The sequence below is a fragment of the Rhizobium sp. BK619 genome (assembly GCF_014195245.1).
GTDB classification, from domain to species: Bacteria; Pseudomonadota; Alphaproteobacteria; order Rhizobiales; family Rhizobiaceae; genus Rhizobium; species Rhizobium acidisoli.
In genome coordinates, this window is the sequence record NZ_JACIBH010000005.1 from 111,643 (window position 1) to 168,604 (window position 56,962).

Genomic DNA, 56,962 nt, shown 5'->3' on the forward strand with positions numbered 1-56,962 from the left:
CTGGATCCATTACGAGCTGCCGGGTGTCTTCCAGGACAATCCCAGCCAGCGTGTCAACGGCGCGCTCTGGACGGTTCCCTGGGAAATCTTCTGCTACATCATCATGTCGTTCCTGATGGTCACCGCCATCGTGAAGACGCGCTATAAGCTGCTCGCCGTGACGGCCGCCTATATCGTCATCGGCCTGATCGTGCAGAAGATGCCCTATCTGTTCCCAGGCTCGATCAAGCCGATCGCGCGCTTCCTGTTCATGAGCCGGGGTTCGCAGCTGATAACGGCGTTCATGATGGGCATCGTCGCTTTTCAGTTCAAAGCGGTCATTCCGCATTCCCGCTGGCTATTTGCCGCCGCCTGCCTGGTTTGCGCCGTCGCCATTGTCACGCTCGACAGCCGCGCAGTGGAGTCGGTGATCAACCGGCCGATCGTCATCACTTCCCTTGTCTATATCACCGTCTTCATCGGTCTGACGGAAGTGCCCATCCCCGCCTTTTTCAGGAAAGGCGACTATTCCTACGGCGTCTATCTCTACCACGATCCGTTCTTGCAGATCTGGATCAGCTCGTTCCCCACGGTCTTTCTCTATCCGAAATATGGCGCCCTGGCGCTCTATCTCGTCGGCTTGCCCTCGGCCCTCGCCGTCGCGGTCCTGTCCTGGCATTTCATCGAGAAGCCGATCCTCGGCCTTCGCAAGAAGTTCTCGTTCATCGCCCAGGTCAGAGGCGTCGAGGATGGCAATCAGGCTGGGCGCGGATCCAATATCCGGCCAGTCGCGGTAAAGAGTTAGGGCTTTGCCGGCCGCATATCGGCGGTGAGTTCGAAAGCCGTATCAAGCACTCCATCGATCAGGATCGGCGCGCGTTCACGCATGCCGATCTTCGTGAGGACCCGCTGCGAGGCGAGGTTTTGAGGATGCGTGAAGGCGATAAAACCTGCTGCAAACTGCCGTTCGAAGAACCAGCCGGCCAGCGCGCCTGCAGCCTCGGTCGCAAGGCCCTTGCCCCAGGCCGCCTTGCGCAGAGAATAACCGAGTTCGAATTGTTCGCTCCTGAACCGCGAAATGCCGGCGCGGCCGACGAAGCTGCCGTCTTCGGCAAGGAGCTTGTATTTTGTCGTGCCGTCGCGTGCCTGCTCCTCGAACCAGCCCCGCAGCCGCTCCTCGGCCTTCTCAAGGCTCCACGGCGCCTTGCCGGGAAGGTATCGGGTCGTCGCCATCGTCGAATGCAGCTGCTGCACCAGGGGTGCATCGCCTTCATCCCACATGACGAAGCTAAGCCGCAGCGTCTTCAGGATCACCCTCTCGCTCATGGCCTTGCGAGCATCCCACCGCTGACGGGGGCGGTGACCCCCGTCGTGCCGGGAAATGTCAATGGCAGCCCGTCCAGCGAGCGGACGGCGAGATAGGCCCAGGCCTCGGCCTCCATAGCGTCGCCATCGAAGCCGGCCTGCTCGGCGGTCGACACATGCGATCCCAGTGCTTCGGCCATGGCTGAAAACTCCGCCATCACAGTGGCATTCAGCCGCCCGCCGCCGCAGACGATAAAGGTCGCCGGCGTCTCGGACAGGAAGCTGGCGGATTTGATGATCGAGGCGGCAGCGACATGCGCGAGCGTCCGGGCGCCGTCTTCGAGGCTCGCCTCGCCGTCCCGCAGCGGCGCGAAATCGCCGCGATCGAGCGAACGGCGGACATTGCCGCGGAAGAATGGGTTATCAAGATAACGCTCCGCCAGGGCGGCCACGACCTTGCCGCGTCCGGCGATCTCGCCGCCGGGATCGTAGGTTCTGCCGGTCTGCATCTCCACCCACTGGTCGATCAGCGTATTGCCCGGGCCGCTGTCGAAGGCCGATATTCGCCCGTCCGTGCCGATGAAGGTCAGATTGGAGATGCCGCCGATATTGACGAAACAGACCGCCTGCCCGGCCTGCTGGAATTTACCGGCAAGTGCAGCATGATAGGCCGGCACCAGCGGCGCGCCCTGGCCGCCATGAACCATATCGTTGGCGCGCATGTCATAGACCACCGGTATGCCGGTTCGGCGCGCCAATTCTTCGCCGTCGCCGATCTGGATCGTCAGCCCATCGTCGGGCCGGTGAAGCACCGTCTGGCCATGGAAGCCGAGAACATCGACGGCATCGGCAGCAAGCCCGAAACGCTCCAGGAATGCCGTAACGGCAATTGCATGCCGTTGGGTCAACTCAAGCTCGATGTCGCGAAGTTCAGCGGGGCGGCCGTTCCTGTCGGTCAGCGGCCGCGCCAGTTCCAGCGCCCGTTTCAGCCGCCCGCGGAAATCGGCCTCATAGGGCACGCCCAGGAACGGCCCGCGCTCGATGAAGCCGCGGCCGTCGGTCTTGATCAGCGCCACGTCGATTCCATCCATCGACGTGCCGCTCATCAGGCCGATCGCGGTTCTGATGACATCCATCAGGCTTGTCTCCCATGCGATTCCCGGATGCACTTTTATAAAAACAGTGCTAAACGCGCCGCGACAGATCAACAACAACGAACTTGCGTAAAGCCATATGGGTCAAGCGCAGACACCAAGAGACGAAAGCCATGTCCGAGTTCAAGTCCGATTTCCTCCGCACGCTGAAAGAGCGCGGCTTCATTCATCAGGTCTCCGATGAACGTGGCCTCGACGATATGTTCGCCAAGGAAACCGTGACGGCCTATATCGGCTACGACCCGACGGCATCCAGCCTCCATGTCGGTCATCTCACCCAGATCATGATGCTGCACTGGCTGCAGGCGACGGGCCACCGCCCGATTTCGCTGATGGGCGGCGGCACCGGCATGGTCGGCGACCCCTCCTTCAAGGAGGAAGCCCGCCAGCTGATGACGATCGACACGATCGAGCAGAATATCGCCTCGATCAAGAACTGCTTCTCGAACTATCTCGATTACGACAAGCAAGGCAACGCCGCGCTGATGATCAACAATGCCGAATGGCTGCGTTCGTTGAATTACCTCGAGTTCCTGCGCGATGTCGGCCGTCATTTCTCGGTCAACCGCATGCTGTCCTTCGACAGCGTGAAGACGCGCCTTGACCGCGAACAGTCGCTGTCCTTCCTGGAATTCAACTACATGATCCTCCAGGCCTACGACTTCGTCGAGCTTGCCAAGCGCTACGACTGCCGTCTGCAGATGGGCGGATCGGATCAGTGGGGCAATATCGTCAACGGCATCGATCTCGGTCACCGCATGGGGACACAGCAGCTCTACGCGCTGACTTCGCCGCTGCTGACGACGTCATCCGGCGCCAAGATGGGCAAGTCGGCGTCCGGCGCGGTCTGGCTGAATGCCGACCTGCTCCCCGTCTATGACTTCTGGCAATATTGGCGCAACACCGAGGATGCCGACGTGCCGCGCTTCCTCAAGCTCTTCACCACGCTGCCGATGGATGAAATCGCCCGTCTTTCGGCACTCGGCGGTTCGGAGCTGAACGAGGTCAAGAAGATCCTGGCAACCGAAGTTACCACAATCCTGCACGGCCGCCCGGCCGCCGAGCAGGCCGCGGAAACGGCGCGCAAGACCTTCGAAGAAGGCGGGCTCTCGGAAAACCTGCCGTCGGTCGATATCCCTGCCACCGAACTCGACAGCGGCATCGGCCTGCTCTCGCTGATGGTCCGCGCCGGCCTTGCCGGCTCGAACGGCGAAGCCCGCCGCCACGTCCAGGGCGGCGCGGTCCGCGTCAACGACGAGGCGGTCAGCGACGAACGCCGTCTGATCGGCAGCAGTGAAATCACCGCCGACGGCGTCATCAAGCTCTCGCTGGGTAAAAAGAAGCACATCCTGATCCGCCGCGCCGCGTAAGCGGATTGAGTGTCGAACGGATATTAAAGCCGGCGTCCGCGCCGGCTTTTTCTTTGTCCAACTCCTGAAGGGCAATCCTCACTCAACTCCGGGCCGAGAAATCGCGTCCATTCGTTCAGCCTCCTGGAAGACATAGGGAGGCGGATTGGCGTCTGGCGCGCGCGTCACGCGTGACCACCAGCTGATCGAGAAGGTCGGCGGCGTCACCGTCGCGTCGAGAGGAACCGTCAGCACATGGGCGGAACGAATGAGCTCGGTTGGCCTCAGCCGGTCGCTCTTTTCTGCAGAATGCGAAGCCTCGCCAGTTGCGGCGGCGATCACCGCGACCGATAGGAAAGAGACTGTCCGAGCGCACTGCATGGCATCCTCCGACATCGCCCCGACCATTATTTGCTGGCCGGAAGCCGCATTACATCAGAATTACCTAAAAGAGGCAAAGCATCATTGCCCGACTGGACGGTATAGGTCTGAATCAGCGGATAAGCCGCACGACAATGACCGCTTTATCGGAACCTTTTCCGCCCGCCGGGATTTGCGACCAGATTGAATTGGAGCGCCGGCATGATCAACGACCTCTGGTATAAGAACGCCGTCATCTACTGTCTCTCGGTCGAGACCTTCATGGATGCGAACGGTGACGGCGTCGGTGATTTTCAGGGGCTGATGCGGCGCCTCGATTATCTCTCCGGCCTTGGCGTGACGGCGATCTGGCTGATGCCCTTCCAGACGTCGCCCGGCCGCGACGACGGCTATGATGTTTCCGACTATTACAATGTCGACCCGCGCTACGGTTCGCTCGGCGATTTCGTCGAATTCACCCATGGCGCCAAGCAGCGCGGTATCCGCGTGCTGATCGACCTGGTGATCAACCACACCTCCAAGGACCATCCCTGGTTTCAAGACGCCAGGAGCGACCCGCACTCACGCTATCGCGACTGGTACGTCTGGTCTGAGAAAAAACCTGCGAATGCCGATCAGGGCATGGTCTTCCCCGGCGTCCAGAAAACCACCTGGACCCATGACGAAAAGGCCAGGGCCTATTATTTTCACCGCTTCTACGACCACCAGCCCGATCTCAACACCTCCAATCCCGAGGTGCAGGCCGAGATCCTCAAGATCATGGGCTTCTGGATCCAGCTCGGCGTCTCCGGCTTCCGGATGGATGCCGCCCCCTTCATAATCGCGACGAAAGGCGCAGACGTTTCCAAGCCCGTCGAGCAGTTCGACATGCTGAGGAAGTTTCGCGAATTCCTGCAATGGCGCCTGGGCGATTCCATCATTCTCGCCGAGGCCAATATCCTGCCGAAGGACAATTTCGAATATTTCGGCGACGACGGCGACCGCATGCAGATGATGTTCAATTTTCAGGTCAATCAGGCACTGTTTTATGCTCTCGCCAGCGCCGATACGCGGCCGCTGAAGAAGGCGATGGAGACGACGAAACCGCGCCCGGCCACCGCCCAATGGGGTCTTTTTCTGCGCAATCACGACGAACTGGATCTCGGCCGGCTGTCGGAAAAGCAGCGCGGCGCGGTCTTTGCCGCTTTCGGACCCGAAAAGGACATGCAGCTTTACGACAGGGGCATTCGCCGTCGGCTGGCGCCGATGCTCGGCGGCGACCGCCGCAGGATCGAGATGGCCTACAGCTTGCTGTTTTCGCTGCCCGGAACGCCTGTCATCCGCTACGGCGACGAGATCGGTATGGGCGACGATCTGGCCTTGCCGGAACGCAATTGCGCCCGCACGCCGATGCAGTGGTCGACGGAACCGGAAGGCGGTTTCACCAAGAGTGGAAAGCCTGTCTCGCCTGTCATTAAGGACGGCCCCTACGGTTTCCAGCATGTCAACGTCGCCGAACAGCGGCGCGATCCAAACTCGCTGCTGAACTGGACCGAACGAATGATCCGGATGCGCAAGGAAGCCCCGGAGATCGGCTGGGGCGATTTCTCCGTGGTCGACACGGGTGACGACGGCGTGCTGGCGCTTCGTTACGACTGGCGCGGTAATTCCGTGCTGATCCTGCACAATCTGCATGCGCAGCCGGCAGAAGTGACCTTCGATCCCGATGTCGGCGAAGACGGACGACAGCTGATCGACATCGCCGATGGCGCGAGCAGCGATGCGGACGAGAAAGGCTTTCACACCGTCAGGCTCGATGCCTACGGCTACCGCTGGTATCGCGTCGGCGGCCTCGACTATCTCCTCAGGCGCAAGGAGATTTAATGCATGTCGCCCGCAAGTGTGCAGCGGTTCCGGGATAACGACATGCATCAAAACAAAAAACTAAAGCGCGTCGCATGAATCACGTTTGATGCGACGCGCTTTAGCTTCTCGACCGCCTACTGGAATTCGAAGATCTGCCGGAAGACACCCGGCGCGATGATCGACAGCGGATTGATCTGCAGGTTCGGATGGTCGAACTTGCCTGTCAGCTTGAAGGTGATGCCGATCAGGCCGCGGTCGCTGCCATTGCCGAGGATGATGCCGATCAGCGGCAGTTCGGCAAACAGCCGGTTGAGACCGTAGGCCGGCATGAAGGTGCCGGTCATGTCCATGTTGCCCTTGCCGTCGCGCACTATGCCCTGGAATGTCGCGCCGATCTGGTCGCCGCGCAACACGCCGTTTTCGATGCCGATCATGCCACCCCGCGAAACGACCCGGGCAAAGCCACGCTGGAAGCGCTGCGACGAGGTGTCGATGTCGCGCTTGACGGCTTCGTTCAGGCTGCGCTGTTCATTTCCGACAGGCGTTGAGACGATCGATTGCAGCCGTTGTTCGTTGACGATCGAGAAACGGCGCACGTCGAGCGAGCCGTCCCAGCCACCCTGTGCCGAAAGCCGGATCGCCAGATTGAGCAGGCCGCCCTGCATGTGCTGGTAGAGATCGGCGAAACGCGACACCGCGCCGGCATCGCCGCTGGTAATGTTGATGACGCCGCCATCCTTCATCTGGCTGACGACGGCCTCGCCGCTGTCGGTCACGGCGGAAAAGTTCAGCGCCTGCAGCTTGTCGCCGCGCAGTGACACCTGCGCCTGGAAGTTGCCGATCTTCTCATCGTTGAAGCCGATGACGTTTTTCAGCCTGGCGCGCACCGATACGCCGGTGTCGCCGGCATCCCCGTCATCATCGCCATCGCCCGAGCCCGATTTCAACCGCGCGATGACAGGCCGCGCATCGGCGCTGTCGCCGGAGACCGAAACGTCGAAATTCCCCTTGCTGCGTTTCACCGACAGGGCGAAATCGTCAAGTGAGGAGAGTTTGACACTGTCGAAATCGGCGGAGATCAGCCCGCCTTTACCGATGTTCATCGAACCGTTGGCGCCGAAACCGTCGCCCTTCAGCCGGAAATTCTTGATCTGGGTATTGTCGGCCGGGCCCGATGTTTCGAATTCGGCCGAAGCTGCGATGCCACTGCCCTTCGACCAGCCGATCCACGGCAGGTCGAGCTGCGATTTGGTGAGATCGAGCTGCACATCCTGCCGGTCGTCGTCGATCCGCGTCAGCACCATCTTGACGCTGCCGCCGATGATGCCGGAAAGGCCGGGTATCAGCTTGTTGCGCTGCTCCTCGGAAAGCGTCGCGGTGATCACTCGCGTCCGCTTCGCGCCGTCGGAGGCCTCGACCGGTTCGGCAAGATCGATATCGGCCGGGACGCCGTCGATCTGGGCCTTGGCATCCAGCGTGATCTGTTTCGGATTGCCGTTCAGCGTTCCGTCGAGATTGCTGATCGTGCGGCCGGAAAATGGCTTGGCAAGATCGATATCGGTGAGCTTCATCGCCGCCGTCCATTCGGCCGGCGGCGGATTCTGCGAGGAGAGCAGGCCGAAATGCGCCTTCACATTCGCCTCGATCCGCCCCTTGAGATCGTCTGGCGTAAAGCCGGCGCGCTGCAGCACCCGGATCGGCCGGTAGGTCAGAAGCTCGCCGACGGCATCGGCTGTCCCGGAGATCGCCAGATCGATATCGGCCATCAGCGGCTTGTCGTAGGTGGCGGGTAGGGTGAACGTCCCCTGCCCGAGGCCGACGGACCGCCCGGAGGGGAAAAACGACGTGCCGCTCTTGATCGCGATCGTCGCAACCGGGCCGGTCAGGTCGAAATGGGCGGCCATGTCGCGAACCGGCGGAATGTCGCCGGCGATGTTCATTCGCGCATCCGCGATGTCGAAGCCGATGCGGATCTGGTTGGCGTCGAGCTTCAACCCCTTGCCGCCGGCCGCCTCGTCCAGCCTGCCGAAGGGAATGAAGACCGAGATGGAGGCGTTGGCGACGGTGCCGCCGAAGAGGTTGCCGTGCACCCAGGTGCGCACCTTGGGCGCCATCCAGAACGGCCAGAGCTGCCTGATCGCCGTCGTCTGCAGCTGTGCCGACTGGCCGGCAAAGCTGATCTCCGGCGATTTGCTCCCGAGTTTGACGTGCAGTGCCCCGTATAGCGCGCCGAGCGGACTGGAGACGGTCATGTTGGGAAACAGGAATTCCCGCCCGGCCACCAGGTAGCGGCCCGTCGCCTGGATGTCGAAAGAGAGCGGCTGTTCGCCGGAGCCGCCGGGGGCTGCCGAGCCGCCGCTGACCAGCAGGTCGATGCCGAAGCCCTTGCCGGCCTGCGGGTCGAGCTTGTCGAGATCGATCAGCGCGCCGTTGATCGGAACCGAGGTCGCGCCGAAGCGGGCGTTCGACCGGGCGATTTCGAGCGTCTGCTTGGCGAAATCATAAACGAGGTTGATCTGCCCGCCCGACAGTTCCTGCGGATCGCCGTCGGCATAGATCTGGCCGGGATCGATGTCGACGGTCGCCGCAAGTGCCGGCTGCACGCCATCGCGTTCCCTCGTGGCCGATACCGTCAAATCGGCAAAGGCGCTGAGCCCCTGTCGGATCACGCCCTGATCATTGCGTTTCAGCGCAAAGGGCGTGAGGTCGGCATGCTTGAGCGTCGCCACCACCTTCGACACGTGGCCGGCTTCCTTCTCGGCCAGCACCTCGAGCTCGGCCACCTCGCCGTTCAGCGCCACTTCGCCGGTCAACTGCAGCGAGGATGGGCCGGCATGGGCAAAGACGAGATCGTCGACGACCAGCGACAGCGGACCGTTGGCGGTGTCGGCAAGCTTGATGTTGATGCCGGAGATGCGCACGGAACTGGTCGAGCCGCGCGTGACGACACTGTCGAACATGTCGAACTGCGAGAAGATCTTCTCCATCGCCGCCGGCATGGCGTCGATGCGCAGATCGTCGAGCGTCAAAGGATTGCCGGAGGGCAGCAGCGCGGTATCGAGGGCGATATCGTCGGCTTCGATGTCTGTGACGGCGATGCGGCCGCGGAAAAGCTGCAGCGGATCGAGCCCCAGCCGCACCGAACCCGTCGTTGACAGGTGCTGGCCGCTCTGCTCGTCGATCATGTTGACGTTGCGCGCTTCCAGCGCCAGCCGGAAATCCGAGGTGAAGCGGATGACGGTGGAGCCGACCTCGGCGCGGTAGCGCGGTCCGGCCACGCCGTTCAAGGCCGCCTGCGCCTGCTGCGACAGCGGCTTGTCGAACATGCCGCTCTCGACGGTGAAGACAATTGCGGCGAGGATAAGCAGAATCACCCCCAGAAATCCGACCGTCAGCTTCGCCGTGCGCCGCACTGGCGAACGCGGCGGCGGGCAATAGACGATGATCGGATCCTCGGCCTGGGCGGACGGCAAGCGGTCCAGCGCAACGATATCCTTCTTGCGAAACGTGACCTTTTCGCCGCGGATGGCTGACATGCGCCTTCGGGCTCTCCCTTTAAGTGAAGAATTGAACCCGGCATGCTGGACGGGTTTCCGTCCACTATATAATTCGGGGAGAGAAAGTGTCATCCACAAACCCGGCAAAAGAAAGGTTTTCCCAATGGCGGTTCCCGGCATCGGCGCCACGGCTCCTGATTTCAACCTTCCCCGCGACGGCGGCGGCCGCATTTCGCTGGCCGAATTCCAGGGTCGGCCGCTCGTCCTGTTCTTCTATCCCAAGGACGATACGACAGGCTGCACCGCCGAATCGCTGGCTTTCACCGCGCTGGCAAGCGAGTTCGAAGCGGCGGGTGCAGCCGTCATCGGCATGTCGCCCGATTCGGCCGCCTGCCATGACAAGTTCATCAGGAAACACCGTCTTTCGGTAGCGCTCGCCTCGGACGAGGAGAAGACGACGCTGCAGGCCTACGGCGTCTGGAAGGAAAAGAGCATGTACGGCCGCAACTTCATGGGCGTCGAGCGCACCACCTTCCTCATCCGACAGGACGGCACGATCGCCACCATCTGGCAGAAGGTGAAAGTGCAGGGCCACGCCGAAACCGTGCTCGAGGCCGTGCGGAATCTGGCTGCGTGACCGGCGACCTCGCGATCACCTCGCTGCGCGGCGGCGCCATCGATGCCATCTGCTCCGCCGATCTCGACCGCAAGACGGCGCTTGCGCAGGAAAGCGCCACCCGCTGGTTCGCCCGCCGGGTGTCGCTGCGCTCGCCGCTCGATGCGGCCCTGCCGGAGAGGCCCGGCCGTCCCGACAGGCCGCTGCTGACGCCGCCGACCCAGGTGGAAAAGCGCTCGCTGCATACGCTGAAAGGCCGCATTGCCCTGCTCCATGCCATCGCCCATATCGAGCTCAATGCCGTCGATCTGGCGCTTGATATCGTTGCGCGATTCGCCACAGAACAGGTGCCGAATTCCTTCTTCGACGGCTGGATGCAGGTTGCCTTCGAGGAGGCCAAGCATTTCCGCATGGTGCGCGCCCGTCTCAACGATCTCGGCGCCGATTACGGCGATCTCCCCGCCCATGACGGGCTCTGGCAGGCGGCCCATTCGACACGCAACGACCTGACGGCAAGGCTCGCCGTCGTGCCGCTGATTCTCGAAGCCCGCGGCCTCGACGTCACGCCGTCGCTGCAGGCGAAGATGCGCCAGACCGGCGATCGCGAAAGTGCTGCGGTTCTCGACGTCATCTACAACGATGAGAAAGGCCATGTCGCCGTCGGCGCCAAATGGTTCCGCTTCCTCTGCGCCCGGGAAAAGCGCGATCCGGCAAAGGCCTTCCAGGAGCTGGTGCGCGCCAATTTCCGCGGGCCGCTGAAGCCGCCCTTCAACGATCTCGCTCGCGCCGAGGCCGGGCTGACGCCGTCCTTCTATCGCTCGCTGGCATCGATCAGCCATGCCTGAAATCGCTGGTATTTTCTACACGGACAGCGACAAAGAAAGCATTCGTTAACCATAAACGTGTCTAATTTTCCGAAAGAGGCGTAGTGCATCAGTCGGGAGAGCCTGCGTGAACAGCGGACATCAGCACCGGGTATTCGGCAGGCGGGCGCAGGAACATATCCTGATCCTCGCAAGCGGCGACAAGGTCCGCCACATGACGGTCCGGCCGTGGATGGCCGCTCTCGCCTTCTGCTTCATCGGCGTCTTCTCGATCGGCTATCTGCTGGCCACCTCCTATCTCGTGCTGCGCGACGACTTGATCGGCGCCACCATGGCGCGGCAAGCCCGCATGCAGCACGACTACGAAGACCGCATCGCCGCCCTTCGCGCCCAGGTCGACCGCATCACCTCCCGCCAGCTTCTCGACCAGCAGGTGGTCGAGGATAAGGTCGACAAGCTGATGGAACAGCAGATGGCGCTCACGTCGCGCCATGGCAAACTCGACAATCTGCTCGACCGGGCCGAAAGCTCCGGGCTGACGGATAGGGACGGCGCCCTGCCCGCGCCGTCTTCGCCCGCCCAGTCCTATGCCCCCGATACCAAGGACAAACGCGCTTCGCTGACCGGCGGCGGCATCGAGGCGATCGAAAAACAGCTGGCGATCGGCGCGCCCGCCGATGCGACGCCCGATAATTCGACACTCGCCTATGTGCCGTCCGCCGAGACGGTCGGCGACCGCGCCGACCGCATCTTCTCAAACGTGACGCTGTCGCTGAAGGGTGTCGAACAGGATCAGCGCAACCGCGTCGAACAGCTGACGAGCGACGCCGGCACTGCCGCCAATGCCATCGGCAACGTGCTGACCCGCTTCAAAATTCCGGTGCCTGAGGAGACTGCGGCGAGACAGGACGACGATGCCGTCGGCGGCCCCTATGTCGAGCCTGAAAGCAACGACGATTTCAACAATTCGCTGGCAGCGCTCGACGGCGCGCTGACCCGGCTGGAGGCCGTGCGCAGCACCGCCGAATCCCTGCCCTTCCGCAATCCCGCCATCGGCAAGGACGTGACCAGCCCGTTCGGCAATCGTCGCGACCCTTTCCTCGGCCGCCTCGCACTGCATTCCGGCATCGATTTCCGCTTTTCGCCGGGCGAAAAGATCCGCCCGTCGGCGCCGGGCAAAGTCATATCAGCCGGCTGGACCGGTGGTTACGGCAATATGGTCGAAGTCGATCACGGCAACGGCATCTCGACGCGCTACGGCCATATGTCCCAGGTGCTGGTCAGGGTCGGCGACACGGTCGGCCGCAGCGACGTCATCGGCCTTGCCGGCAGCACCGGCCGCTCGACCGGCACACATCTGCACTATGAAGTGCGCCAGGACGGCCACGCGGTCGATCCAGTATATTTCATGAATGCCGGCCTTAAACTCGCCACCTATATCAAGTAACAGCGCTGAGGTAACCATCGCTTCACTCTGTACCGGGTGCGGCCTCTCTATTTCTTGACTTGCCGGCCATTCGGGGCTATGTCGCGCTGCATTGCGGCATGCAATCCCGCCGACTCGTTCAGAGCTCGGCCGAACCGGAACGGAAACAGTTTTCCCTTTGACGACATTCGCTGACCTTGGCTTGAGCCAAAAAGTGCTATCCGCTGTTACCGACGCGGGCTACACGATACCCACGCCTATTCAGGCGGGAGCCATTCCGTTTGCGCTCGAGCGTCGCGATATTTGCGGCATCGCGCAGACGGGCACCGGCAAGACGGCATCCTTCGTTCTGCCGATGCTGTCGCTTCTGGAAAAGGGCCGGGCCCGCGCCCGCATGCCCCGCACGCTGATTCTCGAGCCGACGCGCGAACTCGCCGCCCAGGTCGCCGAGAATTTTGAAAAATACGGTAAGAACCACCGTCTCAACGTCGCCCTTCTGATCGGCGGCGTTTCCTTTGAAGACCAGGATCGCAAACTCGAGCGCGGCGCCGATGTGCTGATCTGCACGCCCGGCCGTCTGCTCGACCATTTCGAGCGCGGCAAACTCTTGATGAGCGGCGTCGAGATTCTCGTCATCGACGAGGCCGACCGCATGCTCGACATGGGCTTCATCCCGGACATCGAGCGCATCGCCAAGATGATCCCGTTCACCCGCCAGACGCTGTTCTTCTCGGCGACCATGCCACCGGAGATCCAGAAGCTCGCCGACCGCTTCCTGCAGAATCCGGAACGCATCGAAGTGGCAAAGCCGGCATCGGCCGCAAAGACGGTGACTCAGCGCTTCGTCGCCTCGCACAGCAAGGACTACGAGAAGCGCGCGGTTCTGCGTGAACTCGTCCGCGCCCAGACCGAGCTCAAGAACGCCATCATCTTCTGCAACCGCAAGAAGGATGTTGCCGATCTCTTCCGGTCGCTGGAACGCCACGGCTTCTCCGTCGGCGCGCTGCATGGCGACATGGACCAGCGCTCCCGCACGATGACGCTGCAGAGCTTCCGTGACGGCAATCTCCAACTGCTGGTTGCCTCGGACGTCGCCGCCCGCGGCCTCGACATTCCCGATGTCAGCCACGTCTTCAATTTCGACGTGCCGATCCATTCCGAGGATTACGTCCACCGTATCGGCCGCACCGGCCGTGCCGGCCGCTCAGGCGCCTCCTTCACGCTCGTCACCAAGCGCGACAGCAAATTCGTCGATGCGATCGAGAAGCTGATCGGCGAGAAAGTGGAATGGCTGAGCGGCGATGTGAATTCGCTGCCGCCGGCAGAAGAAAGCGCCGACAGCGAGCGCCCGCGGCGCAACAGCCGCGAGCGTGGCGCCAAGGGTGAACGCGGCGAGCGGGACCGTGGTCGCGGACGCGGCAATCGCAGCGCCCCAGGTCATAAATCTGATAACGACATACAGGATAATGACGTCCAAGTGATCCAGGCAGCACCAGTAAAGGCCGACATCGTGAAGAACGAGCGCAAAGCAGAGCAGAAGCCGCAAAACAATGCGCGCAACAGCCGGCCTTATCCGGCAAACGATGACAGCCGCGACCGCCGCCGCCATCGCGACCATGATGACGGCCCGACCCCGGTCGGCTTCGGCGACGATATCCCCGCCTTCATGCTGATCGCCGGCAGCGCCAAGGTCTGAACAGCCAATGGCTAAGCCCGGTCTCGATTTTCCGGGCTTCGGCGTCGGCCTGGTCATTCTGCGCGACGCCAAAATTCTTCTTTATAAACGCGTGCGCCCACCGGAAGCCGGCTACTGGAATATCGTCGGGGGCAAGGTCGATCATATGGAGCCGGCCGAGCAAGCCGCGCGCCGCGAGGCCGAGGAAGAAACCGGCCTCAAGATCGGCCGGATCGAGCGGATCGCCGTGACCGAACAGATCATCGATACCGACCGCCAGCACTGGATTTCGCTTCTCTATCTCGCCCGCGACGTCGACGGCGAGCCGCAACTGACCGAACCGGAGAAGCTTTCCGATTTCGGCTGGTTTCCGCTGACGGATTTGCCGGAACCGCTCTCGGCCTTCACCAAGGCGGCGATCGCAGCCTTGCCCTCAGCCGAATGCAGTCAGCGATCGGCCCTCAGCGACGCCTCATAGGCAAGCCGCACCCATTTTGCCATCAGATCTGGATCGTCGTAAGCCTCGTCGGGGATCGACCAGTAGGGCATCTTCACCGGTTTGCCCTTCTTGCCCTCGTAGGTCCATTGCGTCGCGCCGGCGGCGGCAAATTCCGGGGCGCTCGTCTCATCGGCCTTCAGCAGCATCTCGTCGCGTACTTCAAGCGCGATGATGCGCCCGAGATGATAGATGCCCTTGCCGCCGAACATGCGCTTGACCGTGACCGGGCCGAGACCCTGAAACATTTCCTCGATGCCGGCATTGTCCATTCGCTATTCCCTCGAAATCCCGGCCGTAGCGGCCATCACAGCGCGTGATAATCCCGGTTCATATAGATGAGCGCCGGATGCTTTTCGCTGAACCGCACGGCCGCGACCTCGCCGAAGATGACATTGTGCGTCGGCATTTCCTTGATGTCGGTCACCCGGCAATCGAAGGCAGCCAGCGCATCGGCGAGCACAGGCGCGCCGGTGACCAGCGTCTCGAAACGGGCGCTGGCGAAACGCTCGCTATCGGCAAGCGCCGTCCGTCCGGAAAAGGCGTCGGCAACGCCCTGATGATGAGCGCCGAGCGTGTTCAGCACGAAGACGCCGCTGCGGAAAAAGATTTCGTTCTTCGGATTGTTGTTGTTGAGGCAGATCAGCACCGAAGCCGGATTGTCCGAGACCGAGCAGGCGGCAGTGATGGTGACGCCGCGGCGCAACTCGCCCATCGCCGTCGTTACGAGCTGCACATGGCCAGCATAACGGCTCATGGCGTCTCGATAAAGGCCGGGGTCGATATGCTGCCTGTTCAACACCTGCTTCTCCCGTACGCGCTTTGATCCATGGTTCGACTTGTTATCGCGCCAATATGGCGAGCATCGGTTACCTTTTCTACAATAGGACCAGTGAAAAGCACTGCTTCACGCTTGTTTTTCTTTGACGATCGCAGCCTTGCGGATAAAAGGGCATGGACGATGGCTAGGGGATCTCCGCCTTTCATGATCAACCTGCGTGGCATAGCAGCCTGTCTGGTGCTGCTGGGAGCGGCGGCGCAAGGCCATGCGGCCGGCGTGACGATCGGCGTCGTCGCCCCTCAGAACGGCGCGCTCGCCTTGCTTGGCGCTCAGATTGCCACTGGGGCCGGTTTCGAGATCCAGCAATCCGGAAACACCCTCGTCGCCATCAACGAGACCTGCGAGGACAATAGCGGTGCTGCGGTTGCCGATGCGCTGGTCGCCGCCAAGGTGCAGGTCGCGGTCGGCTTTCTCTGCAGCGAGACGCTGGAAGGCGCGCTGCCGAAGCTGAAGGACGCAGCCATTCCCGCCATGACCATCTCGGCGCGCTCCCGCATCCTGATGGAGGATGCGCTGAAAAACGGCTGGCCGCTCTTTCGTCTGGCGCCCGCCGATGGCACTGAGGCGGCAAAGATCAACGAAGTGATCCTGAAGGACTGGGCCGCCGATCCGATCGCCCTGATCGAAGACGGCACCATCCATGGCCGCGAACTGACCGAAGCGGTGCGCAACGCGCTGGAACAGAACGGCCTGAAGCCGGTCTTTACCGATACTTACCGGCCGGGACAGGAGCAGCAGATTGCCCTGGTCCGCCGTCTGAAGCGCGCCGGCGCCACCCGGGTCTTCATCGGCGGCGACCGCAACGATGTCGCCGTCATCGCCCGCGACGCCAAGGCGGAAAATATTCCGCTTTCCATCCTCGGCGGCGATGCCATGCGCGCCGCCGACCAGCCGCTGCCGCTTGATACAGGCGTGCGCGCCGTCGCCCTGCCGGAATATGCCGTTATGCCGGAAGGCACGGCGGCGGCCGAGGCGCTCAACGCCAAGGGCATCGAGCCGGAAGGTTATGTCTTGCCGTCGCTCGCCGCAGCACTGATCGCCGGCCAGGCGGCGGAAGCCGCGGCCGCCGCCGGCAAGCCGCTGCAGGAGACGCTTCTCGGCACGACATTCCAGACGCCGGTCGGTGCCATCGCCTTTACTGCCGCGCATGAACTTGCCGAAAACCCCTACCGCCTGCTCGAATGGCGGGGCAATGGCTTTTTTCCACCTCGCGCGCCGACGCAATGAGCGGCGGCCGCCAGTCTTGAAATCGGGCGCCGCGCTCAAACGGCGGCCCACAGGGAGTAAAACTTGATGACGCTGCCCATTCGCATTGCCCCCTCGATCCTCGCGGCGGATTTCGCCAGGCTCGGCGAGGAGGTGCGCAACGTCACGGCCGCCGGTGCCGACTGGATCCATCTCGACGTGATGGACGGGCATTTCGTGCCGAACATCTCTTTCGGCCCCGATGTCATCAAGTCGCTGCGCTCCTATACTTCAGCCACCTTCGACTGCCACCTGATGATCTCACCGGTCGACGACTATCTCGAAGCCTTCGCCAAGGCCGGCTGCGACCGCATCACCGTCCATGCCGAAGCCGGCCCGCATCTGCACCGCTCGCTGCAGACCATCCGCAATCTCGGCAAGAAGGTCGGGGTGACGCTCAATCCGGCAACACCGCTGAGCGCCATCGAAAACGTGCTCGACGATGTCGATCTCATCCTGATCATGTCGGTCAACCCGGGCTTTGGCGGGCAGAAGTTCATTCCGGCCATGGCTGCCAAGATCGCGGCCGCCAAGTCGCTGATCGGTGACCGGCCGATCGAACTCGAAGTCGATGGCGGCGTCACCGTGGAAACAGTATCGGCAATCGCTCGCGCCGGCGGCAACGTCCTCGTCGCCGGTTCGGCAATTTTCAAGGGCGCGACGGTCGAGGATTATCGCCGGACCATCGCCGATCTGCGTCAGGCAGCCGAAGGGGCACGATCATGATGAAGCGTCTACTCATCGGCGGCATGCTTGCCGCCGCATTGCCCGGTCTGTCACTGGCCGGAGACATCGCCAATATTCAGCCGATCGGCTTTTCCGCCGACGGCAAGGTGTTCGGATTTCAGGAATTCGGCATCAAGGAGGAAGGCGGCGCTCCTTACTCCAACACCTATTTCATCGATACCGAAAACGGCCAGTATCTCGAAGGCACGCCCTTCCGCACTGAGATGGCCGACAAGGACGCCAATCTTTCCAAGGCGCGGCGGCAGAACCTGACGGCGGCGCGCAGCCAGATGGACAAATACGATCTGCTGACCAATCCGGGCCTGATCGCCGCCTTCAATCCGCCGACCGAACTCGGTTCCCCCGCAAAGACCATCCGCTACACCACGCTTGCGACCGACGGCCCGCCGAAATCGCCCTATACGCTGTCGCTCGGTGAGATGCCGGTGCCGACGCCGAAAGATTGCGCTGCAGTCGACAAGCGGGTCCTCGGCTTCAGCCTGCAGATGATCGAGAAACAAGGCGCTCCGAACCGCCAGGCGGCGCGCCAAGCAACGGCGATTCCGGCCGAGCGCGCCTGTTCTGTGGAATACCGGATCGGCGGCGCGGTCGTCTATCAGCCGGAGGCCGGAAACCAGGTTCACATCGCCCTTGTCCTGGCCTTCGACGCCGACAGGAACGGACGCTGGATCGCCGTTCCGGTTCATCCCTGAAGCCGGATCGCCGAAGGATGGATGGCCCGAGCCCGGATCGACCCAGGACAAATCGCTCCAGTAGGGATCGTCTGAGAGCCGCGCGGCCGCCCTACCCCGATCTGATTGCCGGCGCATTGTTCTGGGGCACGCAGATGCTCGCCTCCGCCATGCTCGGTCTGTACCTCCGCAACGGCCTGCAGACGAGCCGGCTTTCCGAAGTCGCCGTGCTCTATTTCGCCGGCGGCCTGTTCGCCTGGCCCTTCGCCCTGCCGGTCGCCCGCTTCTTTGCCTATGACAGGCCGCCGGAAGCGCGGTTTGCCGCCTTTTTCGTGACGCTGACGGCGGCGACGATCGCAATGACCGCCTTCCTCTTCGCCATGGAATACCGGCTCTTCTATTCGCGCTGGCACGCGCCTTTCGGCAGCGTCGTCTGGGCTTTTCAGTTCGTCTTCACCAGCATCAGCGCCGTCTACCAGTTCCTGGTGATCGGCCTGCGCCTTTTCCTGCCGCTCGGTCTCGTCTGCCTTGTCGGCAGCAGTTATTATCTTGCCAAACGCATGCGTTGAGATTGCCCTCCGTCTTTGCTACAGGGGCGCAGACATTCACGCATGAACCTCTTGAAGTGAAGGCAGCCGCCCATGATCCCGCGTTATTCCCGGCCCGAAATGGTCGCCATCTGGTCTCCCGAAACCAAGTTCCGCATCTGGTTCGAGATCGAGGCGCATGCCTGCGACGCGCTGGCGGAACTCGGCGTCATCCCCCAATCGGCGGCAAAGACGATCTGGGACAAGGGCGGTGCGGCCACCTTCGACGTCGCTCGCATCGACGAGATCGAAGCGGTCACCAAACATGACGTCATCGCCTTCCTCACCCACCTCGCCGAGATCGTCGGCCCGGATGCACGCTTCGTCCACCAGGGCATGACCTCATCCGACGTGCTCGACACCTGCTTCAACGTCCAGCTGGTGCGCGCCACCGATATTCTCATAGCCGATATCGACCGCCTGCTCGCAGCGCTCAAAACCCGCGCCTTCGAACATAAGGACACCGTCACCATCGGCCGTTCGCACGGCATCCACGCCGAGCCCACCACCTTCGGCGTCAAGCTGGCGCTCGCCTATGCCGAATTCGAGCGCTGCCGCCAGCGCCTCGTCGCCGCCCGCGAGGAAGTCGCGACCTGCGCCATCTCGGGCGCCGTCGGCACCTTCGCCAATATCGACCCACGCGTCGAGGAACATGTTGCCGAGGCCCTTGGCCTGAAGGCCGAGCCGGTCTCGACCCAGGTCATCCCGCGCGACCGCCACGCCATGTACTTCGCCACCCTCGGCGTCGTCGCCTCGTCGATCGAGCGCCTCGCAACCGAAATCCGCCACCTGCAGCGCACCGAGGTTCTGGAAGCCGAGGAATATTTCTCGCCCGGCCAGAAGGGCTCCTCGGCCATGCCCCACAAGCGCAACCCGGTGCTGACCGAAAACCTCACCGGCCTCGCCCGCATGGTCCGCTCCTACGCCTTGCCGGCCATGGAAAACGTCGCCCTCTGGCACGAGCGCGATATTTCCCACTCCTCCGTCGAACGCATGATCGGCCCCGACGCCACCGTCACCCTCGATTTCGCCCTCTCGCGTCTCGCCGGCGTCATCGAAAAGCTGCTGGTCTACCCTGAGAACATGGAGAAGAACCTCAACAAGTTCCGCGGCCTCGTCCACTCCCAGCGCGTTCTCCTGGCGCTCACCCAAGCCGGCACTTCCCGCGAAGACGCCTACCGCCTGGTGCAGCGCAACGCCATGAAGGTTTGGGAACAGGGCAAGGACTTTTTGGAAGAGCTGCTTGCGGATGCCGAGGTTCGGGCCGCGCTTTCCGAAGAGGATATTCGCGAGAAGTTCGACCTTGGCTATCACACCAAGCATGTCGATACGATTTTCCACCGAGTGTTTGGGAAGCTGTGAGTTCTCCAAATCGACACTATTGCGGCGCCTTTACGGCGCCGTTTTCATGTCTGCTTCCATACTGTTATCGCAGTTGTCGCGCCTGCGCTCGCCAATATTTCTCTATCTCTTCACAAGCGGCCGTTGTTTTTGCTTCGGCGCTTTGCCAGCCATAGCGCGCTTCCGCGTCTCCGTCTTTTTCGGCGCAACAGCTTCCGCGGCCTCCGTCGTCCTGCAAGCCTCCGTCTCGCCCCTGCCCTTGGCAGCCTTGGCGACCAGTTGGTCGAGATGCTTCAGTTCCTCCTCGTCGAGATTCTCGATGCCGATGAAGCGGTTCTCGGCATGGCTCGTCAGGATCATTTCGTTGAGTTTGGCCTGGATCGCCCTGGTATCGCGCGTCTGGGCGTTCTGCAATACGAAGACCATCAGGAAGGTGATGATGGTCGTGCCGGTGTTGATGACCAGCTGCCAGGTTTCCGAATAATCGAAGAAGGGGCCGAGCGCCGCCCAGATAATGACGGCGGTCAGCGCCAGGATGAAGATGACGGGTTTGCCCGCCCATTCCGATATCTTGGTTGCGAAGCGGGCGAACAGATGCTTCATCGAAATCCTCCCACAAGCCGGTGCTGAATAACGCGGCGAGAGGTCCCGAGGTTCCGGGATCGGCGAAGCTTTAACCTCCGGGGATCGCGAGAGTTCGCGATCCCCGGAAACCTTCGATTACGCGGGCTCCCGCGCAATCAGCTTGCGATAAAGATGCCAGGTCGCATGGCCGAGGATGGGAATGACAAGCGCAAGCCCGGCAAAGACCGGGATCGTGCCGATGACGAGCAGTGCAGCGACGATCAGGCCCCAGAGCAGCACCGGCACCGGATTGGCGATCGTCGCGCGGATCGAGGCGACGACGGCGGCCACCGCTCCGACATCGCGGTCGAGCAACAGCGGAAAGGTGATCACGGAGATCGCCAGCACGACGAGCGCGAAGACGAAGCCGATCAGATTGCCCCAGATGATCAGCTGCATGCCTTCGGGCGTGCCGAAGACCTGGCGGAAGAAATCCGCCATGCTGCGCGGAAACACTTCGCCAAGCAGATTGCTGTAGAGCGTCTGCGCCGTCACCAGCCAGACGACGAAAATGCCGCAAAGCATCAGCCCGACTGCGACGATCGACGGCAGCGCCGGCGAATGGCGTACCTCGAGCGCATGCGTCCAGGAGCTATCGAGGCCGGCTTCGCGCCGGCGGCTGATCTCGTAGAGGCCGATCGCGGCGATCGGGCCGATCAGCACGAAACCTGCCATTAGCGGAAAGACCATCGGCAAAAGGTTAGCGCCCGACGTCCATAACGTCAGGAAGACGCCGGCAATCGGGTACATCAGGCACAGGAACACGTAGTGGGACGGTTTCTCCATGAAATCGTCGTAACCGCGCTTCAGCGCGTCGAAGACGTCGGCGATACCGATGCGATTGACAACGGGCCGTGCGAAGCTTTCGCTAGAACCCGTCATGACATGAAATGCCGCCATGGCTTTCTCCTCCTCAGCCGAGACCTGGTCGGCTGCGGACACGCAATCGGCGGGCAAGCCGACACGAAATCCGCAACCGGCACTGGAGCAATATAGCAAACCAAAACGCCCGTGTCGCTCTCTCCATTCACATCGCCTCTTGACATCTTGGGCGGGCCTTCTCACATCGGCGGCACTATGAAAGCCTCAGACGCAGATATCCTCATCATCCCCGGCTACACCAATTCGGGCCCGAGCCACTGGCAAAGCCGCTGGGAGGCAAAGCTCAGCACGGCGCGGCGCGTCGAACAGACCGAATGGACCAAGCCGGTCCGCGAGGACTGGATCGCCCGGATCGCCGAGGAAGTGAACGCCTCGACCCGCCCGGTCATCCTCGTCGCCCATTCGCTCGGCGTGACCTCGGCAATCCACGCCATCCCGCATTTCCGCAAGCCGGTGGCCGGCGCCTTCTTCGTCGCCCCGCCCGATGTCGCCAATCCCGATATTCGCCCGAAGCACCTGATGACCTTCGGCCCCTACCCGCGCGATCCACTGCCCTTTCCGTCGATCACCGTGGCGAGCCGCAACGATCCGTTCGGCAGCTACAAACATGCCGACGATATCGCCAGCAGCTGGGGCTCATTCCTCGTCGATGCCGGCGAGGCAGGACATATCAATGCCGATTCCGGTCACGGCCCCTGGCCCGAGGGCACCATGGTCTTCGCTCAGTTCCTCAGCCGGCTCTCCGCCTGATAGAGGAAACCGGCCCTTCTCGATAATTCAGCAAGTGCTTTCTAAGTCTTTCTTAATGGAATGACAGCAAACTGCGCCGAGATGAAATAAGCGAGAATGCCCGTGAAGAAAGCCCATCCAGAGGCCGATGATTCCACGGCGGCTGAGGCAGGCGTCGGCAGCGTGGCCGATGACGATTCCGACCTGGCGGAACGGGAGAGCCGGTGGAACCACGCGCTCGTCGGCTCCGGCCTCGGCGTCTGGGATCACAACTACCGTCTCGACCGGAAATATTATTCGCAGACCTGGAAGACCATGCGCGGCATGGCGCCCGACGAGGAGGCCGCCGGCGATTACGATGCCTGGCTGGCTCTCGTCCATCCCGATGACCGCGATTTTGTCGTCCATGCCATCGACCGGCAAAATGCCGGCGATCCGGATTTCCAGATCTTCGAATATCGCGAGCGCCACAGGGACGGCCACTGGATGTGGATCGACTGCCGCGGCGCCTGCGTGGAATGGGACGAGAGCGGCGTGCCGACGCGCATCGTCGGCACGGATACGGATATTACCGCCCGCAAGGAGGCCGAAGATACGCTGTCGCGCCTGTCGCGCCGGCTCGACCTGGCGCTGGAGATTTCCCGCATCGGCGTCTTCGAAGCGGATATCGAGAATGATACCGTCGAATGGGACGAGCGTCTCATCGCCATTTACGGGCTGAAGGGCGCCTCGCGGCCAATCGCCAGCGACGTCTGGGCAAAAAGCCTGCATCCCGACGATCGCGAGCGTGTGCTGGGCTTGTCCGACCGCAGCGTCGAAAGCGGCAGTGATTTTCAGCAGGAATACCGCATCATCCGCGGCGACGGCGCCGAGCGCGTCATTCGCGCCCGCTCGGCCTTCTTTGTCGACGGCAACGGCCATCGCAAGCTGATCGGCGCCAATTGGGACGTCACCGAGGAGGTCGCGCTCCGCAACGAACTGCAGCGAGCCAAGGATCTGGCCGAGGCGCACAACCGCGAGCTGGAAGCCGCCAAGGAGAGCATCGAGCGCCTGGCGCTGCACGATTATCTCACCAGCCTGCCGAACCGCCGCTATCTCGACAAGATGCTGGAAGAGCGCTCGGCCGAATGCCGCGCCAAGGGCCTGGGGCTGGCGATCCTGCATATCGATCTCGACCGTTTCAAGCAGATCAACGACACGCTCGGCCACCGGGCCGGCGACGCCATGCTGCAGCATGCCGCAAGCGTGCTCAGAAATTCCGTCCGCGCCGCCGATTTCGTGGCCCGCATCGGCGGTGACGAATTCGTCATCCTCTGCACCGTCGATCCCGCCTCGAAGAAGATCTCAAGCCTTGCCGAACGTATCATTCGCGAATTGCGCAAACCTGTGAGATATGAGGGGCACGACTGCCGTTTCGGGGCCAGCATCGGCATTGCCGTCGACAGCGGCCCGACGCTCGACGCCAAACAGATGCTGCTCGATGCCGATATCGCGCTCTATCGCGCCAAGGGCCTGGGCCGCAATCGTTTCGAATTTTTCTCCGCATCCGACCGCCGCGACGTCATCTCGGCCAAGCACCTTGCCGACGAGATCCTGATCGGCCTCGAGCGCAATGAATTCGTACCCTTCTATCAGCTGCAATTCGATGCCCGCACGCTGGATGTCGTCGGCGTCGAAACACTTGCCCGCTGGCAGCACCCGGTGCACGGGCTGCTGGCACCAGACCGCTTTCTGGATATCGCCGAGGATCTCGACGTCGTCTCGACCATCGACGCCCTGATCCTGGAGCGCGCCATCGCCGATCGCCGCGCCTGGATCAAAGACGGGCTGACCGTCCCGAAAATATCGGTCAACGTTTCCGCCCGGCGGCTTGCCGATCCCGATCTCGGCAAGAAGCTCCGCGCCCTGAAGATTGCGCCCGGCACTTTCGCCTTCGAATTGCTGGAATCGATCTCGCTCGATGATTGCGACGAAGCGGTCGCCGCCAACCTGAAAAAGCTGCGCAAGCTCGGCATCGACATCCAGATCGATGATTTCGGCACCGGCCATGCATCGATCGTCAGCCTGTTGCGCTTGAGCCCGAAGACGCTGAAGATCGACCGCGAGCTGATCCGGCTGCTGCCGCAATCGGCTGAGCAGCGCAAACTTGTCGGCTCGATCATCGATATCGGCCGCTCGCTGAACATCCTCGTCATCGCCGAGGGTGTCGAGACTTCAGATCATATCCGCATCCTCGAAGAACTCGACTGCGACACGCTGCAGGGTTACGCGCTCGCCCGGCCGATGCCGGCGATGCAGATCCCCTCCTTCATCCGCGCCGGCAGCTGGCGCCACGGGCAGGTCGCCGCGCGCGCCCTGCAGACGCAGCTTCGCCGCGAGCTTCGAAGCAGAGCCGCCAAATAAAGATCTGCACAAGCAGCCCGCCATTTCGCCGTCATTTCGCCGTATCGGAAAAGGCGCTAGTCTCGTCTTGCGAATTCATTCGATTCTCTTGGCGGTATTCCGTAAAATCTGGAAACCGGGGAAGGAAGGATAGGCGGATTGTGAAACTCACTCTTTTCCTTTAAGGGGACGCCACGAGATCGATCCACTCGCGCTATCCCAAGAGCGCCAACAACAGAGAATGACCACGATGAACCGTCGCCGCCGTATCTACGAGGGCAAGGCAAAGATTCTGTATGAGGGCCCGGAACCGGGCACTTTGATCCAGTTCTTCAAGGACGATGCCACTGCCTTCAACAAGAAGAAACACGAAGTCATCGACGGCAAGGGCGTCCTCAACAACCGCATTTCCGAATATATCTTCAGCCATCTGAACAAGATCGGCATCCCCACGCATTTCATCCGCCGGCTCAACATGCGCGAGCAGCTGATCAAGGAAGTGGAGATGATCCCGCTGGAGATCGTCGTGCGCAACGTTGCCGCCGGTTCGCTCGCCAAGCGTCTGGGGATCGACGAAGGGGTGGTGCTGCCGCGCTCGATCATCGAATTCTACTACAAGTCAGACGCGCTTGACGATCCGATGGTCTCCGAAGAGCACATCACCGCCTTCGGCTGGGCCAATCCCGCCGAGCTCGATGACATCATGGCGCTCGCCATCCGCGTCAACGACTTCATGACCGGCCTCTTCCTCGGCGTCGGCATCCAGCTCGTCGACTTCAAGATCGAATGCGGCCGCCTCTTCGAAGGCGATCTGATGCGCATCATCCTCGCCGACGAAATCTCACCGGACAGCTGCCGGCTCTGGGATATCGAGACCCACGAGAAGATGGACAAGGATCGTTTCCGCCGCGATCTCGGCGGGCTGCTCGAAGCCTATTCCGAAGTTGCGCGCCGTCTCGGCATCATCAATGAAAACGAGCCTGTGCGCGGCACCGGCCCGGTTCTGGTCAAGTAAGGCAGGAAAGACAAAGTGATCAAGGCTCGTGTCACCGTCACGCTGAAAAACGGCGTTCTCGATCCGCAGGGCAAGGCTATCGAAGGCGCGCTCGGCGCCCTCGGCTTCTCGGGCGTCGGCCACATCAGACAGGGCAAGGTCTTCGACCTGGAACTGGAAAGCACCGACAAGGCCCAGGCCGAGGCCGACCTCAAGGCCATGTGCGAGAAGCTCCTCGCCAACACGGTCATCGAGAACTACGCGATCGCGATCGACTGACGATCACCGACCCGTCGTCCGGCGGACTTTTAGGATTTGGCGTCATGACGCAGGCAAAGCTGGAGACGGAAGTCTCGAAATATATGAGCTATGTTCTGCGTCACGCGCCTGGAGCCGCCGGTTTGACGCTCGATGCCGAGGGCTGGGTGTCGTTCGATGAACTCGAAAAGGCGCTTACGTCGAAATACGACGTTTCCCGAGCCGACATTATCGAGATCATCGAAAACAATCCGAAGAAGCGCTTTACCCTTGCCGACAACAGAATTCGCGCCAATCAGGGTCATAGCGTCGACGTCGATCTCGCATTGACCCCGGTGGAACCGCCAGCGGCTCTTTATCACGGCACGTCTTCGGCCAACTGGCATTCGATCGAGCGCCAAGGATTGAAGAAGATGCAGCGTCATCACGTTCATCTCTCGGCGGATGTCGAAACCGCGAAAATCGTCGCAACGCGCCGCAAGGGTGAATATCTCATCCTGCGTGTCGATGCTGCCCGCATGTTTTCAGAGGGCCATTCTTTCTTTGTCTCCGACAATGGAGTATGGCTCGCCGAAAGCGTTCCAGTTCAATATCTTTCGCCAGACGCGGGGACCCCATGAAATCAGCCGTCGTTCAACTTCCGGGCCTCAACCGCGACCGCGATATGATCGCCGCCCTGACGAAGATTTCCGGCAAGCCGCCGGTGACGATCTGGCAGACGGAAACCGAGATCCCCGATGTCGACCTGATCGTCATCCCCGGCGGCTTCTCCTATGGCGATTACCTGCGCTGCGGCGCGATCGCCGCCCGTATGCCGGTCATGCAGGCGATCATCGACAAGGCTGAAAAGGGCGTGAAGGTGCTCGGCGTCTGCAACGGCTTCCAGATCCTCGTCGAGGCCGGCCTGCTGCCCGGCGCGCTGATGCGCAACGCCTCGCTGAAATTCGTCTGCCGCGAGATCAAGCTCGAAGTCGTCAATGCCGAGACGGATTTCACCCGCGCCTACGCGCAGGGCCAGATCATCCGCAGCCCGGTTGCCCATCACGACGGCAATTATTTCGCCGATGAAGCAACGCTGGCGGCAATCGAAGGCAATGGCCAGGTGGTGTTCCGCTATGCCGAGGGCACCAACCCGAACGGCTCGGTCAACGACATCGCCGCTGTTATGAACGAAAAGGGCAACGTGCTCGGCATGATGCCGCATCCCGAAAACCTGATCGAAGCCGCCCATGGCGGCTCGGACGGCCGCGGCCTCTTCGCCTCGGCGCTCGATGTCATTGCCGCCTGAAATCCTCTCATCCGGATCTGGAGCAAGATCGATGCGCTCTCGCCTTTCCCTAGCAAATGCCGCCCTGCTTGCCGCTCTCGCAGCCATGGTCGCGGCCTGCCAGTCCACGCCGGCGCCGACAGGTCCGAACCGCGCCGCGCTGCCGACGATGGAGCGCGTTGCGCTCGGCGCCAATGCCTGCTGGTTCAAATCCGGTGATCCGGCTTTTGCCGCCTATAAGCTTGCGCCCGAGCTCAATTCTTTCTCTGGCCGCCCACGCATCCTGCTCGTCCACAAGGGTAGCCCGGAAAGCCGGCCGCTGCTCGTCGTGCAGGCCGAGGGAAGCCCGTCGCATGTCCAGGCCTTCGGTCCGATGATGTCGGATCCGGTCGCCGGCCGCATCGCCGCCGACGTCAATCGCTGGTCCGGCGGCAGCAAGGCCTGCAGCTGATCGCGCCAATCGCTTTCCGCACCGTCAGTCCCAGAAGAACGACTTGCCGACTTCGCGCGCGGCATCGGACTGCGACACCCCGATATCCTTGAGTTCGCTTGCCGTCAGATTTCTCAAGGCCCGGCGGCCTTCCCGCTTTTGATTCCAAAGAAGAATCGCCGCCCAGATCCGCCCCAAACGTGTCGTCGCCTCGGCAGGCACGTCGGGAAGTACGATCTGTCTCCGATCCTCGTACGAGACAATCGGTACAATCGGCATTGTGATCTCAGGCAGGGCAGACATTCCAGGAATCCTCTCGGTTATCCATTGGAATTGACTCTTAATCTTGACAGGGACAATGTGACAATATAGACAATTGTCACCATGACAAATTGGCTTCCTGATCTTTCCCGCGGCTCCGGGCCGGTCTATCTCCGGCTCGCCGACAGCATCGAATCCGCCATATCGAGCGGCGCCCTGCCCGCCGGCAGCAAATTGCCGCCGCAGCGCAATCTCGCTTACGATATCGGGGTGACAATCGGCACGATCGGCCGCGCCTATGCGCTGGTGCACGAGCGCGGCCTGGTCGCCGGCGAGGTCGGGCGCGGCACCTATGTGCTGAACCGCTCGGAGACGCCGCCCGGTGAACAGGCCGACCCGTTGACGGTTTCGCTTGGAAGCACCCGCCTCCGCGATGCGCCGGCAAATAAGATCCGTTTCGACACCACCGCCGCTCCCGACCTCGGCCAGGGCAAGATCATAGCGGGCATCCTGTCCGAGATCGGTGAGGAGCATCTTGCCGAAATCTCCTCCTATTCCCGGAGTTTTCCGGGCAACTGGTTCGAGGCGGGCCGCCGTTGGCTTGCTCGCAGCGGCTGGACGCCGGAAGCCGAAAACATCGTGCCGACACTCGGCGCCCACGCGGCCGCGGTCGCCGTCATCGCCGCCGTCTCGGCCCCGGGCGACAAGATCGTCTTCGAGGACCTCACCTACACGCAGGTCAGCCGCAGCGCCCGCCTGCTCGGCCGCCGCACGCTGACGGTCGATTCCGATGAACACGGCATGATCCCGGAGGATTTCGAGCGGCTCTGTCAGCAGCAGCATCCGAAGCTTGCCTTCCTGATGCCGACCATCCACAATCCCACCGTGACGATCATGCCCTATGAACGGCGTGCGGCAATCGCGGCAATCGCCAGGAAGCACGGCGTCTGGCTGATCGAGGACGATCTCTACGGCGGCATGGCCGACGATGACACACCGCTCATCGCCTCGCTTGCACCCGATCGCACCTTCCTCGTCAGCGGCCTGTCGAAATCCGTCGCCGCCGGCGTGCGCGGCGGCTGGGTCGCCTGCCCGCCGCATTTTGCCCAGCGCATCAGGGTGACGCACAGGATGATCACCGGTGGCCTGCCCTTCATCCTGGCGGAAACCTGCGCGCGTCTCGTCGAAAGCGGCACGGCGCACGCGATCCGCAAGCAGAGTGTCGAAGAACTCTCGCGGCGCGTCCGGCTTGCCCGCGAACAACTGCAAGGCTTCGATTTCCAATCGCACCCGCACGCGCCGTTCCTCTGGCTGAAACTGCCGGAGCCATGGATGTCCGGCACTTTCAAGAACGCCGCTTACCGCGATGGCGTGCTGGTCGATGACGAGGACGAGTTCAAGGCGGCGCGTGGCGAGAAAATCTATCACCGCGTTCGCATCGGCTTCTCCTCGCCGAAGTCGGAACAGGAACTGGTCTCCGGCCTGATGATCCTGCGCCGGCTGCTGGAAAACGGCGGCTCCGCCTATGACGGCGAAATATGAGGTGTTGCAAATACACGTCATAAATCCGAAAAACCGCCGGGGCCTATTCGCGGTGCTTTACCGACCGAACCTCCATGCTACCTCTTTGTTATTCCCGCCTGACGCGAATCAAAGGACAGCAGATGAGGGTCGACTTCGGAAGAATCGCGTTGCGTTTTTTGAGTAGGGCTTCAGTGGCAGTGGTAGCCGGCACCTTGGCGGCAGGTTCGGCCAATGCCGGCGAGCAGATATTCGACGAACTGCGTTTCGGCCTCTCGACTTCGGTGCAATCCGGCCATTCCAGAGAAGACGGCGTCTTCCCCGAGATCACCGCTTTTTTCGATCCTTTCGGCTACGAGTCTGCCGTGGGCTGGCAGCAGCAGCTACTGCATCCCCGCGTCCATCTCGGCACTTCGATCGGCACATCAGGCGAGGCCAGCCAATTCTTCACGGGCTTCACCTGGACAGTCGATTTCAACGAGAAGCTCTTTGCCGAAGCCGGCTTCGGCGGCGTCATCCATACCGGCGATCTCGAAGGCGATGGTGACGGCCCGGAACTCGGCTGCCGCGTTCTCTTCCACGAATATGCCGGGGCCGGCTACCGTTTCACCCCGCATTGGAACGTGATGGCCCAGATCGCCCACTCCTCGCATGCCAATCTCTGCGACGGCCCGAACGACGGCATGACACGCGCCGGGCTGCAGGTCGGCTACAAGTTCTGACCGATTGCCGCTTTGAGAAAAGAACCTGCCTGCCCCTGTGAACTGACCCCGAAGTTGGGTGTCCAACTTTCGGGGGTCAGTTCACTGTGTTGATGGCTGGCTTTTTTCTGTCGCGCGCGGCCGCTACATAAGCTAAAGACAGCGCAAAACGCGCCAGGGACTTTCCGCTCATGACCATTCCAAACACCATCCCGATCACGCCGGAACTCATTGCGGGCCATGGCCTGAAGCCGGACGAGTATCAGCGCATTCTGGATCTGATCGGCCGCGAACCGACTTTCACCGAGCTCGGCATCTTCTCGGCCATGTGGAACGAGCACTGCTCCTATAAATCCTCGAAGAGATGGCTGCGAACGCTGCCGACCAAGGGGCCGCGCGTCATCCAGGGCCCCGGCGAAAATGCCGGCGTGGTCGATATCGATGACGGCGATTGCGTCGTCTTCAAGATGGAGAGCCACAACCATCCCTCCTATATCGAGCCTTACCAGGGGGCTGCGACCGGCGTCGGTGGCATCCTGCGCGACGTCTTCACCATGGGTGCGCGTCCGATTGCCGCGATGAACGCGCTGCGCTTCGGCGACCCTGATCATCCGAAGACCCGCCACCTCGTCTCGGGCGTCGTCTCCGGCGTCGGCGGTTACGGCAATTCCTTCGGCGTGCCGACAGTCGGTGGCGAAGTCGAGTTCGATGCACGCTACAACGGCAACATCCTCGTCAACGCCTTTGCCGCCGGCATCGCCAAATCCAATGCCATCTTCCTCTCCGAGGCCAAGGGCGTCGGCCTTCCGGTCGTTTATCTCGGCGCCAAGACCGGCCGCGACGGCGTCGGCGGCGCGACCATGGCTTCGGCCGAATTCGACGAATCAATCGAGGAAAAGCGCCCGACCGTTCAGGTCGGCGACCCCTTCACCGAAAAATGCCTGCTCGAAGCCTGCCTCGAGTTGATGCAGACCGGCGCCGTCATCGCCATCCAGGATATGGGTGCGGCCGGCCTCACCTGCTCGGCAGTCGAAATGGGCGCCAAGGGCGATCTCGGCATCCTGCTCGAACTCGACAAGGTGCCGGTGCGTGAAGAGCGCATGACCGCCTATGAAATGATGCTGTCGGAAAGCCAGGAGCGCATGCTCATGGTGCTGCAGCCGGAAAAGGAACAGGAAGCCAAGGCGATCTTCGTCAAATGGGGCCTCGACTTCGCCATCGTCGGCAAGACCACGGACGATCTGCGCTTCCGCGTCATGCACCAGGGCGAGGAAGTCGCCAACCTGCCGATCAAGGATCTCGGCGACCAGGCGCCGGAATATGATCGCCCCTGGCGCGAGCCGGGCAAACAGGCTCCGCTGCCTGCCAATCTCGTCGCCGCCCCCAAGGATTATGGTCAGGCGCTGCTGCAACTCGTCGGCTCCGCCAACCAGTCGAGCCGCCGCTGGGTCTATGAGCAATATGACACGCTGATCCAGGGCAATTCGCTGCAACTTCCGGGCGGCGATGCCGGCGTCGTGCGCGTCGACGGCCATCCGAGCAAGGCGCTCGCCTTCTCCTCCGACGTGACGCCGCGTTATGTCGAGGCCGATCCGTTCGAAGGCGGCAAGCAGGCGGTCGCCGAATGCTGGCGTAACATCACCGCAACCGGCGCCGAGCCGCTCGCCGCCACCGACAATCTGAACTTCGGCAATCCCGAAAAGCCCGAGATCATGGGCCAGTTCGTCCAGGCGGTGAAGGGCATCGGCGAGGCCTGCCGGGCGCTCGACTTCCCGATCGTCTCAGGCAACGTCTCGCTCTACAACGAGACCAACGGCGTCGCCATCCTGCCGACCCCGACGATTGCAGGCGTCGGCCTGCTGCCGGATTGGCGCAAGATGGCCCGCATCGGTGCTGCCAACGACGGCGACAAGGTGATCATGATCGGCGTCGACGGCAGCCATCTCGGCCAGTCGGTCTATCTGCGCGATGTGCTCGACAGCCGCGAAGGCCCCGCCCCCGAGGTGGATCTGTTTGCCGAGCGCCGCAACGGCGATTTCGTCCGTTCCGTCATCCGCAACGGCCAGGCGACCGCCTGCCACGATATTTCCTCGGGCGGCCTTGCCGTCGCGCTTGCCGAAATGGTCATGGCATCGGACAAGGGTCTGGCGATCGATCTCGGCGAAGGCAAGGGTGCGCCGCATGCACTGCTCTTCGGTGAGGATCAGGCGCGCTACGTGCTGACCGTCCCGGCCGATGTCGCCGATTTCCTCTGCGCCAATGCCGAAGGTGCGGGCGTTCCCTTCCGCCGTCTCGGCACGGTCGGGGGGACAGCGCTTACCGTTGGCGATCTCATCTCGCTGCCGATTCAGCAATTGCGCGATGCCCATGAATCGTGGTTCCCTGATTTCATGGAAGGCCGCGGCGAACTGGCTGCGGAATGATGCGCAAGGAGTAACGATCATGGCCATGAAACCCGGCGATATCGAAGACATGATCAAGGCTGGGATTCCCGGTGCCAAGGTGACGATCCGCGATCTGGCGGGCGATGGCGATCACTACGCCGCCGAAGTCGTCGCCGAAGTTTTCCGCGGCAAGAGCCGCGTGCAGCAGCACCAGATGGTCTACGAAGCGCTGAAGGGCAATATGGGCGGCGTCCTGCACGCGCTGGCGCTGCAGACCTCGGCGCCGGAATAGGGTTTTGTCGGTATTGGAATGCTCCACCGGCCGCGAGACGGCGGGCCATCGCACGCCCATCAACCGGGCGTGGATCCTCGGCTCAAGGCCGAGGATGACGGAGTGCGGGGTTAGTGCTCCGCCAAACGCAAAGAAGCCTCCCGCATACGGAGCTTGGCGCACAGGTAAACTATCCGCCCTGACCAATATCCGACGCATTCTCCCAGTGTGCCGACAGCGAGTTTGGCGGCGCGCCAACCCCGCTCTCCGTCATCCTCGGCCTTGAGCCGAGGATCCATCCCGCTATCCGCGGATGCCACGCAGTTAGCAGAGCAAGCCCCGCAGATAACCCCGCCCCTCACCCCGGCATCCTCTTCTCATCCGCACTCGCAAACACCAAGGCCGGCATCGGACCCGACGTCATCAGCGTAAAATCGAAGGGCGCCTTGAGATCGGGCCCCAGCACATATTGCCGGTGGACGCGCAGTTGGTCCCTGCGGATCCGGTGGTAGCGCTCGCGCGTCAGCATCTGCTTGACGCGGATCAGGATCATCTTTGCCGCAGGTGCATCGGCATGGCCGGCAACGGCGACGACCGGCACCTTGTAGAAATTGATCGAATCCGTCAGGCACTGCACGTCGAGCCAGGAAATCTGCGGACAGCGGGCGATCAGCCCGACGCGGGCGCGAAGCAGCGTCGCCGACGACAGCAGCGCACATTGCAGGATAGCGCTGCCGAGGGTGGCGAACACCACGCGTTTGCCCTTGAAGATCTCCGGCTCCCTTTCCAGCAATATGCCGATGACATGGGCGGCAACGCTCGATCCCATGCTGTGCGAGGAGATCACATATTCGTCCGCCTCCTCGGTCAGCGCCTTGCGCACGGCAGCGGCCCGATCTTCCAGCCAGTTGTTGAAATCGGCCCGGTCCATGCGGCCGAGCGCGACCGCCATTTTCCAATCGGCAAAAAGATGCAGCGTGTGAAAGCGTTCGGAAAACGGCAGGAAGGCGAAGATGAAGAAGCAGAACGCCAGCGGCCCACTCCAGAGCATGTGCCAGGGCGCCAAGCCGAGACTATAGGGCAAGATGGCGATCTGCGCCGTCAGCGCAATCGCCAGCGCCGTCAGCAGGAACGGGAAGAGGAAGAACAGGCCGAAGCGCCAGGCGTGGCGGAAATATCCGCGCATGCCGCCGTCCGTCATGATCTGGGCGCAACTGCGGAAACCCGCAATGATCTGGCTTAACGTATTGCCGCTGCGCAGCCGGCTTACCAACACGTCGTGATCGACCATGTGGATCCGGCTCTTCGTCTGCCAGCCGGGGGAACCGGCTGCCGCGGGCGCCGCGTCGCCACCGCCCGTCGCGACCTCGAAACTGAGCGGATCGTTTCCCACCGTAGGCGCCCCCACCTCAACCGAATAGCCCCAGACGGCAGCGCTCTGTTTGGCAGAACGCTCGTAGCGCGCCCTGTGGGCGGCGCCATCGAGCGGTTCGAAGCCGGGGAAATGCACGACGACCCGCGTCTCGATCAGTTTCATTCCACCTTCCAGCCGGGCAAATGGCCGGCATGTTGCTGCGATCCGACTGCTCCGCCGCAAATATCGGCAAAAAAGCAGTCCTGGTCTCGAAGCCGTCTTGCTAACCGAACTCTTCCGGAATTCAATAGCAGGCATGTCGTTTCCACCACGAACGGAGGGGTTTTGTGGCCGATCTAGTCAAAGAATTGATATCAGGCGTCGTCGACAGCGTGCTGAAGGAAATCCTCAAGAAGACCACCGGCCGCGCCACGACGAAGCGCAAGAAGCGTAAAACGCGCAGTTCGTCGACAACGGCTGCAGCGAACAAGCCAGCCTCGACCGCCCGCAAGACGGCTGCGGGCAAGCCCGCCCGCAAACAGGTCAGCAAGCGCCGCACCGCCGCCGGCCGCAGCCGCCAGCGCCGCAGCTAGCTGGCAGTTGGTGCCTTTGCCGGCGCCGATCTTGCAGATTTCCATATCCCGCGCCGGCTCGATGCCGCGGCAACAAAAGCCGGCGCCCGCCTATGCCGATGTCAACAGACTGTCAGGATGGAGCGCGGCACATCTGCCTCCACAAGGTTTTTGGGGGGCCTGGACCGATGAAACGCATTCTAAAAATCGTCTTCGCGGCGCTGGTCGCGATCTGTCTTATCGCCATTGCCGGCATCTACGCCTTGTCGGAGATGCGCCTTTCCAGGATCTATGAGGTCGCGGCCGCCGATTTTGCCGTCAAGACGACGCTGCCCGCTGAGGAAGCCGAACGCCGGGCCCGCACGCTGATGTGCGGCGGCTGTCATCACGATGCCGGCAACATCCTGCTCGACGAGCCGGGCGTCGGTCGCATCGTCGCGCCGAACCTGACCCGCCTGGTGCCCATGTATAACGACGCCGAACTCGTGCGTCTCATCCGCCATGGCGTCAAGAAGGACGGCACCGGCGCCGTCATCATGCCGGCCGGCAATTTCGCCAATATCACCGACGACGACATGGCGGCACTCATCGCCTGGCTGCGCAGCCTGAAGCAGCTTCCCGACGCCGTGGCCGGAGGGACGCAATGGGGACCGCTCGGCCGAGTGGGGCTGGCGCTCGACAAGATTCCCTTCGAGGCCGATCTGGTGCCGGCCGCCATCACCCCCGCCGCCACGCGCCCGGCCGATATCGGTGAATATGCCTTCAGAACCGACTGCCGCCATTGTCACAATCTCGACACGGCAAAGCAGTCCGAAGCTTTTCTCGCCCCGGCGCTGAAGCCCCTGGCGCAATCCTATTCGGCTGCGGATTTCAAGACGCTGCTGCGGACCGGCAAGGGTGTTGGAGGCCGTGATCTCGGCGTGATGACGCAGGTTTCGCAATGGGATTTCCGCCATTTCACGGATATCGAAATCGAACAGATTCAGGCCTATCTCACTCGCCAACCGTAACGCGACGGCAACAATGCCGGAGTGGTCTGACCAAATTGTCTTTTTTTGGTTGGGGCGGCTGGAATTCCTGCCGTCGCATGCTATCTAAAGGCAACGATTGAAACGGCGGGCCTTTAACCCGCCTGTTGAAAGGATCAGGTCCTATGAGCGGCATTCACGAATTCATCGACAACGAAATCAAGAGCAACGACGTCGTCCTCTTCATGAAGGGCACGCCGCAGTTTCCGCAGTGCGGTTTCTCCGGACAGGTCGTGCAGATTCTCGATTATATCGGTGTCGACTACAAAGGCGTCAACGTGCTCGCCGATTCGGAGATCCGCCAAGGGATCAAGGAATATTCCAACTGGCCGACGATCCCGCAGCTCTACATCAAGGGTGAGTTTGTCGGCGGCTGCGATATCGTCCGGGAAATGTTCCAGGCCGGTGAGCTGCAGCAGCATCTCCAGGAAAACGGCATCACCGTGCGCGGCGCCGCCTGACCGGTCACCGGGCGTCCGCCCGGTTTCCAAATCTGTAATCTTGAGACCGAGGCGCTGCGGCTAGCAGCGCCTTAGCCTGTTTATGGGAATTTCATTGTGACAGATTCATCACAAGCCGTGTCCGCGGGCCGCCTGCCCATGGGCAAGCGAGAATTTATCGCGCTCGCCGCCTTCCTGATGGCCGTCAACTCTCTGGCGATCGATATCATGCTGCCGGCTTTGCAGCAGATCGGCGCGAGCCTCGGCGTCGAGAGCGAAAATCATCGCCAGTTCGTCGTTTCCACCTATCTGCTCGGCTTCGGTTGTGCGCAGTTGTTCTACGGGCCGCTGTCTGACCGCTTCGGCCGCCGCACGCCGCTCTTGATCGGTCTCGTCATCTACATTCTCTCCGCCATCAGTATCGTCTTCGTCCCCACCTTCGCAGGCTTGCTTGCGCTGCGCTTTGTCCAGGGCATCGGTTCGGCGGCAACCCGCGTCATCACCGTCTCCATTGTCCGCGACATCTATGGCGGCCGACAGATGGCCGAAGTCATGTCGCTGATCATGATGGTCTTCATGATCGTGCCGGTGATTGCTCCAGGCACCGGCCAGATCGTCATGTTCTTCGGCAACTGGCACCTGATCTTCCTCTTCATCGCCGCCATGGCGATTGCAATCGCCGTCTGGGCTTACATCCGCCTGCCGGAAACCCTGCATCCACAGAATGTCCGCCCCTTCACCGCCCGCTCGATCTTCGGCGCCTTCAAGCTGGTGCTGACCAATCGCATCGCGCTTTGCTATACCATCGCCAGCACCTTCATCTTCGGCGCGCTGTTCGGCTTCATCAATTCGGCCCAGCAGGTCTATGTCGGCATTTACGATCTCGGCGTCTATTTCCCCTTCGCCTTTGCCGGCGTGGCGATCTTCATGTCGCTGTCGTCCTTCTTCAACTCACGCTTCGTCGGCAAGCTCGGCATGCGCCGCCTGTCGCACGGCTCGCTCATCGGTTTCATCACCATCAACACCATCTGGCTGATCGTCCAGATGGCGAGTTCCGAGCCGATGCCTTTCGCTCTGTTCATCTCCTTCTTCGGCCTTGCCATGTTCCAGTTCGGCTGGATCGGCTCGAACTTCAACTCGCTCGCCATGGAGCCGCTCGGCCACGTCGCCGGCACCGCCTCCTCCGTCCTCGGCTTCATGAGCACGGTCGGCGGCGCCCTCATCGGCGCCGGCATCGGCCAGGCTTTCGATGGTACGGCGCTGCCGATGGTCGCCGGTTATTTCATCGTGTCGATCATCGGGCTGATCTTCGTGCTGATCGCCGAAAAGGGCCGCCTCTTCCAACAGCAGAACCCGGCCGTCTGAACGGCCCACCTCCTCTGAACGGCCTACCTCCTCCGCATCCAGGATTTCACCACATGACGCCGCCGCATAAACCGCACCAGGAAAACCAGGGCTCCCGTCGCATCGGCATGGGTTTCGGCGAGTTCGTCGTCACCATCGCCATCATGACCGCCAGCATCGCCATGGCCATCGACAGCATGCTGCCGGCATTGCCCAATATCGGCCATTCCCTTGGCGTCACCAATACCAATGATGCGCAGCTGATCATCGGCGTGTTTTTTCTGGGCTTCGGCGTCTCGCAGATATTCTTCGGCAGCCTGTCGGATACGTTTGGCCGCCGCAACATCCTGCTCGGTGGCCTGGTTTGCTACGTGATCGGCATGTTTGCCGCCGCAGCAACCGGCAGCTTCGAAATGCTGCTCATCATGCGTTTCGTTCAGGGCGTAGGCGGTGCCGCCGTGCGCATCACCACCATGGCCATCGTCCGCGACTGCTTCGGCGGCCGCGAGATGGCCCGTGTCATGTCCTATGTCATGATCGTCTTCATGATCGTGCCGATCGTCGCCCCGTCCGTCGGCCAGCTGATCATCCTTTATGCCAATTGGCACTGGATCTTCATCCTGCTCGGCGTCACCGCCACCATCCTGTTCGTCTGGGCGCTTCTGCGGCTGAAGGAATCGCTGCCGCCGGAAGAGCGCCTGCCGCTGTCGGTCGGCTCCGTCGTGGATGGCTTCAAGACCGTGCTTACCAACCGCATCACCTGCGGCTACATGATCGGCCTCACCATGTTCACCGGCGTCATCAGCGCCTATGTGATCTCGGTGCAGCAGGTCTTCGGCGAGGTCTATGGCCTTGGCGATTGGCTGCCGATCGCCTTTGCCGCCACTGCCGGCGGCATCGCCGTCGCCAATTTCGCCAACGGTTTCTTCGTCCGAAAATTCGGCATGCGCCTTATTTCGCACGCCGCTTTGCTGATCTTCACCGCGCTGTCGGCTCTGGGTTTCGTCATCGCAATGGCCGGCAAGCCGGATTTCACCGTCGCTTACAGCATCTTCACCATCGTGCTGATGATGTTTGCCGTCATCGCCACCAATTTTACCGCAATCAGCCTCGAGCCGATGGGCAATCTCGCCGGCACAGCAACCGCCGTCACCGGCTTCGTCTCGACGACAGCAGGCGCCATTCTCGGCGGCCTGGTCGGCCAGATGTTCAACGGCACGGTGCAGCCGCTCTTCGGCGGCTTTGCACTCTTCGGTCTGGTGACGATCGCAGCCACTCTTTGGGCTGAGAACGGCAAGCTCTTCACCCATCCCGGCGACAGCCCGCAGCTCGATCCGGGCGCCGCCCATTTCTGATACTGAACGTCGCGCCTGCGTGAGAAGAGGTGCTACGGCAAAGAGAGCCCTCATGGTGAGGAGGCCCGAAGGGCCGTCTCGAACCACGAGGGCGGGCACGAGAGCCCCGTAAGCGGAATCTGACTTAGACCGTGACGACCTCACGGCGCAGCACGTCCCACGAGGCCTTGTCGGGCGCAACCAGCAGCCCGCCATCGAGATGATGCGGCAGGTAGGGCGAGCCGTCGAAACGGGCGGCATAAGCGCCGGCTTCCTGCGAGATCAGCGTACCGGCCAGATGATCCCAGGGCATCAGCTTGTTGTACATCAGGTAATGCACATGGCCGCCGGCAAGGGTGCGGTATTCATGGGCGGCGCAACGGTAGTTGGTGAGGAAGCGGACCTTGGCGAGATTGCCGAGGATCTCGGCCCGCTTCTCCTGCGGCAGGTAGCCTGTCGAGGCCATGCCGACCATCTGGTCGAGCGCGACAGGCTCGGCCGCGCGCAGCCGCCGTGCTTCGCCATCCGGCCGCCGCAGCCAGGCGCCGGCTCCCTTTTCCGCCATCACCCAGTCATCGCCCATCGGATCGTAGATGATGCCGGCAACAGTCTCGCCGCCTGAAATGACCGAGGCCATGACACCAAAGGCCGGGATGCCGGCGGCGAAATTGAACGTGCCGTCGACCGGGTCGACGACGATGGCGAGATCGGCATCTGCGAGCCTGCCGAGCAATGCCGGCTCGGCTGCGACCGTTTCTTCGCCGACAAAAAGCGCCTGCGGCCAAAGCCGCTCTGCTTCCGCCTTGATCATCCGCTCGGCCTGCTCGTCGGCCTCGGTGACGAGATCGGTCGCCTCGCTCTTGGCGCGCACGTCATTCTCGCCAAGCCGGCGGAAGCGCGGCAGGATCTCCGCCTTCGCCGCACGGCGCAAGAGATCGGCAAGAACGGTCACGTCGACAGTCGCAGTCATGTCAAATCCTTTCGGTCCGGCCTCTCGCTAAGGGCCCAAATCAGATGCCGATGATCTCCCGCCGGATCAGTTGCCAGCTTTCTTTGTCGGGTGCGGAGATGATGCCGCCCGTCGTCTCGCCGGGGCGATAGGGCGTGCCGTCGAATTTCGCCGTATAGCCGCCGGCCTCCTGATGCGCGAGCACGCCGGCCAGGTGATCCCAGGGCATCAGCTTCGCATGGCCGATGAAATGCAGTTTGCCGGAGGCGACCATCCAATATTCATAGGCCGAGCAGTTGAAGGCGAAGGTCATCCGGATCTTCGCCATGTTGGCTGCAATGCGCGAGCGGTCCGGGTCGTCCATATGGCCCCAAGAGATGCCGCCGACCATCTGGTTCAAGGCGGCAGGCTCAGCGACCCTCAGTCTGCTCGATTGCCCGTCCTGCCGCGTCAGGAAGGCACCCGCCCCTTTGATCGCCGTCACGGTGTCGCCGAGAACGGGATCGTAAATGATGCCGGCGACCGTCTCGCCCCTGACGGTGGCCGCGAGCATCGTCCCGAAGACGGGAAGCCCGGCGGCAAAATTGAAGGTGCCGTCGACAGGGTCGATGACGAAGGCAAGCTCGGCATCGGCAAGGGCCGGCACGACGGACCGGTCGGCGTCATAGGCTTCCTCGCCCACGACGAGGGCTGCGGGAAAGCGCTCTTTCAGCGCCGCGGTGATCCGGTGTTCGGCGAGCAGATCGGCCTGCGTCACCACGTCGATTGCCGAGGTCTTTTCCGAAACGTCGGCGGCGCCGAGATTGCGGAACCGCGGCATGATTTCCGCGCGCGCCGCCTCCTTCACGCAATCGCCGAGAAAGAGAATATCCTGATCTGAAATGGTCATGCGAATTCCTGCGCTTCATACAATAGCCCGCTGCTTAGCCGGATTTTCATGAAGGATCGGTGACAGCAAGGGTGGAAAAGTCGAAGAGTTTCGGATCGAGCAGATGCGACGGGTTCACATGCGAAAGCGCCCGCAGCATCGTGTCCTTGCGGCCCGGCATGCGCCGCTCGATATCGGCGAGCATATCCTTCATCGCATTGCGCTGCAGCCCGTCCTGCGAGCCGCAGAGATCGCAGGGGATGATCGGGAACTGCATGGCGGCGGCAAACTTTGCGAGGTCGTCCTCGGCGGCATAGGCAAGCGGCCGCAGCACCATCAGGTCACCCTCGTCGTTCAGAAGCTTCGCCGGCATGGAGGCAAGCCGCCCGCCGTGGAAGAAATTCATGAAGAAGGTCTCGAGAATGTCCTCGCGGTGGTGGCCGAGCACCAGCGCATCGCAGCCCTCTTCCCGGGCGACGCGGTAAAGATTGCCACGGCGCAGCCGCGAACAGAGCGAGCAATAGGTCGCCCCCTCCGGCACCTTCTCCTTCACGATCGAATAGGTATCCCGATATTCGATCCGATGCCGAACGCCGATTCTGGTCAGATAATCCGGCAATACATGTTTTGGAAAGTTCGGCTGCCCCTGGTCGAGATTGCAGGCAACAAGCTCGACCGGCAGCAGCCCGCGCCACTGCAGATCGAGCAGCAGCGCCAGCAGTCCGTAGGAATCCTTGCCGCCGGAAAGGCCGACCAGCCAGCGCTTTTGCCCCTTCAGCATATCGAAATCGTCGAAGGCCTGGCGCACCTGCCTGAGCAGCCGTTTGCGCAGCTTGTTGAAGGAGACCGAACGCGGAGCATCCGCAAAAAGCGCATGGCCGACGCTGCCGTTGGCATCGCCGCTTTCCAGATCATCCGCAATATTGGCTGCGATATTCATTGCGTCGTCCTATCGAGGTCTGTCTGCCTTAGCAGAAACGAGTTCGCCAACACAGCGTCAATCGCCGAAAACCGACCAGCCCGTGCGTGCCGCCAGCATTTCCAGCGCCACGGCCCCGAGCTGCGAATTGCCGACCTTGTTCAAGCCCGGCGACCAGACGGCGATCGAGGCGATACCGGGCGCAACCGCGAAGATGCCGCCGCCCACACCGCTCTTGCCGGGCAGGCCGACATGATAGGCAAAATCGCCCGAGCCGTCGTAATGGCCGCAGGTCAGCATCAGCGCATTGATGCGCCGTGCCCGCTTCGGCGAGACCACCGAATGGCCCGTCATCGGATTGCTGCCGCGGGCCGCCAGGAACAGCCCGGCGCGGGCCAGCTGCTCGCAGCTCATCGACAGCGCGCATTGATGGAAATAGACGCCGAGCACGTGGTCGACCGGATGATCGAGATTGCGGTAGGCGCGCATGAAGTTGGCAAGCGCGACATTGCGATATCCCGTCTGCGTTTCCGAGCGCGCCACCTTGTCATCGATGGTGATCGATTCGTCGTCGGCGAGATAACGCACGAAGCGCAGCAATTCGCCGATCGCCTCGCGCGGCGCATGGCCGGCCATGACGACATCGCTGACGGCGATCGCGCCGGCATTGATGAAGGGATTGCGCGGGATGCCGCTCTCATGCTCGAGCTGGACGATGGAATTGAACGCCGATCCCGACGGTTCTCGCCCGACGCGCTTCCAGAGGCCCTCGCCGACCTTGCCGAGCGCCAAGGTCAGCATGAAGACCTTGGAGATGCTCTGGATCGAGAAGGCAATGTCGGCATCGCCGACACGGTAGACCTTGCCGTCGACGGTGACGATCGCCATGCCGAACTGCCGTGGATCGACCTTGGCAAGCTCGGGAATATAATCGGCGACCTTGCCCTCGCCGATGCGCGGCAGGATATCGGTATGGATACTATCGAGGATTGCCTGCAGATCCGCCATCGCTTCTCTCCGGATAACAAAAAAGCCGCCCGAAAGAGCGGCTTTTCCATAAGCGAAAACGCCTGGTGTCTATTAACGCGAATAGAATTCGACGACCAGATGCGGTTCCATGACGACCGGGAACGGAACGTCGCTGAGCGTCGGAACGCGGCCGAAGGTGGCGACCATCTTGTTGTGATCGACTTCGATATAATCAGGAACGTCGCGCTCGGCGAGGCTGACGGCTTCCAGAACGATCACCAGCTGCTTCGACTTCTCGCGAACTTCGATGACGTCGCCGGCCTTGCAGCGGTACGAACCGATGTTGACGCGCACGCCGTTGACGGTGACGTGGCCATGGTTGACGAACTGACGGGCAGCAAAGACCGTCGGAACGAACTTGGCGCGATAGACGATCGCGTCTAGGCGCGATTCCAGCAGGCCGATCAGGTTTTCGGAAGTGTCGCCCTTGCGGCGGTCGGCTTCAGCGAAGATCGCACGGAACTGCTTTTCGCGCAGGTCGCCGTAGTAGCCCTTGAGCTTCTGCTTGGCGCGCAGCTGCACACCGAAGTCGGAAAGCTTGCCCTTGCGGCGCTGGCCGTGCTGGCCCGGGCCGTATTCGCGGCGGTTCACCGGGGACTTCGGACGGCCCCAGATGTTTTCACCCATACGGCGGTCAATTTTGTACTTGGACGATTCGCGCTTGCTCATCGCATTTCCTTTCAAAGGTTTATGCCGGTTTGTTGCCAAACCGCGCAAAGGAAACACGCCCTCCTCTGATCTCTGCCGAGATCTGACAGGATGTTTCGGTTACGCGAACAGAAACGATCCACGGGACATGTCAAATGAAACACCGGACATTGCTGCCCGGTGCTTGGCGCGGTCTTTAGAGGCCCGTCATGAAAATGTCAACTGCGCTAGAGCATGATGCCGAAAAGTGTAGGCGGTTTTCGGCATCGTGCTCTAACTCTTTAATTGAGAACAGGATTCAGATTTTAGGCAGAGCAGGCCTAAAATCATCCTGTTCTAGAGCCCGAAAGCGCCACTATTCCGCAGCCAGCGGCTGATCGCCCGTATCGGGCGCATTCGCGTCGCCCGGCGCGGTCTGGCAATTCATGTCTGGGAAAGCCACGATGCGTTTACCGGAGAAATCCGTGTGCACGACGACAATCCCCTGCTCCTCGAAATAACCGAGCAGGCGGCGGGCGCGCCGCGCCGAATGGGTGCCGTAGGCGCGGGCAATGCGGGCGTCCGACGGGCACGGTTCGCCGCAGACGGCGGCCTTGGCGAGCATCAGGAAGACACCCTGCAGGTCGTCGGTGACACCTGACGACAGTGACAGCGCCGTCGCCCATTCGTCGCTCGCGGCTGTCGCGGCATCGACGCCGGAGCGGGAGATCGCCACGCGCCGGCGGAAATCCGGTAGCGCGACCGGCGGTCCCGGCACGCGGCGCATGCGCAGCCGCACGAGAAAATCCTGGTAGAGCACGGAATCGGTGCGGAAGGCGGAGGTGGGATCGTCGAGTATTTCGGCAAGCACGCCGGCGAGGCGTTCCTCCCGCTCTTCGGCTGAGATTTCCACCTGGCTCGCCCTCGCCTCGACAGGCGCGGGTGACGCCGCCGGCGTCGAGCGTGAGAGCTCCGCCAGGATATCGGTGGTCGGCCGCGGCGCCGGCGGCGCACGGCGCACCAGCGGACGCTGGAATTCCTCCGGATCGGGGGTGAAGATCAGATCCTCGACATCCTGCGGCGCATCCGGCAGCGGCATCAGCTTCGGGCTGGAGGAGCGCGCCGAGGTTTCCACCGCGCCGATCTGAATCGGCAGCGGCCGGCGCGACAGCGCCGGTCCGAGGGCGACGAAATTGCCGCGCTTCAGATCGCGGAACATTTCGGCCTGGCGGCGGTCCATGCCGAGCAGGTCGGCAGCGCGCGCCATGTCGATATCAAGAAAGGTGCGGCCCATCAGGAAGTTCGAGGCCTCGGCCGCGACGTTCTTGGCGAGTTTGGCGAGCCGCTGCGTCGCAATCACCCCGGCAAGCCCGCGCTTGCGCCCGCGGCACATCAGGTTGGTCATCGCTCCGAGCGACATTTTGCGCGCATCTTCCGAGACATCACCGCCGACGGAGGGTGCGAACATCTGCGCTTCGTCGACGACGACGAGAACGGGATACCAGTATTCCCGATCGGCATCGAACATGCCGTTGAGAAATGCAGCGGCTGCGCGCATCTGCTGTTCGATATCGAGGCCTTCGAGCGTCAGCACGCAGGAAACCCGATGCTGGCGGATGCGGTTGGCGATACCAGCCAGCTCCGCCTCGGTGCGCTCGCCATCGACGACGACATGGCCGAACCTGTCGCTGAGGGTGACGAAATCACCCTCAGGATCGATGATGACCTGTTGCACCCATTGCGCGGATTGCTCGAGCAGGCGGCGCAAAAGATGCGACTTGCCCGATCCGGAATTGCCCTGGACGAGCAGACGGGTCGCCAGCAGCTCCTCGATATCGAGCGTCGCCGGGCTGCCGGACGCCAATCCCATATCGATGCCAACTTGCAATGCTGATCCTCGCGACGAAGAGACTCACATGAGTGAAGCGCCATTCTTCCGAAACGGCAACGCCCCGTCTATCAAAGAATCTGCTGATTTTCAGGGCCGGATTTCGCCAACCCACAGGACAATTCCCTTCATGCTCTCAGGCCGAAACCCTGCATCAGCCGTCGTGTCGCGAAATCCTGGTGGCCGGACGTGAACACCGCAAAGTCGAAATTGTCGGGATGCACCGCATCGGCCGCCGCCGGCACCAGCGTGCGGGCGCGCCGCGCGATTGCTTCGGCCGGATCAAGCCAGTCGACCGGCCAGGGTGCAAGCCGGCGGAAAAGATTGGCCATGAACGGATAATGGGTGCAGGCCAGCACGACGATATCGGTCTTGTGTCCGTCCTTCTCGACGAAACATTGGTCGATTTCCGCAAGCACGGCGTCGTCGGAGACGGTGTCGCCGCGAATATAGGCTTCGGCCATGCGCGCCAGGTTCTCAGAGCCGACGAGGCGGACATGGCATTGCTGCGCAAAGGATTGGATGAGATCGCGCGTATAGGCCCGCCTCACCGTGCCGGGGGTGGCAAGCACTGAGACCAGGCCCGAGCGCGTGCGCTCCGCCGCCGGCTTGATCGCCGGCACTGTGCCGACAAAGGTCATCTGGGGAAAGGCGGCGCGCAGGTCAGCCCCAACAAGCGTGAAGGCGGTGTTGCAGGCGATGATGCAGACTTCAGGGTCATAATCCGCCAGCAGCTTGGCGAAGAGCCCGATAACCCGCTCCTTCAGCGCCTGCTCCTCCCAGCCGCCATAGGGAAAACCGGCATCGTCGGCGACATAGATGAAGCCGCGTTCAGGCATCAAGACGCGCGCCTCGCGCAGGACAGTCAGCCCGCCGATGCCGGAATCGAAGAGAAGGATAGGTTTCAGCTCACGCGTCGTCGCTGTCATCTGGCGGTGTTTCCTTGGCCGATGTCGGGAACCTGCCACCGCGCGGGCTCTTGCGCGAAAAGCGGTCGAGGGAGGAGATGACGCCGCGCAGCACGCTAATTTCCTGCTCCGTGAAAGCCCGGCGGGATAGAACAGCACGCAGATTGTCCACCATTTTCGGCTTTTTCCCGGCAGGATGGAAATATCCGCGCGCATCCAGCGCCTCTTCCAATTGGTCGAACAGGCCGAACAGCTGCTCCTTGGTCGAAGGCGTCTGCCCCATCGCCTGGAACGGCACAGCGCCGACATCCTCCATGCCGGACTTCATCCATTCATAGGACATCAGCAGCACGGCCTGGGCGATATTCAGCGAAGCAAAGGCTGGGTTGACGGGAAAGGTGACGATCTCGTCGGCAAGCGCCACTTCCTCATTGGTCAGCCCCCAGCGCTCGCGCCCGAAGAGGATGCCGGTGCCCTCGCCTGCACGGAATTTTGCCCTCAGGGTCTCGGCGGCGATCACGGGGGATCGCACCGGCTTGAAACCGTCACGCTCGCGCGCCGTCGTCGCATAGACGAAGTTGAGATCGGCAACCGCCTGCTCCAGCGTGTCGTAGACTTTCGTTGCCGCGATCACATGATCGGCCTTGGAGGCGGTCGCCAGCGCCTTTTCGTTCGGCCAGCCGTCGCGTGGATTAACGAGGCGCAGTTCGGCAAGGCCGAAATTCGCCATGGCGCGCGCCACCATGCCGATATTTTCGCCCATCTGCGGCTCGACCAGAATAATCGCCGGCCCTTCGGCCAGAAGTTGACGCTCGCTGTTCGTGCCTGCCATGGTCTTATCCTTGTTTCGAGCGCGCAATAGCCTCGCCCGTCGCAAACGGCAAGACGTCGGCCTGCGGATAGAGCCTTTCCAGCGCCGAACCGATCATTTCGAGCCCCAGCCTGGCGCCTTCGCGCGACAGCGGCAGGTGTCGCCCTGTCGTCCGCGAGGCCTTGCGCTTGATCAGGAAACAGCTCGAGCCGCGCGGGGCGGCATTGTCGATCAGCGCCAGATCCGCCGCGATCAGCCTATTCAGAATGTCGTCGGCGGCCGGCACCTCGTAATTCTTCGCCAGGATACGCGCCCAGTAGGTGCAGGACAGGAAGATCGCCAGCGTCTGGCGAATCTGGCCCGGCCGCGTCACCACCGACCAGGAAGAGCCGAGTGGCCGCGCCGCGACCGTCACGTCGCGGTAACAGGCATCGATCTTCTGCGACAGCGCCATCAGTTCGAAACCATTCTTGCCATCACCCAGCGCGCCCAGCAGGTCGCGCAGCGCCTGGAACCAGCGGGAAAGCGCGGAATCAAGCGCGCCGCGCGTGCGTGTGGGGAAGACGATGAAGGCGACCGCCGTTCCGGCCGCCGCCCCGATCATGGTCTCCCCGATCCGCAGCTTCAACAGATCGAGCGTCAGCACGCCGGTCATGCCGTAGACCAGGCAGAGCACGATCGAGATGAAGAAGGTCATGGTCGCATAGGAAACCTGCAGAAAATAGAAGGCGAGGAAGATACAGACGGCGGCAACCGGAATGGCGATCGCGGGCTCGCCTGAAAACAGCGTTGCCAGCACAAGGCCGATAGCAATCCCGAACACGGTCCCGAGCGAGCGCGACAGCGCCCTCATCGCGGTGTCGCCGCGCGAATTGGTGTTGGTGAAGACGAGGAAGGAAGCAAGCACTGCCCAGAACCAGCGTTCGCGCGACAAGAGCAGGCCGAAGCTCATGGCGATCGCCGACGCGACGGTGATCTGCAGCGCCGACCGCAGCAGAGGATTGGCGAGCGAAAAGTCGATTGCCTGGGATTGCGCCGTATCCTTGATCGCATCGATCTCGGAAAAACCGGAGGCCTGCCCCTCGCCGATCGCCTGCGTCAACTGCTGCCGCGCCTCGCCGAGCCAGAGAAGCGCCCGCACGGTTTCGCCTTGCGGCTGATCCCTGATGGCATCGGCCATCTCTTCAAATCTTGCAAGGTCCGCCGCATCCGCCTCGATGACCGCATGGACGAGCGCAAAAGGCGGCGGGCTCTGAAAGCTCAGCACGATCGCACTCTCGGCGGCAAGATGGGCGTCGAAAAGCCGGATCGCCAGTTCGGCGGCAGGGTCGGCGGCAGCGTCGAAGACGCCGGCCGGCGGGCGCGGGATGAAGGTCTCCGCCATCAGCACCACTTCCTTCAGCCGGTCTTCCAGCTGCCGCAGTTCCTGCCTGTCGGCTTCGCCGATCTCGGCGTCGCCGGCGATGGCGGCGAGCTTGAAGAGGATCTGGTTGATCCGGCCCCTGACGCTTTCGAGCGAACGCAACAGGTCGCGCCGCCAATCGTCGGGCAACAGCACCGCCCTCACCAGATGCCCGATAAGCACAGCGACGACAGGGCCGATCGCGACTTCCGGCAGTTCGGCGAGCGGCGGCCGGAAATAAGCGCCCATGAAATAGGAAGTGAAGGCGAACATGCCGATCGCAAAACCGCGCGGCCCGAACACCCGTCCCGCCGATGCGAGCGCGATCACCACCAGGAAGACGAGATCGGAGAGAAGACGGCGATCCTCGAGCCCCGCCGCGATGCCGACGACGGCAAGGCTTGCCACACAGCCGAAGAGCCGCGTCACCAACTGGCGGGAATTGCCCTTGTCGCGCACCGCCACTCCACCTTCGATCGACAGCACGATGCCGAGGCCGAAGGCCGCGGTCGGCAATGGCAGGATGAAGGTGTGGACGGCAAGAAGGACCAAAAAGGAGAAAACGATCGTCAGCGTCACCCGCAGGGCCATGCGCAGACGCGAAAGCGCCGGATCATTGGCAAGCAGCCAGTCGCGAGCCTGAAAGCCGGAAAACAATGCAGGAACCCCTCATGCCACGGATCGACAGATAATGCCATGCCGGGCGAAGCAATGCCCGAGATCGAATCTCGACGCTCGCGACTGTCGCGCGCCTATTGGCCCTTGGCAATCAGCGTCATCGTCGCCTTCAAGGAATCGCGGCCCTGCGTTTCGATATTCTCGGTGACGATATCATCGATGACGGCCTGGCCAGCCTCCTCGACCACCTCGAAGCGAACGGTCGTATAGTCCTTGGCGTCAGGAGCGTCCGCGCAGGCGGACTTCTTGAAGCGCACCGTGACCTCGGTCGTCCCGTTGACCGGGGGCGCCGCCGCCATCGTCAGATCCTCCAGCGGGCATGCATCCTGGCCGTTGACGATGACGTCGTAATCGAAGGGCGATATGCCGTCGTCGTCGTCGCCGGCGGGAAATTGCGCGGCCGCCTGGTATTTCGCGACGAAGTCCTTGCTGTAGAGATGGTCGAGCCGGCTCGCATCGAAGATGTCGATCCAGTCGCTGTTGTTGTCGGCCCAGTTGCTCTTGGTTGCCTCCATGATCTCCTTCACCGGAGCGGTGGCATCAGCCGCGTGGGCGGCGCCCGAAAAGGCGATAAGGCTTGCGATAACAACGGCGATTGTCTTCATGATCGAATGTTCCGGGGCGGGCAAATCATGGCGGACACTAGCCAGATTTCGGCGCTTGGCAATGCCGGCAAAAACGCATTGTGAAACCCGTTGCAGCTTTGCGTTCCCAGTTCACAATGCTATAGCGCTCCTCATCACGTCACCCACCCGGGACGCTTGTCCCCTTCAAGCTCGAACGAGGCAGATACATGAACAAGATCAAGGTCGCCAATCCCGTCGCCGATCTCGACGGCGATGAAATGACGCGCATCATCTGGCAGCTTATCAAGGATAAGCTGATCCATCCGTATCTCGACCTCGATATCGATTATTTCGACCTCTCCGTGGAAAACCGCGACGCCACCAACGACCAGGTAACGGTCGATGCAGCTAACGCCATCAAGAAATACGGCGTCGGCATCAAGTGCGCGACGATCACGCCGGACGAAGCCCGCGTCAAGGAATTCAACCTCAAGGAAATGTGGAAGAGCCCGAACGGCACGATCCGCAACATCCTCGGCGGCGTCATCTTCCGCGAGCCGATCATTTGCAAAAACGTGCCGCGCCTGGTTCCCGGCTGGACGCAGCCGATCGTTGTCGGCCGTCACGCCTTCGGCGACCAGTACCGCGCGACCGATTTCAAATTCCCCGGCAAGGGCAAGCTGACGATCAAGTTCGTCGGTGAAGACGGCACCGTGATCGAAAGGGAAGTCTTCAACGCACCGGGCGCCGGCGTTGCCATGGCCATGTACAACCTCGACGAATCGATCCGCGAATTTGCCCGCGCCTCGATGATGTACGGCCTGATGCGCAAGTGGCCGGTGTATCTGTCGACCAAGAACACCATCCTCAAGGCCTATGACGGCCGCTTCAAAGACATCTTCGAGGAAGTCTACGAGACCGAATTCAAGGATCAGTTCAAGGAAGCCGGCATCACTTACGAACATCGCCTGATCGACGACATGGTGGCCTCGGCGCTCAAGTGGTCGGGCGGTTATGTCTGGGCCTGCAAGAACTATGACGGCGACGTCCAGTCCGACACCGTTGCCCAGGGCTTCGGTTCGCTCGGCCTGATGACCTCGGTTCTGCTGACGCCGGACGGCAAGACGGTCGAAGCCGAAGCCGCTCACGGCACGGTTACCCGCCACTACCGCCAGCACCAGAAGGGCCAGGAAACCTCGACGAACTCGATCGCCTCGATCTTCGCCTGGACCCGCGGCCTCGCTCACCGCGCCAAGCTCGACGACAATGCCGAACTGGCCCGCTTCGCCTCGACGCTCGAAAAGGTCTGCGTCGATACCGTCGAATCCGGCTTCATGACCAAGGACCTGGCACTCTTGATCGGCCCGGATCAGCCGTGGCTCTCCACCACCGCCTTCCTCGACAAGATCGACCAGAACCTGCAGAAGGCAATGGCGTAAGCCTGCCCTTTCGCGATAGCATTGAAACGGCGGGGATTTCCCCGCCGTTTTTATTTGGGAACGAACCGATGACCGCCATCCTGCGACCGCTTGAACCCTCCGACCGCACCGCCTGGGACCCCCTATGGGAAGCGTATCAGCGCTTCTACGAGGTGGTCATCCCGCCCGAAACCACGGATCTCACCTGGGCTCGCTTTCACGATCCCGACGAACCGATGCATGCGCTCGGCGCCTTCGGCGAAGACGGCCGCCTGGTCGGCATCGTCCATGCCATCTTTCACCGCTCCTGCTGGCTGCCGCAATGGACCTGCTACCTGCAGGATCTCTATGTCGAAAACAGCCAACGCGGCCTCGGCACCGGTGCCGCTCTGATCGATGCCGTCGCCGATCTGGCGCGCACAAACGGCGCCGGCAGGCTCTACTGGATGACGCACGAAACGAATGCAACGGCCCGGCGGCTTTACAACAAGATCGCCGAACGTTCGGGCTTCATCCAGTACCGCAAGGCTCTCTAAAGATCGGGGGTTGCACAAAGACCTTGCCGCCCTATTGATTCCGAGCGACGCAACAGGAGGAGGATGTCATGACCGAAGAATTGGTATTCTACACGAACCCGATGTCACGCGGCCGCATCGCGCGCTGGATGCTGGAGGAAATCGGTCAGCCCTACCGCACAGAGCTTCTGACCTTCGGTGAAGGCATGAAGGCGCCGGAATATCTGCGGGTCAACCCGATGGGCAAGGTGCCGGCGATCCGCCATGGCAACACCGTCGTCACCGAGTGCGCGGCGATCTGCGCCTATCTTGCCGAAACCTTCCCGGAAAAGGGGCTGGCCCCCAAACCGCAGGAGCGCGCCGCCTACTACCGCTGGATGTTCTTTGCCGCCGGTCCGCTGGAATCGGCAGTGACAATGAAGGCTCTGGGCTTCGACATTCCGACGGAGAAGTTGCGCATGGCCGGCTGCGGCGGCTTCGGCGACGTCATGAACACGCTTGAAATGGCCGTTTCCGGCTCGACCTATGTTGCCGGCGAGCGCTTCACCGCCGCCGACGTCTATGTCGGCTCACATGTCGGCTGGGGCCTCGGCTTCGGCAGCATCGAAAAACGCCAGGCCTTCGTCGATTATTTCGGCCGCATCAGCGAGCGCGAGGCCTATAAGCGCGCCAATGCGCTGGATGACGAGGCCGGCAAGACGATGCAGGCGGCCTGATCGTCACCGGCGCGGCTCTCACGTGACCGCGCCGGAATGTCAGCCCTCAGGCAAGCGGCATATGGATATCCGTCATCAACTCGGTCGGCGGCACGTCGCGCGGATTGTTGAGATATTCCTCGAACATGGCGCTGTCCTTCAGATGCCGTCCCGATTTGGGCAGCCATTCCGCATAAAGCCACTGATAGGCCTTGTGCATGTCGGCATAGGGGCCCTTGTGGCGCAGCACCGCATAGTCGCCGCCGTCGATGGTGCGCCGCTCGAACGGCGCTTCGGCCGGGACGTCAGCAGAGCCGGTGACGCAGGCGATCGAGCGCAGCTTTTCGGCCGGCACGATGTCGGGATCGTCGAGATAGACGCCGATCATCCGCATCTCGGGCCTGGCGAGGCCGCGGGCGTAAAGCGTGCCGAACAATGTTTCGAAGGCTTTGCCGATCTCCATATAGGAGCCGGTATGGGCGACACCGATCAGCTCCGTCGGTGCGATCTCACGTATGGTCACGTCGAACATGGCGTTGGTCTTTCCGTTAGGTAAGGGTTGGAAGGCTGTGTGGCTTCCCTCTTTCCGGTAGCGACCTGGCGGCATGCCGTAGACCGACTTGAAAATGCGCGTGAAGGATTGGAGATTGGGATAGCCTGATCGCTTTGCAATCTCGCCGACGGCAAGCTCCGTGCCGACGATCTCGCCCGCTGCGCGATGCAGCCGCAGCCGCTTGACGGTGGCCGCCAGCGTCTCGCCGTAAATCGCCCGGTAGATCCTGTGCCAGTGATAACTCGACAGGCAGGCGATCTCGGCAAGGCGCGCCATATCCAGCTCCTCGTCGAGGTGGTCGTGAATATAGGCCGAAACCCGTCTCAGACGGCTTTCATAAAGTGCCCATGCCGTTTCGCCATTCATGTCAAACCTCATGCAAATCGATCGACTGCAGAGAACCATATCCCGATTTGACAAATCCTGCTGACCTGCCGGATTCGTGCACCCAACAGGGGCCTCGAAGGACGAGGCTGGTGCTCCGGCATCACCCCGACCTCCCTCATTCCTGTGCTCGTCACAGGAATCCAGCCACGGCGCGTCCGCGCCGTGAACGAAGCAGTACCAAAAGAGAAAGATTCTTTCGCGCCCAAGGACTTGGGCGCACTGGATTCCTGTGACGAGCACAGGAATGAGGAAGGTCTGGGCGAACGCCGAGTAAAGAACGCTCACCAAAAGCTAAGGCGGGAGCCAAGCTTCCGCCTTAGGAATGAACCGATAGTTCAGCCGGCGAGTGCTGCTGCAACAGCCTCAAGCGCCTCATCAGCCTTGGCGCCATCCGGGCCGCCGGCCTGGGCCATGTCGGGGCGGCCGCCGCCGCCCTTGCCGCCGAGGGCGGCCGAGGCGACGCGCACCAGATCGACAGCACTGAAACGATCGACGAGATCCGGCGTCACCGCGACGACGGCGCTCGCCTTGCCATCGTCGGACACGCCGATCAGCGTGACGACGCCGGAGCCGATGCTGGTCTTGCCGTCATCGGCAAGCCCTTTGAGGTCCTTGGGATCGACGCCCGATATCGACTTGCCGAGGAACTTGACGCCGGCGACTTCGCGCACGGCATCGGCCGAGCCGCCCTGCCCGCCGCCCATGGCGAGTTTGCGCTTGGCATCGGCCAGTTCCTTTTCCAGCTTGCGGCGCTCGTCCATCAAGGCTTCGACACGCGATAGAACCTCCGAAGGCTGGACCTTCAGCGAGGCAGCCAGCGTCTTCACCCGATCATCCTGCTCGGCGAGATATTCGCGCGCCGATTCACCGGTCACCGCTTCGATGCGGCGAACCCCGGCGCCGACAGCACTTTCGCCGAGAACGCGGATCAGGCCGATCTGACCGGTGGCCGACACATGCGTGCCGCCACAAAGCTCGACCGAGTAAGGCTTGTTGCTCTTTGCCCCATGAACGCTGGTGCCCATCGAGACGACGCGCACTTCATCGCCGTACTTCTCGCCGAAGAGTGCCATGGCGCCTTCCTCGATGGCGTCATCAACGCTCATTAGCCGGGTCGTGACATGAGAATTCTGCAGCACGATCTCGTTGGCCATATCTTCGACGATCTTCAACTCCCCGGCCGACATCGGCTTCGGATGTGAAACGTCGAAACGCAGCCGCTCGGGCGCAACAAGCGAACCCTTCTGGGCGACATGGGTGCCGAGCACTTCGCGCAGCGCCTCATGTAGCAGGTGTGTTGCCGAGTGGTTGGCGCGCAGCCGCGAACGGCGAGCGTGATCGACGGTCAGGACAACCGCATCGCCAGCCTTGAATGCACCTTCGACAACGACGCCGGAATGCACGAAGAGGCCTTCACCCTTCTTCTGCGTGTCCGAGATCTCTATTCTGCCGTGGTCGGACGAGATGACGCCGGTATCGCCCATCTGACCGCCGGACTCGCCGTAGAACGGCGTCTGGTTCACGACGATCTGCACCTTGTCGCCGGCCTTGACCTCTTCGGCAACGGCGCCCTCCCTGACGATCGACTGCACGACGCCCTCAGCGGTTTCGGTGTCGTAACCCAGGAATTCGGTTGCGCCGTACTTCTCTCTAAGCTCGAACCAGATGGTTTCGGTTGCCTTCTCGCCGGAACCGGCCCAGTGCGAACGGGCTTCGGCCTTCTGGCGCTGCATGGCATCGGTGAAGCCGGAGATATCAACGCCGATCTCACGGGCACGCAGCGCATCCTGCGTCAGGTCGAGCGGGAAGCCATAGGTGTCGTAGAGCTTGAAGGCGGTCTCGCCATCCAGCATGTCGCCCTTGCCGAGATCTGTGGTCGCATCCGACAGCAGCGACAGGCCACGCTCCAGCGTCTTGCGGAAGCGGCCTTCTTCGAGTTTCAGCGTCTCCGAGATCAGTGCTTCGGCGCGCACGAGTTCCGGATAGGCGCGGCCCATCTCCTGCACCAGCGTCGGCAGCAGCTTGTACATCAGCGGCTCCTTGGCGCCGAGAAGCTGGGCGTGCCGCATGGCGCGGCGCATGATACGACGCAGCACATAGCCGCGGCCTTCATTCGACGGCAGCACGCCGTCGGCGATCAGGAAGGCCGAGGAGCGCAGATGGTCGGCGATGACGCGGTGGCTGGCGCTGCCCTTGGCCTTGGCGCCCATCGTCTCTTCGATGGCGCCGATCAGTGTGCGGAACAGGTCCGTGTCGAAGACGCTCTGAACGCCTTGCAGAATGCAGGCCATGCGCTCCAGACCCATGCCGGTATCGATCGACGGACGCGGCAACGGGTTGCGAACGCCAGGCTCCGTTTGCTCGAACTGCATGAAAACGAGGTTCCAGAATTCCAGGAACCGGTCGCCATCTTCCTCAGGCGAGCCGGGAGGGCCGCCCCAGACGTTCTCGCCCTGGTCAATGAAGATTTCAGAGCAGGGGCCGCAGGGGCCAGTATCGCCCATCTGCCAGAAATTGTCGGAGGTCGGGATGCGGATGATCTTGTCGTCGGAGAAGCCGGCGATCTTCTTCCACAGCGTTGCCGCTTCCTCGTCTTCGGAATAGACGGTGACCAGCAGGCGATGTTTCGGCAGGTCGAAACCTTCGGTGACGAGCTTCCAGGCAAGCTCGATCGCATTCTCCTTGAAATAGTCGCCGAACGAGAAGTTGCCGAGCATTTCGAAGAAGGTCAGGTGCCGGGCAGTATAGCCGACATTGTCGAGGTCATTATGCTTGCCGCCGGCGCGCACGCATTTCTGCGAAGTCGTCGCCGTCGAATAAGGACGTTTCTCCAGGCCGGTGAAGACGTTCTTGAACTGCACCATGCCGGCATTGGTGAACATCAACGTCGGGTCGTTGCGCGGCACGAGCGGGCTCGACGAGACGATCTCATGACCGTTCTTCTTGAAATAGTCGAGGAATGTCGACCGGATATCGTTCACACCGCTCATGCTATGCCCTTCAATGCTGCCGGAGGCAGGTAAATCTAAATCCATCGGCTTTTAACGTTCACCTCCGCCACTGTCCAGCAGACAAACAAAACCGGCCGCATTCTGATCAGGGAATGCAGCCGGCTTGGATTTTCTAAGAGACTGGCAGAAAACCGATCGCGAAATCACATTTCCGCGGCAGCATCGCCATCGTCTGGGTCCGGTCCGCCGTTCTGCAGGAAGCGGTCGGCGATCAGGCCGGCATTCTGGCGCAGCGACAGTTCGATCTCGCGGGCAAGATCCGGATTGTCGCGCAGGAAGGTCTTGGCGTTTTCGCGGCCCTGGCCGAGACGCTGGCTGTTATAGGAGAACCAGGCACCGGATTTCTCGACGATGCCGGCCTTGACGCCGAGATCAACCAGTTCGCCGGTCTTGGAAACGCCCTCGCCATACATGATGTCGAATTCCACCTGCTTGAAGGGTGGCGCCATCTTGTTCTTGACGACTTTGACGCGGGTCTGGTTGCCGATCACCTCTTCGCGCTCCTTGACCGCGCCGATCCGGCGGATGTCGAGGCGAACGGAAGCGTAAAACTTCAGCGCATTGCCGCCGGTTGTTGTCTCAGGCGAACCGAACATGACGCCGATCTTCATGCGGATCTGGTTGATGAAGATCACCATGGTGTTCGACTTGGAAATCGAAGCGGTGAGCTTGCGCAGCGCCTGGCTCATCAGGCGCGCCTGCAGGCCGGGCAGGCTGTCGCCCATCTCGCCTTCGATTTCGGCGCGCGGCGTCAGTGCGGCGACCGAGTCGACAACCAGAACATCGACGGCACCGGAGCGCACCAGCGTGTCGGTGATTTCCAGCGCCTGCTCGCCGGTGTCGGGCTGCGAGATCAGAAGGTTCTGCAGATCGACGCCAAGCTTGCGGGCATAGACCGGATCGAGCGCATGCTCGGCATCGACGAAGGCGCAGATGCCGCCCTTCTTCTGCGCTTCGGCAATGGTCTGCAGCGCAAGCGTCGT

The 56,962-nt window shown here is 62.2% G+C and carries 55 protein-coding genes (2 of these 55 running past the window's edge); 32 read left to right on the top strand and 23 right to left on the bottom strand.

The features are described from left to right. A protein-coding gene (locus tag FHX14_RS10875) for an acyltransferase (protein WP_184377106.1) crosses the window boundary here: on the top strand, positions 1-784 show its 3' portion. The gene continues 392 nt to the left of window position 1, outside the view; only the last 784 of its 1,176 coding nucleotides appear in the window; its start codon lies off the left edge, out of view; it ends in the stop codon at positions 782-784. Here the strand turns inward: FHX14_RS10875 and FHX14_RS10880 are convergent. Both FHX14_RS10880 and FHX14_RS10885 read right to left on the bottom strand, forming a co-directional pair. Next, positions 781-1,305, bottom strand: coding sequence for a GNAT family N-acetyltransferase (locus FHX14_RS10880; protein ID WP_012557786.1), 525 nt, complete (start codon positions 1,303-1,305; stop codon positions 781-783). The genes FHX14_RS10875 and FHX14_RS10880 overlap by 4 nt on opposite strands. Further along, entirely contained in the window at positions 1,302-2,420 is a 1,119-nt protein-coding gene (locus FHX14_RS10885; RefSeq protein WP_003586269.1) for an anhydro-N-acetylmuramic acid kinase, read from the bottom strand. The genes FHX14_RS10880 and FHX14_RS10885 overlap by 4 nt, the downstream gene beginning before the upstream one ends. Positions 2,421-2,551: 131 nt before the next feature. Here FHX14_RS10885 and tyrS point away from each other — a divergent pair, with 131 nt between their 5' ends. Then, positions 2,552-3,808, top strand: a complete 1,257-nt coding sequence (gene tyrS / locus FHX14_RS10890) for a tyrosine--tRNA ligase (protein WP_184377107.1) — start codon at positions 2,552-2,554, stop codon at positions 3,806-3,808. Positions 3,809-3,886: 78 nt separating this feature from the next. On the opposite strand, the gene FHX14_RS10895 is transcribed toward tyrS, so the two are convergent. Next, on the bottom strand, positions 3,887-4,168 hold the full coding sequence (locus tag FHX14_RS10895) for a hypothetical protein (RefSeq protein ID WP_012557788.1): 282 nt from the start codon (positions 4,166-4,168) through the stop codon (positions 3,887-3,889). A gap of 201 nt (positions 4,169-4,369) precedes the next feature. Here FHX14_RS10895 and FHX14_RS10900 point away from each other — a divergent pair, with 201 nt between their 5' ends. Beyond that, positions 4,370-6,031: an alpha-amylase family protein gene (locus tag FHX14_RS10900; RefSeq protein ID WP_003586266.1), complete on the top strand. Its 1,662-nt coding sequence runs from the start codon at positions 4,370-4,372 to the stop codon at positions 6,029-6,031. A 116-nt stretch (positions 6,032-6,147) separates the two neighbouring features. Here the strand turns inward: FHX14_RS10900 and FHX14_RS10905 are convergent, their stop codons facing one another. Beyond that, entirely contained in the window at positions 6,148-9,549 is a 3,402-nt protein-coding gene (locus tag FHX14_RS10905) for an AsmA-like C-terminal domain-containing protein (protein WP_184377108.1), read from the bottom strand. 124 nt (positions 9,550-9,673) lie between these two features. On the opposite strand from FHX14_RS10905, the gene FHX14_RS10910 reads away from it, so the two are divergent. The 5 genes from FHX14_RS10910 (at position 9,674) to FHX14_RS10930 (ending at position 14,529) form a co-directional block, all read left to right on the top strand. Further along, a complete protein-coding gene (locus tag FHX14_RS10910) occupies positions 9,674-10,147 on the top strand; it encodes a peroxiredoxin (RefSeq protein WP_012557791.1) in 474 nt (157 codons plus the stop codon). Continuing rightward, positions 10,144-10,971 carry a ferritin-like domain-containing protein gene (locus tag FHX14_RS10915; protein WP_003586263.1) on the top strand — a complete coding sequence of 276 codons (828 nt, stop codon included), beginning with the start codon at positions 10,144-10,146 and terminating at the stop codon, positions 10,969-10,971. The genes FHX14_RS10910 and FHX14_RS10915 overlap by 4 nt, the downstream gene beginning before the upstream one ends. A 106-nt stretch (positions 10,972-11,077) precedes the next feature. Continuing rightward, on the top strand, positions 11,078-12,397 hold the full coding sequence (locus FHX14_RS10920; protein ID WP_184377109.1) for a peptidoglycan DD-metalloendopeptidase family protein: 1,320 nt from the start codon (positions 11,078-11,080) through the stop codon (positions 12,395-12,397). A gap of 157 nt (positions 12,398-12,554) precedes the next feature. Further along, positions 12,555-14,072: a DEAD/DEAH box helicase gene (locus FHX14_RS10925; protein WP_003586261.1), complete on the top strand. Its 1,518-nt coding sequence runs from the start codon at positions 12,555-12,557 to the stop codon at positions 14,070-14,072. A 7-nt stretch (positions 14,073-14,079) separates the two neighbouring features. Next, on the top strand, positions 14,080-14,529 hold the full coding sequence (locus FHX14_RS10930; RefSeq protein ID WP_184377110.1) for an NUDIX domain-containing protein: 450 nt from the start codon (positions 14,080-14,082) through the stop codon (positions 14,527-14,529). Here FHX14_RS10930 and FHX14_RS10935 read toward each other — a convergent pair. Both FHX14_RS10935 and FHX14_RS10940 read right to left on the bottom strand, forming a co-directional pair. Next, positions 14,499-14,819 (bottom strand): TfoX/Sxy family protein, encoded by a 321-nt coding sequence (locus FHX14_RS10935; protein WP_003586257.1) that lies wholly within the window; start codon positions 14,817-14,819, stop codon positions 14,499-14,501. The two genes, FHX14_RS10930 and FHX14_RS10935, sit on opposite strands and share 31 nt — an antisense overlap. A gap of 35 nt (positions 14,820-14,854) precedes the next feature. Further along, the gene (locus FHX14_RS10940) at positions 14,855-15,349 is read right to left on the bottom strand and encodes a flavin reductase (RefSeq protein ID WP_003586256.1); all 495 of its coding nucleotides are present in this window, start codon (positions 15,347-15,349) and stop codon (positions 14,855-14,857) included. Between the two features lie 183 nt (positions 15,350-15,532). Between FHX14_RS10940 and FHX14_RS10945 the strand changes: the two genes are divergently transcribed. The 5 genes from FHX14_RS10945 (at position 15,533) to purB (ending at position 20,000) form a co-directional block, all read left to right on the top strand. Beyond that, a complete protein-coding gene (locus FHX14_RS10945; RefSeq protein WP_184377111.1) occupies positions 15,533-16,615 on the top strand; it encodes an ABC transporter substrate-binding protein in 1,083 nt (360 codons plus the stop codon). A 66-nt stretch (positions 16,616-16,681) separates the two neighbouring features. Then, positions 16,682-17,359 (top strand): ribulose-phosphate 3-epimerase, encoded by a 678-nt coding sequence (gene rpe, locus FHX14_RS10950; protein WP_184377112.1) that lies wholly within the window; start codon positions 16,682-16,684, stop codon positions 17,357-17,359. Continuing rightward, positions 17,356-18,072, top strand: coding sequence for a DUF2259 domain-containing protein (locus tag FHX14_RS10955; RefSeq protein WP_184377113.1), 717 nt, complete (start codon positions 17,356-17,358; stop codon positions 18,070-18,072). The genes rpe and FHX14_RS10955 overlap by 4 nt, the downstream gene beginning before the upstream one ends. Before the next feature lie 17 nt (positions 18,073-18,089). Beyond that, entirely contained in the window at positions 18,090-18,620 is a 531-nt protein-coding gene (locus FHX14_RS10960) for a hypothetical protein (protein WP_184377114.1), read from the top strand. Positions 18,621-18,692: 72 nt separating this feature from the next. Next, a complete protein-coding gene (gene purB, locus FHX14_RS10965) occupies positions 18,693-20,000 on the top strand; it encodes an adenylosuccinate lyase (RefSeq protein WP_184377115.1) in 1,308 nt (435 codons plus the stop codon). Between the two features lie 102 nt (positions 20,001-20,102). Here purB and FHX14_RS10970 read toward each other — a convergent pair whose 3' ends face one another. Further along, complete coding sequence (locus FHX14_RS10970; protein ID WP_012557798.1) at positions 20,103-20,582, bottom strand: low affinity iron permease family protein; 480 nt, start codon at positions 20,580-20,582, stop codon at positions 20,103-20,105. Between the two features lie 117 nt (positions 20,583-20,699). Beyond that, positions 20,700-21,503, bottom strand: coding sequence for a DUF2189 domain-containing protein (locus FHX14_RS10975; RefSeq protein ID WP_003586249.1), 804 nt, complete (start codon positions 21,501-21,503; stop codon positions 20,700-20,702). A 177-nt stretch (positions 21,504-21,680) separates the two neighbouring features. Between FHX14_RS10975 and FHX14_RS10980 the strand changes: the two genes are divergently transcribed. The 7 genes from FHX14_RS10980 (at position 21,681) to FHX14_RS11010 (ending at position 27,566) form a co-directional block, all read left to right on the top strand. Continuing rightward, on the top strand, positions 21,681-22,235 hold the full coding sequence (locus FHX14_RS10980) for an alpha/beta hydrolase (protein ID WP_184377116.1): 555 nt from the start codon (positions 21,681-21,683) through the stop codon (positions 22,233-22,235). Between the two features lie 96 nt (positions 22,236-22,331). After that, positions 22,332-24,617 carry an EAL domain-containing protein gene (locus FHX14_RS10985; protein ID WP_184377117.1) on the top strand — a complete coding sequence of 762 codons (2,286 nt, stop codon included), beginning with the start codon at positions 22,332-22,334 and terminating at the stop codon, positions 24,615-24,617. Positions 24,618-24,846: 229 nt separating this feature from the next. Beyond that, positions 24,847-25,611 carry a phosphoribosylaminoimidazolesuccinocarboxamide synthase gene (gene purC, locus FHX14_RS10990; protein ID WP_003568927.1) on the top strand — a complete coding sequence of 255 codons (765 nt, stop codon included), beginning with the start codon at positions 24,847-24,849 and terminating at the stop codon, positions 25,609-25,611. A 15-nt stretch (positions 25,612-25,626) separates the two neighbouring features. After that, positions 25,627-25,869 carry a phosphoribosylformylglycinamidine synthase subunit PurS gene (purS, locus tag FHX14_RS10995; RefSeq protein ID WP_003586244.1) on the top strand — a complete coding sequence of 81 codons (243 nt, stop codon included), beginning with the start codon at positions 25,627-25,629 and terminating at the stop codon, positions 25,867-25,869. 44 nt (positions 25,870-25,913) lie between these two features. Beyond that, the gene (locus FHX14_RS11000; protein WP_184377118.1) at positions 25,914-26,468 is read left to right on the top strand and encodes an RNA 2'-phosphotransferase; all 555 of its coding nucleotides are present in this window, start codon (positions 25,914-25,916) and stop codon (positions 26,466-26,468) included. Then, the gene (gene purQ, locus FHX14_RS11005; protein WP_003586242.1) at positions 26,465-27,136 is read left to right on the top strand and encodes a phosphoribosylformylglycinamidine synthase subunit PurQ; all 672 of its coding nucleotides are present in this window, start codon (positions 26,465-26,467) and stop codon (positions 27,134-27,136) included. The genes FHX14_RS11000 and purQ overlap by 4 nt, the downstream gene beginning before the upstream one ends. A gap of 31 nt (positions 27,137-27,167) precedes the next feature. Further along, positions 27,168-27,566: a hypothetical protein gene (locus tag FHX14_RS11010; RefSeq protein ID WP_179610486.1), complete on the top strand. Its 399-nt coding sequence runs from the start codon at positions 27,168-27,170 to the stop codon at positions 27,564-27,566. A gap of 24 nt (positions 27,567-27,590) precedes the next feature. Here the strand turns inward: FHX14_RS11010 and FHX14_RS11015 are convergent, their stop codons facing one another. After that, positions 27,591-27,848, bottom strand: coding sequence for a DUF1127 domain-containing protein (locus FHX14_RS11015; RefSeq protein ID WP_184377119.1), 258 nt, complete (start codon positions 27,846-27,848; stop codon positions 27,591-27,593). Between the two features lie 81 nt (positions 27,849-27,929). Here FHX14_RS11015 and FHX14_RS11020 point away from each other — a divergent pair, with 81 nt between their 5' ends. The 4 genes from FHX14_RS11020 to FHX14_RS11035 all read left to right on the top strand — a co-directional run bounded on the left by FHX14_RS11020 (position 27,930) and on the right by FHX14_RS11035 (position 32,704). Beyond that, positions 27,930-29,348: a PLP-dependent aminotransferase family protein gene (locus FHX14_RS11020; protein WP_012557804.1), complete on the top strand. Its 1,419-nt coding sequence runs from the start codon at positions 27,930-27,932 to the stop codon at positions 29,346-29,348. Positions 29,349-29,470: 122 nt separating this feature from the next. Then, positions 29,471-30,049, top strand: coding sequence for an acyloxyacyl hydrolase (locus FHX14_RS11025; protein ID WP_012557805.1), 579 nt, complete (start codon positions 29,471-29,473; stop codon positions 30,047-30,049). Between the two features lie 170 nt (positions 30,050-30,219). Continuing rightward, the gene (purL, locus tag FHX14_RS11030; protein ID WP_184377120.1) at positions 30,220-32,451 is read left to right on the top strand and encodes a phosphoribosylformylglycinamidine synthase subunit PurL; all 2,232 of its coding nucleotides are present in this window, start codon (positions 30,220-30,222) and stop codon (positions 32,449-32,451) included. 19 nt (positions 32,452-32,470) lie between these two features. Beyond that, positions 32,471-32,704 (top strand): BolA family transcriptional regulator, encoded by a 234-nt coding sequence (locus tag FHX14_RS11035; protein WP_003586236.1) that lies wholly within the window; start codon positions 32,471-32,473, stop codon positions 32,702-32,704. Positions 32,705-33,041: 337 nt separating this feature from the next. On the opposite strand, the gene FHX14_RS11040 is transcribed toward FHX14_RS11035, so the two are convergent. Continuing rightward, positions 33,042-34,220: a hypothetical protein gene (locus tag FHX14_RS11040; RefSeq protein ID WP_184377121.1), complete on the bottom strand. Its 1,179-nt coding sequence runs from the start codon at positions 34,218-34,220 to the stop codon at positions 33,042-33,044. Between the two features lie 164 nt (positions 34,221-34,384). On the opposite strand from FHX14_RS11040, the gene FHX14_RS11045 reads away from it, so the two are divergent. The 5 genes from FHX14_RS11045 to FHX14_RS11065 all read left to right on the top strand — a co-directional run bounded on the left by FHX14_RS11045 (position 34,385) and on the right by FHX14_RS11065 (position 38,776). Then, entirely contained in the window at positions 34,385-34,630 is a 246-nt protein-coding gene (locus FHX14_RS11045) for a hypothetical protein (RefSeq protein WP_184377122.1), read from the top strand. Positions 34,631-34,797: 167 nt separating this feature from the next. Further along, on the top strand, positions 34,798-35,619 hold the full coding sequence (locus tag FHX14_RS11050) for a c-type cytochrome (protein WP_184377123.1): 822 nt from the start codon (positions 34,798-34,800) through the stop codon (positions 35,617-35,619). A gap of 143 nt (positions 35,620-35,762) precedes the next feature. Next, positions 35,763-36,098, top strand: coding sequence for a Grx4 family monothiol glutaredoxin (gene grxD, locus FHX14_RS11055; RefSeq protein ID WP_003586231.1), 336 nt, complete (start codon positions 35,763-35,765; stop codon positions 36,096-36,098). A 138-nt stretch (positions 36,099-36,236) separates the two neighbouring features. Continuing rightward, positions 36,237-37,442: a multidrug effflux MFS transporter gene (locus FHX14_RS11060; protein ID WP_003586229.1), complete on the top strand. Its 1,206-nt coding sequence runs from the start codon at positions 36,237-36,239 to the stop codon at positions 37,440-37,442. Between the two features lie 53 nt (positions 37,443-37,495). Further along, positions 37,496-38,776: a multidrug effflux MFS transporter gene (locus tag FHX14_RS11065; RefSeq protein ID WP_184377124.1), complete on the top strand. Its 1,281-nt coding sequence runs from the start codon at positions 37,496-37,498 to the stop codon at positions 38,774-38,776. Positions 38,777-38,900: 124 nt separating this feature from the next. Here FHX14_RS11065 and FHX14_RS11070 read toward each other — a convergent pair whose 3' ends face one another. The 10 genes from FHX14_RS11070 to FHX14_RS11115 all read right to left on the bottom strand — a co-directional run bounded on the left by FHX14_RS11070 (position 38,901) and on the right by FHX14_RS11115 (position 49,439). Continuing rightward, positions 38,901-39,725, bottom strand: a complete 825-nt coding sequence (locus tag FHX14_RS11070; RefSeq protein WP_184377125.1) for an inositol monophosphatase family protein — start codon at positions 39,723-39,725, stop codon at positions 38,901-38,903. A gap of 40 nt (positions 39,726-39,765) precedes the next feature. Beyond that, on the bottom strand, positions 39,766-40,593 hold the full coding sequence (locus FHX14_RS11075) for an inositol monophosphatase (protein WP_184377126.1): 828 nt from the start codon (positions 40,591-40,593) through the stop codon (positions 39,766-39,768). Between the two features lie 46 nt (positions 40,594-40,639). Then, on the bottom strand, positions 40,640-41,512 hold the full coding sequence (gene ttcA, locus FHX14_RS11080; RefSeq protein ID WP_184377127.1) for a tRNA 2-thiocytidine(32) synthetase TtcA: 873 nt from the start codon (positions 41,510-41,512) through the stop codon (positions 40,640-40,642). A 57-nt stretch (positions 41,513-41,569) separates the two neighbouring features. After that, a complete protein-coding gene (locus FHX14_RS11085; protein ID WP_097628594.1) occupies positions 41,570-42,499 on the bottom strand; it encodes a glutaminase in 930 nt (309 codons plus the stop codon). Positions 42,500-42,571: 72 nt separating this feature from the next. Further along, positions 42,572-43,189: a 30S ribosomal protein S4 gene (gene rpsD / locus FHX14_RS11090; RefSeq protein ID WP_003586216.1), complete on the bottom strand. Its 618-nt coding sequence runs from the start codon at positions 43,187-43,189 to the stop codon at positions 42,572-42,574. Positions 43,190-43,523: 334 nt separating this feature from the next. Next, positions 43,524-45,035 carry an ATP-binding protein gene (locus tag FHX14_RS11095; protein WP_179610473.1) on the bottom strand — a complete coding sequence of 504 codons (1,512 nt, stop codon included), beginning with the start codon at positions 45,033-45,035 and terminating at the stop codon, positions 43,524-43,526. A gap of 128 nt (positions 45,036-45,163) precedes the next feature. Continuing rightward, complete coding sequence (gene murI, locus FHX14_RS11100; protein ID WP_184377128.1) at positions 45,164-45,964, bottom strand: glutamate racemase; 801 nt, start codon at positions 45,962-45,964, stop codon at positions 45,164-45,166. Continuing rightward, positions 45,945-46,775 (bottom strand): RNA methyltransferase, encoded by an 831-nt coding sequence (locus FHX14_RS11105; protein WP_184377129.1) that lies wholly within the window; start codon positions 46,773-46,775, stop codon positions 45,945-45,947. The genes murI and FHX14_RS11105 overlap by 20 nt, the downstream gene beginning before the upstream one ends. 4 nt (positions 46,776-46,779) lie before the next feature. After that, positions 46,780-48,813 carry an FUSC family protein gene (locus FHX14_RS11110; protein ID WP_184377130.1) on the bottom strand — a complete coding sequence of 678 codons (2,034 nt, stop codon included), beginning with the start codon at positions 48,811-48,813 and terminating at the stop codon, positions 46,780-46,782. Between the two features lie 95 nt (positions 48,814-48,908). Continuing rightward, positions 48,909-49,439 carry a hypothetical protein gene (locus FHX14_RS11115; protein ID WP_184377131.1) on the bottom strand — a complete coding sequence of 177 codons (531 nt, stop codon included), beginning with the start codon at positions 49,437-49,439 and terminating at the stop codon, positions 48,909-48,911. Positions 49,440-49,627: 188 nt separating this feature from the next. Here FHX14_RS11115 and FHX14_RS11120 point away from each other — a divergent pair, with 188 nt between their 5' ends. The 3 genes from FHX14_RS11120 (at position 49,628) to FHX14_RS11130 (ending at position 52,049) form a co-directional block, all read left to right on the top strand. Next, positions 49,628-50,839: an NADP-dependent isocitrate dehydrogenase gene (locus tag FHX14_RS11120; RefSeq protein WP_184377132.1), complete on the top strand. Its 1,212-nt coding sequence runs from the start codon at positions 49,628-49,630 to the stop codon at positions 50,837-50,839. Between the two features lie 68 nt (positions 50,840-50,907). Then, the gene (locus FHX14_RS11125; protein ID WP_184377133.1) at positions 50,908-51,354 is read left to right on the top strand and encodes a GNAT family N-acetyltransferase; all 447 of its coding nucleotides are present in this window, start codon (positions 50,908-50,910) and stop codon (positions 51,352-51,354) included. Positions 51,355-51,422: 68 nt separating this feature from the next. Next, complete coding sequence (locus tag FHX14_RS11130) at positions 51,423-52,049, top strand: glutathione S-transferase family protein (protein WP_184377134.1); 627 nt, start codon at positions 51,423-51,425, stop codon at positions 52,047-52,049. A gap of 46 nt (positions 52,050-52,095) precedes the next feature. On the opposite strand, the gene FHX14_RS11135 is transcribed toward FHX14_RS11130, so the two are convergent. The 3 genes from FHX14_RS11135 to recA all read right to left on the bottom strand — a co-directional run. After that, positions 52,096-52,947 (bottom strand): AraC family transcriptional regulator, encoded by an 852-nt coding sequence (locus FHX14_RS11135; protein ID WP_184377135.1) that lies wholly within the window; start codon positions 52,945-52,947, stop codon positions 52,096-52,098. A gap of 356 nt (positions 52,948-53,303) precedes the next feature. Next, a complete protein-coding gene (gene alaS, locus FHX14_RS11140; RefSeq protein WP_184377136.1) occupies positions 53,304-55,958 on the bottom strand; it encodes an alanine--tRNA ligase in 2,655 nt (884 codons plus the stop codon). A gap of 164 nt (positions 55,959-56,122) precedes the next feature. Then, positions 56,123-56,962: the 3' portion of a recombinase RecA gene (recA, locus tag FHX14_RS11145; protein WP_003586201.1), read on the bottom strand. 249 nt of this gene lie beyond the right edge of the window; only the last 840 of its 1,089 coding nucleotides appear in the window; its start codon lies beyond the right edge, outside the window; it ends in the stop codon at positions 56,123-56,125.

Bases quoted from the DNA above. Each gene is read 5' to 3' on its own strand.
- rpsD (WP_003586216.1), bottom strand. From the start codon at position 43,189: ATGAGCAAGCGCGAATCGTCCAAGTACAAAATTGACCGCCGTATGGGT.
- FHX14_RS11035 (WP_003586236.1), top strand. From the start codon at position 32,471: ATGGCCATGAAACCCGGCGATATCGAAGACATGATCAAGGCTGGGATT.
- FHX14_RS10945 (WP_184377111.1), top strand. From the start codon at position 15,533: ATGATCAACCTGCGTGGCATAGCAGCCTGTCTGGTGCTGCTGGGAGCG.
- purC (WP_003568927.1), top strand. From the start codon at position 24,847: ATGAACCGTCGCCGCCGTATCTACGAGGGCAAGGCAAAGATTCTGTAT.
- FHX14_RS11085 (WP_097628594.1), bottom strand. From the start codon at position 42,499: ATGGCGGATCTGCAGGCAATCCTCGATAGTATCCATACCGATATCCTG.
- purL (WP_184377120.1), top strand. From the start codon at position 30,220: ATGACCATTCCAAACACCATCCCGATCACGCCGGAACTCATTGCGGGC.
- purB (WP_184377115.1), top strand. From the start codon at position 18,693: ATGATCCCGCGTTATTCCCGGCCCGAAATGGTCGCCATCTGGTCTCCC.
- FHX14_RS11070 (WP_184377125.1), bottom strand. From the start codon at position 39,725: ATGACTGCGACTGTCGACGTGACCGTTCTTGCCGATCTCTTGCGCCGT.
- FHX14_RS10970 (WP_012557798.1), bottom strand. From the start codon at position 20,582: ATGAAGCATCTGTTCGCCCGCTTCGCAACCAAGATATCGGAATGGGCG.
- FHX14_RS11050 (WP_184377123.1), top strand. From the start codon at position 34,798: ATGAAACGCATTCTAAAAATCGTCTTCGCGGCGCTGGTCGCGATCTGT.
- purQ (WP_003586242.1), top strand. From the start codon at position 26,465: ATGAAATCAGCCGTCGTTCAACTTCCGGGCCTCAACCGCGACCGCGAT.
- FHX14_RS10895 (WP_012557788.1), bottom strand. From the start codon at position 4,168: ATGCAGTGCGCTCGGACAGTCTCTTTCCTATCGGTCGCGGTGATCGCC.
- FHX14_RS10910 (WP_012557791.1), top strand. From the start codon at position 9,674: ATGGCGGTTCCCGGCATCGGCGCCACGGCTCCTGATTTCAACCTTCCC.
- FHX14_RS10905 (WP_184377108.1), bottom strand. From the start codon at position 9,549: ATGTCAGCCATCCGCGGCGAAAAGGTCACGTTTCGCAAGAAGGATATC.
- FHX14_RS10975 (WP_003586249.1), bottom strand. From the start codon at position 21,503: ATGGCGGCATTTCATGTCATGACGGGTTCTAGCGAAAGCTTCGCACGG.
- FHX14_RS11125 (WP_184377133.1), top strand. From the start codon at position 50,908: ATGACCGCCATCCTGCGACCGCTTGAACCCTCCGACCGCACCGCCTGG.
- FHX14_RS11060 (WP_003586229.1), top strand. From the start codon at position 36,237: ATGGGCAAGCGAGAATTTATCGCGCTCGCCGCCTTCCTGATGGCCGTC.
- FHX14_RS10880 (WP_012557786.1), bottom strand. From the start codon at position 1,305: ATGAGCGAGAGGGTGATCCTGAAGACGCTGCGGCTTAGCTTCGTCATG.
- FHX14_RS10930 (WP_184377110.1), top strand. From the start codon at position 14,080: ATGGCTAAGCCCGGTCTCGATTTTCCGGGCTTCGGCGTCGGCCTGGTC.
- FHX14_RS11065 (WP_184377124.1), top strand. From the start codon at position 37,496: ATGACGCCGCCGCATAAACCGCACCAGGAAAACCAGGGCTCCCGTCGC.
- FHX14_RS11015 (WP_184377119.1), bottom strand. From the start codon at position 27,848: ATGTCTGCCCTGCCTGAGATCACAATGCCGATTGTACCGATTGTCTCG.
- FHX14_RS10935 (WP_003586257.1), bottom strand. From the start codon at position 14,819: ATGGACAATGCCGGCATCGAGGAAATGTTTCAGGGTCTCGGCCCGGTC.
- alaS (WP_184377136.1), bottom strand. From the start codon at position 55,958: ATGAGCGGTGTGAACGATATCCGGTCGACATTCCTCGACTATTTCAAG.
- FHX14_RS11000 (WP_184377118.1), top strand. From the start codon at position 25,914: ATGACGCAGGCAAAGCTGGAGACGGAAGTCTCGAAATATATGAGCTAT.
- grxD (WP_003586231.1), top strand. From the start codon at position 35,763: ATGAGCGGCATTCACGAATTCATCGACAACGAAATCAAGAGCAACGAC.
- tyrS (WP_184377107.1), top strand. From the start codon at position 2,552: ATGTCCGAGTTCAAGTCCGATTTCCTCCGCACGCTGAAAGAGCGCGGC.
- FHX14_RS11010 (WP_179610486.1), top strand. From the start codon at position 27,168: ATGCGCTCTCGCCTTTCCCTAGCAAATGCCGCCCTGCTTGCCGCTCTC.
- FHX14_RS11115 (WP_184377131.1), bottom strand. From the start codon at position 49,439: ATGAAGACAATCGCCGTTGTTATCGCAAGCCTTATCGCCTTTTCGGGC.
- FHX14_RS10985 (WP_184377117.1), top strand. From the start codon at position 22,332: ATGCCCGTGAAGAAAGCCCATCCAGAGGCCGATGATTCCACGGCGGCT.
- ttcA (WP_184377127.1), bottom strand. From the start codon at position 41,512: ATGAATATCGCAGCCAATATTGCGGATGATCTGGAAAGCGGCGATGCC.
- FHX14_RS11075 (WP_184377126.1), bottom strand. From the start codon at position 40,593: ATGACCATTTCAGATCAGGATATTCTCTTTCTCGGCGATTGCGTGAAG.
- rpe (WP_184377112.1), top strand. From the start codon at position 16,682: ATGACGCTGCCCATTCGCATTGCCCCCTCGATCCTCGCGGCGGATTTC.
- FHX14_RS11135 (WP_184377135.1), bottom strand. From the start codon at position 52,947: ATGAATGGCGAAACGGCATGGGCACTTTATGAAAGCCGTCTGAGACGG.
- FHX14_RS11025 (WP_012557805.1), top strand. From the start codon at position 29,471: ATGAGGGTCGACTTCGGAAGAATCGCGTTGCGTTTTTTGAGTAGGGCT.
- FHX14_RS10980 (WP_184377116.1), top strand. From the start codon at position 21,681: ATGAAAGCCTCAGACGCAGATATCCTCATCATCCCCGGCTACACCAAT.
- FHX14_RS10955 (WP_184377113.1), top strand. From the start codon at position 17,356: ATGATGAAGCGTCTACTCATCGGCGGCATGCTTGCCGCCGCATTGCCC.
- FHX14_RS11120 (WP_184377132.1), top strand. From the start codon at position 49,628: ATGAACAAGATCAAGGTCGCCAATCCCGTCGCCGATCTCGACGGCGAT.
- FHX14_RS10900 (WP_003586266.1), top strand. From the start codon at position 4,370: ATGATCAACGACCTCTGGTATAAGAACGCCGTCATCTACTGTCTCTCG.
- FHX14_RS10885 (WP_003586269.1), bottom strand. From the start codon at position 2,420: ATGGATGTCATCAGAACCGCGATCGGCCTGATGAGCGGCACGTCGATG.
- murI (WP_184377128.1), bottom strand. From the start codon at position 45,964: ATGACAGCGACGACGCGTGAGCTGAAACCTATCCTTCTCTTCGATTCC.
- FHX14_RS11040 (WP_184377121.1), bottom strand. From the start codon at position 34,220: ATGAAACTGATCGAGACGCGGGTCGTCGTGCATTTCCCCGGCTTCGAA.
- FHX14_RS11130 (WP_184377134.1), top strand. From the start codon at position 51,423: ATGACCGAAGAATTGGTATTCTACACGAACCCGATGTCACGCGGCCGC.
- FHX14_RS11105 (WP_184377129.1), bottom strand. From the start codon at position 46,775: ATGGCAGGCACGAACAGCGAGCGTCAACTTCTGGCCGAAGGGCCGGCG.
- FHX14_RS10960 (WP_184377114.1), top strand. From the start codon at position 18,090: ATGGATGGCCCGAGCCCGGATCGACCCAGGACAAATCGCTCCAGTAGG.
- FHX14_RS11020 (WP_012557804.1), top strand. From the start codon at position 27,930: ATGACAAATTGGCTTCCTGATCTTTCCCGCGGCTCCGGGCCGGTCTAT.